The sequence below is a fragment of the Streptomyces sp. cmx-18-6 genome (assembly GCF_046548915.1).
GTDB lineage: Bacteria > Actinomycetota > Actinomycetes > Streptomycetales > Streptomycetaceae > Streptomyces.
Genome location: NZ_JAEBEP010000023.1, coordinates 1 through 56264, shown reverse-complemented (window position 1 = coordinate 56264; position 56264 = coordinate 1). Strand labels below are relative to the sequence as shown.

General features: G+C 68.5%; 56 protein-coding genes and 5 pseudogenes (1 of these 61 running past the window's edge). 30 read left to right on the top strand and 31 right to left on the bottom strand.

Annotated elements, in window-relative coordinates; genetic code table 11:
• From ACLJPL_RS33155 to ACLJPL_RS33105, 11 genes and pseudogenes are all read right to left on the bottom strand, one after another.
• A protein-coding gene (locus tag ACLJPL_RS33155; protein ID WP_411084659.1) for a tryptophanase crosses the window boundary here: on the bottom strand, positions 1-184 show its start. The gene continues 1187 nt to the left of window position 1, outside the view; the window shows 184 of its 1371 coding nt (coding positions 1-184); it begins with the start codon at positions 182-184; the stop codon falls past the left edge of the window.
• Positions 157-1404 carry a tryptophan dimethylallyltransferase family protein gene (locus ACLJPL_RS33150; protein ID WP_411084658.1) on the bottom strand — a complete coding sequence of 416 codons (1248 nt, stop codon included), beginning with the start codon at positions 1402-1404 and terminating at the stop codon, positions 157-159. The genes ACLJPL_RS33155 and ACLJPL_RS33150 overlap by 28 nt, the downstream gene beginning before the upstream one ends.
• 344 nt (positions 1405-1748) lie before the next feature.
• Positions 1749-3098 (bottom strand): cytochrome P450, encoded by a 1350-nt coding sequence (locus ACLJPL_RS33145; protein ID WP_411084657.1) that lies wholly within the window; start codon positions 3096-3098, stop codon positions 1749-1751.
• Positions 3095-3700: a GTP-binding protein gene (locus ACLJPL_RS33140; RefSeq protein ID WP_411084656.1), complete on the bottom strand. Its 606-nt coding sequence runs from the start codon at positions 3698-3700 to the stop codon at positions 3095-3097. The genes ACLJPL_RS33145 and ACLJPL_RS33140 overlap by 4 nt, the downstream gene beginning before the upstream one ends.
• Positions 3675-4064 carry a DUF742 domain-containing protein gene (locus ACLJPL_RS33135; RefSeq protein WP_411084655.1) on the bottom strand — a complete coding sequence of 130 codons (390 nt, stop codon included), beginning with the start codon at positions 4062-4064 and terminating at the stop codon, positions 3675-3677. The genes ACLJPL_RS33140 and ACLJPL_RS33135 overlap by 26 nt, the downstream gene beginning before the upstream one ends.
• Positions 4061-4459 carry a roadblock/LC7 domain-containing protein gene (locus ACLJPL_RS33130; protein WP_411084654.1) on the bottom strand — a complete coding sequence of 133 codons (399 nt, stop codon included), beginning with the start codon at positions 4457-4459 and terminating at the stop codon, positions 4061-4063. The genes ACLJPL_RS33135 and ACLJPL_RS33130 overlap by 4 nt, the downstream gene beginning before the upstream one ends.
• Positions 4456-5691, bottom strand: coding sequence for an ATP-binding protein (locus ACLJPL_RS33125; protein WP_411084653.1), 1236 nt, complete (start codon positions 5689-5691; stop codon positions 4456-4458). Before ACLJPL_RS33125 ends, ACLJPL_RS33130 begins: the two co-directional genes overlap by 4 nt.
• 896 nt (positions 5692-6587) lie before the next feature.
• Positions 6588-6914, bottom strand: a pseudogene (locus ACLJPL_RS33120) (IS5 family transposase); the annotation flags it as partial.
• Between the two features lie 1273 nt (positions 6915-8187).
• Positions 8188-8751 carry a GNAT family N-acetyltransferase gene (locus ACLJPL_RS33115; RefSeq protein ID WP_411084652.1) on the bottom strand — a complete coding sequence of 188 codons (564 nt, stop codon included), beginning with the start codon at positions 8749-8751 and terminating at the stop codon, positions 8188-8190.
• Positions 8752-8768: 17 nt separating this feature from the next.
• Entirely contained in the window at positions 8769-9758 is a 990-nt protein-coding gene (locus ACLJPL_RS33110) for an IS481 family transposase (protein WP_411084651.1), read from the bottom strand.
• Positions 9759-9855: 97 nt separating this feature from the next.
• Positions 9856-11118, bottom strand: a complete 1263-nt coding sequence (locus ACLJPL_RS33105; RefSeq protein ID WP_411084650.1) for a hypothetical protein — start codon at positions 11116-11118, stop codon at positions 9856-9858.
• Between the two features lie 107 nt (positions 11119-11225).
• Here ACLJPL_RS33105 and ACLJPL_RS33100 point away from each other — a divergent pair, with 107 nt between their 5' ends.
• Positions 11226-11864, top strand: coding sequence for an alpha/beta fold hydrolase (locus ACLJPL_RS33100; RefSeq protein WP_411084649.1), 639 nt, complete (start codon positions 11226-11228; stop codon positions 11862-11864).
• A gap of 29 nt (positions 11865-11893) precedes the next feature.
• Here the strand turns inward: ACLJPL_RS33100 and ACLJPL_RS33095 are convergent, their stop codons facing one another.
• Positions 11894-12391, bottom strand: a complete 498-nt coding sequence (locus ACLJPL_RS33095; protein ID WP_411084648.1) for a serine hydrolase — start codon at positions 12389-12391, stop codon at positions 11894-11896.
• On the opposite strand from ACLJPL_RS33095, the gene ACLJPL_RS33090 reads away from it, so the two are divergent.
• Positions 12390-13205, top strand: a complete 816-nt coding sequence (locus ACLJPL_RS33090) for a phosphotransferase enzyme family protein (RefSeq protein ID WP_411084647.1) — start codon at positions 12390-12392, stop codon at positions 13203-13205. The genes ACLJPL_RS33095 and ACLJPL_RS33090 overlap by 2 nt on opposite strands.
• A 5-nt stretch (positions 13206-13210) precedes the next feature.
• On the opposite strand, the gene ACLJPL_RS33085 is transcribed toward ACLJPL_RS33090, so the two are convergent.
• From ACLJPL_RS33085 to ACLJPL_RS33065, 5 genes are all read right to left on the bottom strand, one after another.
• Complete coding sequence (locus ACLJPL_RS33085; RefSeq protein ID WP_411084646.1) at positions 13211-13615, bottom strand: serine hydrolase domain-containing protein; 405 nt, start codon at positions 13613-13615, stop codon at positions 13211-13213.
• Positions 13616-13819, bottom strand: coding sequence for a hypothetical protein (locus ACLJPL_RS33080; protein WP_411084645.1), 204 nt, complete (start codon positions 13817-13819; stop codon positions 13616-13618).
• 142 nt (positions 13820-13961) lie between these two features.
• Positions 13962-14855 carry an alpha/beta fold hydrolase gene (locus tag ACLJPL_RS33075; protein ID WP_411084644.1) on the bottom strand — a complete coding sequence of 298 codons (894 nt, stop codon included), beginning with the start codon at positions 14853-14855 and terminating at the stop codon, positions 13962-13964.
• 13 nt (positions 14856-14868) lie between these two features.
• Positions 14869-15621 (bottom strand): SDR family NAD(P)-dependent oxidoreductase, encoded by a 753-nt coding sequence (locus tag ACLJPL_RS33070; RefSeq protein WP_411084643.1) that lies wholly within the window; start codon positions 15619-15621, stop codon positions 14869-14871.
• A 69-nt stretch (positions 15622-15690) separates the two neighbouring features.
• Complete coding sequence (locus ACLJPL_RS33065) at positions 15691-16362, bottom strand: SDR family oxidoreductase (RefSeq protein ID WP_411084642.1); 672 nt, start codon at positions 16360-16362, stop codon at positions 15691-15693.
• 90 nt (positions 16363-16452) lie between these two features.
• Here ACLJPL_RS33065 and ACLJPL_RS33060 point away from each other — a divergent pair, with 90 nt between their 5' ends.
• Positions 16453-17394, top strand: a complete 942-nt coding sequence (locus tag ACLJPL_RS33060; protein ID WP_411084641.1) for a cupin domain-containing protein — start codon at positions 16453-16455, stop codon at positions 17392-17394.
• 79 nt (positions 17395-17473) lie between these two features.
• On the opposite strand, the gene ACLJPL_RS33055 is transcribed toward ACLJPL_RS33060, so the two are convergent.
• Entirely contained in the window at positions 17474-17929 is a 456-nt protein-coding gene (locus ACLJPL_RS33055; RefSeq protein ID WP_411084640.1) for a MarR family winged helix-turn-helix transcriptional regulator, read from the bottom strand.
• Positions 17930-18021: 92 nt separating this feature from the next.
• On the opposite strand from ACLJPL_RS33055, the gene ACLJPL_RS33050 reads away from it, so the two are divergent.
• Positions 18022-18954: an alpha/beta fold hydrolase gene (locus tag ACLJPL_RS33050; RefSeq protein ID WP_411084639.1), complete on the top strand. Its 933-nt coding sequence runs from the start codon at positions 18022-18024 to the stop codon at positions 18952-18954.
• A 72-nt stretch (positions 18955-19026) separates the two neighbouring features.
• On the opposite strand, the gene ACLJPL_RS33045 is transcribed toward ACLJPL_RS33050, so the two are convergent.
• From ACLJPL_RS33045 to ACLJPL_RS33035, 3 genes are all read right to left on the bottom strand, one after another.
• Positions 19027-19908 carry an alpha/beta fold hydrolase gene (locus ACLJPL_RS33045; protein ID WP_411084638.1) on the bottom strand — a complete coding sequence of 294 codons (882 nt, stop codon included), beginning with the start codon at positions 19906-19908 and terminating at the stop codon, positions 19027-19029.
• 80 nt (positions 19909-19988) lie between these two features.
• Positions 19989-20567, bottom strand: coding sequence for a TetR/AcrR family transcriptional regulator (locus tag ACLJPL_RS33040; protein WP_411084637.1), 579 nt, complete (start codon positions 20565-20567; stop codon positions 19989-19991).
• A 424-nt stretch (positions 20568-20991) separates the two neighbouring features.
• A complete protein-coding gene (locus tag ACLJPL_RS33035; protein ID WP_411084636.1) occupies positions 20992-21465 on the bottom strand; it encodes a MarR family winged helix-turn-helix transcriptional regulator in 474 nt (157 codons plus the stop codon).
• An 83-nt stretch (positions 21466-21548) separates the two neighbouring features.
• On the opposite strand from ACLJPL_RS33035, the gene ACLJPL_RS33030 reads away from it, so the two are divergent.
• Entirely contained in the window at positions 21549-22439 is an 891-nt protein-coding gene (locus tag ACLJPL_RS33030; RefSeq protein WP_411084635.1) for an alpha/beta fold hydrolase, read from the top strand.
• Positions 22440-22606: 167 nt separating this feature from the next.
• Here the strand turns inward: ACLJPL_RS33030 and ACLJPL_RS33025 are convergent, their stop codons facing one another.
• Positions 22607-22912, bottom strand: coding sequence for a peptide deformylase (locus ACLJPL_RS33025; RefSeq protein WP_411084634.1), 306 nt, complete (start codon positions 22910-22912; stop codon positions 22607-22609).
• Here ACLJPL_RS33025 and ACLJPL_RS33020 point away from each other — a divergent pair.
• A pseudogene (locus ACLJPL_RS33020) lies at positions 22887-23168 on the top strand (sortase domain-bontaining protein); the annotation flags it as partial. The gene ACLJPL_RS33025 and the pseudogene ACLJPL_RS33020 overlap by 26 nt on opposite strands.
• A 219-nt stretch (positions 23169-23387) precedes the next feature.
• Here the strand turns inward: ACLJPL_RS33020 and ACLJPL_RS33015 are convergent.
• A pseudogene (locus ACLJPL_RS33015) lies at positions 23388-24125 on the bottom strand (SDR family NAD(P)-dependent oxidoreductase).
• Between the two features lie 92 nt (positions 24126-24217).
• Here ACLJPL_RS33015 and ACLJPL_RS33010 point away from each other — a divergent pair.
• Both ACLJPL_RS33010 and ACLJPL_RS33005 read left to right on the top strand, forming a co-directional pair.
• Positions 24218-24856 (top strand): annotated as a pseudogene (locus ACLJPL_RS33010) (LysR family transcriptional regulator); the annotation flags it as partial.
• Entirely contained in the window at positions 24849-26996 is a 2148-nt protein-coding gene (locus ACLJPL_RS33005) for a discoidin domain-containing protein (protein ID WP_411084633.1), read from the top strand. The pseudogene ACLJPL_RS33010 and the gene ACLJPL_RS33005, both read left to right, overlap by 8 nt.
• A gap of 1362 nt (positions 26997-28358) precedes the next feature.
• Here the strand turns inward: ACLJPL_RS33005 and ACLJPL_RS33000 are convergent.
• From ACLJPL_RS33000 to ACLJPL_RS32985, 4 genes are all read right to left on the bottom strand, one after another.
• Entirely contained in the window at positions 28359-29114 is a 756-nt protein-coding gene (locus ACLJPL_RS33000) for a hypothetical protein (protein WP_411084632.1), read from the bottom strand.
• A 178-nt stretch (positions 29115-29292) separates the two neighbouring features.
• On the bottom strand, positions 29293-30372 hold the full coding sequence (locus ACLJPL_RS32995; protein WP_411084631.1) for a tyrosine-type recombinase/integrase: 1080 nt from the start codon (positions 30370-30372) through the stop codon (positions 29293-29295).
• A 59-nt stretch (positions 30373-30431) separates the two neighbouring features.
• Positions 30432-30707, bottom strand: coding sequence for a helix-turn-helix transcriptional regulator (locus ACLJPL_RS32990; protein WP_411084630.1), 276 nt, complete (start codon positions 30705-30707; stop codon positions 30432-30434).
• A gap of 235 nt (positions 30708-30942) precedes the next feature.
• Positions 30943-31611: a tyrosine-type recombinase/integrase gene (locus ACLJPL_RS32985; protein ID WP_411084629.1), complete on the bottom strand. Its 669-nt coding sequence runs from the start codon at positions 31609-31611 to the stop codon at positions 30943-30945.
• A 1257-nt stretch (positions 31612-32868) separates the two neighbouring features.
• Here ACLJPL_RS32985 and cutA point away from each other — a divergent pair.
• Positions 32869-33195, top strand: coding sequence for a divalent-cation tolerance protein CutA (gene cutA, locus ACLJPL_RS32980; RefSeq protein WP_411084628.1), 327 nt, complete (start codon positions 32869-32871; stop codon positions 33193-33195).
• A 52-nt stretch (positions 33196-33247) separates the two neighbouring features.
• On the opposite strand, the gene ACLJPL_RS32975 is transcribed toward cutA, so the two are convergent.
• Positions 33248-34216: a transcriptional regulator gene (locus ACLJPL_RS32975; RefSeq protein WP_411084627.1), complete on the bottom strand. Its 969-nt coding sequence runs from the start codon at positions 34214-34216 to the stop codon at positions 33248-33250.
• A gap of 416 nt (positions 34217-34632) precedes the next feature.
• On the opposite strand from ACLJPL_RS32975, the gene ACLJPL_RS32970 reads away from it, so the two are divergent.
• The 20 genes from ACLJPL_RS32970 to ACLJPL_RS32875 all read left to right on the top strand — a co-directional run bounded on the left by ACLJPL_RS32970 (position 34633) and on the right by ACLJPL_RS32875 (position 51997).
• Complete coding sequence (locus ACLJPL_RS32970) at positions 34633-35151, top strand: ATP-binding protein (RefSeq protein WP_411084626.1); 519 nt, start codon at positions 34633-34635, stop codon at positions 35149-35151.
• Between the two features lie 134 nt (positions 35152-35285).
• Entirely contained in the window at positions 35286-35717 is a 432-nt protein-coding gene (locus tag ACLJPL_RS32965; RefSeq protein ID WP_411084625.1) for a hypothetical protein, read from the top strand.
• 130 nt (positions 35718-35847) lie between these two features.
• Positions 35848-36102, top strand: a complete 255-nt coding sequence (locus tag ACLJPL_RS32960; protein WP_411084624.1) for a hypothetical protein — start codon at positions 35848-35850, stop codon at positions 36100-36102.
• A 95-nt stretch (positions 36103-36197) separates the two neighbouring features.
• Positions 36198-36680 (top strand): DUF6082 family protein, encoded by a 483-nt coding sequence (locus ACLJPL_RS32955; RefSeq protein WP_411084623.1) that lies wholly within the window; start codon positions 36198-36200, stop codon positions 36678-36680.
• 31 nt (positions 36681-36711) lie between these two features.
• A complete protein-coding gene (locus ACLJPL_RS32950; protein WP_411084622.1) occupies positions 36712-37407 on the top strand; it encodes an HAD family hydrolase in 696 nt (231 codons plus the stop codon).
• A complete protein-coding gene (locus tag ACLJPL_RS32945; protein WP_411084621.1) occupies positions 37404-39251 on the top strand; it encodes a hypothetical protein in 1848 nt (615 codons plus the stop codon). The genes ACLJPL_RS32950 and ACLJPL_RS32945 overlap by 4 nt, the downstream gene beginning before the upstream one ends.
• Positions 39248-40198 carry a thymidylate synthase gene (locus ACLJPL_RS32940; RefSeq protein WP_411084620.1) on the top strand — a complete coding sequence of 317 codons (951 nt, stop codon included), beginning with the start codon at positions 39248-39250 and terminating at the stop codon, positions 40196-40198. Before ACLJPL_RS32945 ends, ACLJPL_RS32940 begins: the two co-directional genes overlap by 4 nt.
• 8 nt (positions 40199-40206) lie before the next feature.
• Positions 40207-41925, top strand: coding sequence for a carbamoyltransferase (locus ACLJPL_RS32935; RefSeq protein WP_411084619.1), 1719 nt, complete (start codon positions 40207-40209; stop codon positions 41923-41925).
• Positions 41922-42974, top strand: coding sequence for a hypothetical protein (locus ACLJPL_RS32930; protein ID WP_411084618.1), 1053 nt, complete (start codon positions 41922-41924; stop codon positions 42972-42974). Before ACLJPL_RS32935 ends, ACLJPL_RS32930 begins: the two co-directional genes overlap by 4 nt.
• A 96-nt stretch (positions 42975-43070) precedes the next feature.
• Positions 43071-43580 carry a topology modulation protein gene (locus tag ACLJPL_RS32925; protein WP_411084617.1) on the top strand — a complete coding sequence of 170 codons (510 nt, stop codon included), beginning with the start codon at positions 43071-43073 and terminating at the stop codon, positions 43578-43580.
• Positions 43581-43611: 31 nt separating this feature from the next.
• Positions 43612-44463 (top strand): class I SAM-dependent methyltransferase, encoded by an 852-nt coding sequence (locus ACLJPL_RS32920; RefSeq protein ID WP_411084616.1) that lies wholly within the window; start codon positions 43612-43614, stop codon positions 44461-44463.
• Positions 44460-45218 carry a phosphotransferase gene (locus ACLJPL_RS32915; protein WP_411084615.1) on the top strand — a complete coding sequence of 253 codons (759 nt, stop codon included), beginning with the start codon at positions 44460-44462 and terminating at the stop codon, positions 45216-45218. Before ACLJPL_RS32920 ends, ACLJPL_RS32915 begins: the two co-directional genes overlap by 4 nt.
• Positions 45215-45871: a histidine phosphatase family protein gene (locus tag ACLJPL_RS32910; protein WP_411084614.1), complete on the top strand. Its 657-nt coding sequence runs from the start codon at positions 45215-45217 to the stop codon at positions 45869-45871. Before ACLJPL_RS32915 ends, ACLJPL_RS32910 begins: the two co-directional genes overlap by 4 nt.
• Entirely contained in the window at positions 45868-46704 is an 837-nt protein-coding gene (locus ACLJPL_RS32905; protein WP_411084613.1) for an aminoglycoside phosphotransferase, read from the top strand. Before ACLJPL_RS32910 ends, ACLJPL_RS32905 begins: the two co-directional genes overlap by 4 nt.
• Before the next feature lie 82 nt (positions 46705-46786).
• Complete coding sequence (locus ACLJPL_RS32900; RefSeq protein ID WP_411084612.1) at positions 46787-47737, top strand: NAD-dependent epimerase/dehydratase family protein; 951 nt, start codon at positions 46787-46789, stop codon at positions 47735-47737.
• Between the two features lie 31 nt (positions 47738-47768).
• Entirely contained in the window at positions 47769-48890 is a 1122-nt protein-coding gene (locus tag ACLJPL_RS32895; RefSeq protein ID WP_411084611.1) for an adenosylhomocysteinase, read from the top strand.
• Entirely contained in the window at positions 48887-49453 is a 567-nt protein-coding gene (locus tag ACLJPL_RS32890) for an NUDIX hydrolase (RefSeq protein ID WP_411084610.1), read from the top strand. Before ACLJPL_RS32895 ends, ACLJPL_RS32890 begins: the two co-directional genes overlap by 4 nt.
• Before the next feature lie 31 nt (positions 49454-49484).
• Complete coding sequence (locus ACLJPL_RS32885; protein WP_411084609.1) at positions 49485-50246, top strand: 3-deoxy-manno-octulosonate cytidylyltransferase; 762 nt, start codon at positions 49485-49487, stop codon at positions 50244-50246.
• 204 nt (positions 50247-50450) lie between these two features.
• Positions 50451-51116: a class I SAM-dependent methyltransferase gene (locus ACLJPL_RS32880; RefSeq protein ID WP_411084664.1), complete on the top strand. Its 666-nt coding sequence runs from the start codon at positions 50451-50453 to the stop codon at positions 51114-51116.
• Positions 51113-51997, top strand: coding sequence for a protein kinase domain-containing protein (locus ACLJPL_RS32875; protein ID WP_411084608.1), 885 nt, complete (start codon positions 51113-51115; stop codon positions 51995-51997). Before ACLJPL_RS32880 ends, ACLJPL_RS32875 begins: the two co-directional genes overlap by 4 nt.
• A 273-nt stretch (positions 51998-52270) precedes the next feature.
• Here ACLJPL_RS32875 and ltrA read toward each other — a convergent pair.
• From ltrA to ACLJPL_RS32860, 3 genes and pseudogenes are all read right to left on the bottom strand, one after another.
• Positions 52271-54072 (bottom strand): annotated as a pseudogene (gene ltrA / locus ACLJPL_RS32870) (group II intron reverse transcriptase/maturase).
• Between the two features lie 541 nt (positions 54073-54613).
• Entirely contained in the window at positions 54614-55120 is a 507-nt protein-coding gene (locus tag ACLJPL_RS32865) for a transposase (RefSeq protein ID WP_411084607.1), read from the bottom strand.
• On the bottom strand, positions 55027-55521 hold the full coding sequence (locus ACLJPL_RS32860) for an IS5 family transposase (protein ID WP_411084663.1): 495 nt from the start codon (positions 55519-55521) through the stop codon (positions 55027-55029). Before ACLJPL_RS32860 ends, ACLJPL_RS32865 begins: the two co-directional genes overlap by 94 nt.
• 189 nt (positions 55522-55710) lie before the next feature.
• Between ACLJPL_RS32860 and ACLJPL_RS32855 the strand changes: the two genes are divergently transcribed.
• Positions 55711-56025, top strand: a complete 315-nt coding sequence (locus ACLJPL_RS32855; RefSeq protein WP_406144524.1) for a DUF1330 domain-containing protein — start codon at positions 55711-55713, stop codon at positions 56023-56025.
• Positions 56026-56264 lie beyond the last annotated feature (239 nt).

The window sequence follows — 56264 nt, the reverse complement described above, 5'->3', positions numbered from 1 at the left end:
GCATGCCCGCGGCGAGCTGGTCCGCGGAGATGGCGCCGGTTCCCGAGTCGCTCAGCAGGTCGATGGTGACCTCGTCGGCACGCAGGTCGAAGGGGTTGTAGGCGACCCGCTTCAGCGCGGCCTCCCGCTGCGCTCGCGTGGTGAACGCGAGCGGTTCTACGACTTTGATGCGGTACGGCTCCACGTGTCTTCCTTCTGTCCGGTGTGCGGGCTGAGGTGGTCTGCGGCCTTGTGGGTGAGGGCCGGGCCGCGTTGGGCGGGTGCGAGGTCGATTCGCGGGAACTGCTCCTGCGGCGGCCGGACGCCGTAGGCTTCGGAGGACAGATAGGCGGTGATCCGGGGCGTCCTGTCCCGCTCGTGGACGAGAGCGAGATAGGCGATCAGCCCTACACCGTCGGCGAGCTGTCGCTGTGTGAGAGCGCGCAGGCTCCGGCTCAGGACCGTGGGGTCCATGCCGAACCGGATCAGCAGGGCCCTCGCCCGGGCGAGGGCCTCCTCGTCGTCGCGGACGTAGTCGCGCACCGGTATGTGGAGCGTGAAGCCGCTCGGCTCGGCGTCGCCCTCGGTGAAGGAATGGCAGGTGAGCGCAGGTCGCCGCAGGAGCCGCGGCGTCCGGTCCGCGCCCCGCGACGGCCGGATGGGGGACCCCGCAGCCATCTGGAAGAAGTACCGGATGTCGGCCGCCGCGGCCCCAAAGGTAGGGCTCAGCGCGCAGGCGTCGGCGGCGGACATGCGTGGGTGCTTCACATACACCTTGGTACGCGGCGCCTTCCAGGCTCCCAGGTCCAGCGCGAGGAACGGGTATCCCGCCCCCGGGGGAAGCTTCGCGAAGGCGCTGGCGTAGCCGAGTCGGCGCAGCGCCTCTTTCACGGTGCGCGCGGCGTGCTCGGGGCCGGCGGCGGAGGGGTTCACGTAGACCTTGACCCCGGGGGCCCTCCCGGGGCGCAGGTCCAGCGCGTACCACAGGGCCAGTGGCCCCTGGGCCGCGGTGGGGAAGAACAGGTCTTCCAGGGCGTCGAGTTGGCCGGTGGGGAAATTCCAGCGGTCAGCTATCGCGCGGATGGCCTCCAGCCCGGCGCGAGCGCTGTCCTCCATGGTGCCGTGGACCCATCCCGGCTCCAGGAGCACCCTGAGTGAGGGGGCCTGGTCCGCCCGGCAGGCGAGGGAGAACTCGACGGGCGTGTGGTCATCGGACAGGAAGCTGGGCGATGCGGGGGGCAGGGACAGAGGTCGCTGGGCGGCGCCGGCGAGGGAGGCGAGCAGGACCTGTCCGTACAGTGCGGTGTCCGTCTCACTCAGCCCTACGATGGCGCCGAGCCGCCGTAGTTGGCCCAGTACGTGGTCGCCGAGCCTCTCGTCGCCGGCTTCGGTCTTCGCTGTGCCGGGTTCGGGCAGGGTGGTCATCACGTCCCCAGCGCTTCGCGGTGCCGGGCGCGCGCGGAGAGTGCCGAAGCGCGGGAAGCGGGCCCGTCCGCGGGAGCGGGGAGGGCTCCGTCGTGGCAAGCCGGTATCCGGCCCTGCGGCTTGTCGGGGTCCCCTCCCCCGCGCGGTCTCCTTCCCCTGGTCGCGGTGCGTCGTGCGCCCGGCCGGTTTTCTGCGGAACAGAACGCGGAGGTTGCGAGGTCCACTGCCTCTCCTTCATCTTGTGTCACTCCGGACACTCCGCGCTGTCTTACCCGAGTTGTTGATCTTTTATGCGAGTCGGCGACAACTCCCCCGTGACGCCTGCGCCCATGGGCGTTCGACGGCTACTGACCCGTCAGCCACTTCACAAAGCTGCTCCAGCGCCCCGGCTTTCCGCCGGTGAACTGCGACGCCGAGGGTGCGGGCGCGTCCGGGACGTGCGCCCCGTCGTACGGTGGCGCCTCCTGCGGTTCCGGTCGGGCCCCGGGAGGCGGGGTGATCGCACCGAACCGGACGGGCAGGGAGGCCAGGGCGCGGTTGAACGGGCCGGGCCGCCAGACGAGGCTGTCGGCGGGGACCGCGAGTTCGACATCGGGCAGCGCGTTGAACAGCGCCTCCAGCCCCGTCAGGGCGATGAGCCGGGCCGGTTCCTTCGACGGGCACGCGTGCGGGCCCGCACTCCACGCGAGGTGGCCGCGGGTGTCGGCCCCCTGGTCCGCCAGGGCTGTGTTGGCGGCGCCGAAGGACACCAGGACCAGCTCGCCGGCGTGCACCTTGTCGCCGGCCACGTCCGTGTCGACGACCGGGTAGTGCGGCGCGTAGTTGAACATCGGGGTGTTGCGCCACAGGGTGTCGTCGAGGGCCTTGTCGAACTGGCCGTTGCGCGCGTACTCCTCGTTGGTCAGCATCGTGTAGAAGCCGTTGCAGATCAGGTTGCCCTCCGGCTCACCGCCCGCGCCGAGGAGCAGCACCAGGGTGTGTGCCAGTTCCTCGTCGGTCAGCTGCGCCGGATGCTGCATCAGGTAGGACGTGATGTCCTCTCCCGGCTGGGCGCGCTTGAGCGCGACCAGTTCGCCGACCGCCCGGAGCAGGACCTGGCTCGCTTGTTCGGCGTTGACTCCGTCGAACATGCCGGCGATGCCGAAGAGCACCCGGTCGCCGATCTCCGCCGGGCAGCCGAAGAGCTCGTTGAAGACGTACAGGGGAAGCTGCTGGGCGTAGTCCCTGCGCAGGTCGGCCGAGCCGCGGGCGCTGAACTGGTTGATGAGGAACTGGGCGGCCTGGTTGACGATCCGGCTCAGCCGGCTGTTGCTGACGCGGGCGAAGGATTCCGTGATGGCCTGACGCAGCCGCAGGTGCTCGGCGCCGTCGGTGAACATGCAGTTGGGCCGGTAGGCCAGCAACGGCAGGACCGGGCTGTCGGGGCTGATCTTGCCTTCGCCCAACGCACGCCACCGGCGTGAGTCCTTGCGGAAGGTCGACGGGTTCTGAAGGAGGTCCAGGGCGGCGCTGTAGTCCGTCACCAGGGTCGCGTCGACACCGGGTGCGAGGGTGACGGGCGTCGTCGGGCCGAACTGACGCATGTACCGGTAGTACGCGTGCGGGTCCGCGGCGAATTCCGGTGTGTCCAGGGGTATTCGTTGGCCGCTGCCGTGTGCGGGGCAGCCGGGCGGGGGTACGGGGGGCGTTGTCATGCGTGCTCCAGAGCGGCGCGCTTTTGCAGGTAGCGGACCATGGTGATCAGGGCGTTCACGGACGACCTCTTGTCGCGTGCGTCGATGGTGACGACCGGGGTGTCGGGCAGCAGGTCGAGCGCCGTCCGGACCGCCTGGGGGGTGTGCTCCGAGCCGCCGTCGAACTTGTTGATGGCGACGGCGAAGTCGAGACCGTAGCTCTCGACCAGGTCGATGACCTCGAAGCTGTCCGCCAGTCGCTCGGGGTCCACCAGGACCAGGGCCCCCAGCGCTCCGCGGGCCATGTCGTCCCACAGATCGACGAACCGCTGCTGTCCGGGCGAGCCGAACAGGTACAGCACGATGCGCTTGCTGAGGGTCAGGCGGCCGAAGTCCAGGGCGACGGTGGTCGTGGTCTTGCCCTGTACGCCCTTGAGGTCGTCCACCTGCTCCGACAGGCTCGTCATCTGCTCCTCGGTGGACAGCGGCGCGATCTCGGAGAGCGAGCCGATCAGCGTGGTCTTGCCGACGGCGAAGTGCCCCACGACCAGGATTTTCACCGCGGTCTGCTGTGCACCACTGCGCACGTAGGCGTCCTCAGACAGGGAGGGCCTTGAGACCATCGAGCACCTCCTGAAGAAGAGTTCTGTTGGCGAGACGAGCTGCGGGCACCGGTGAACGGGTGAGGAGGTAGCCCCCCTCGGCGAGCGAGCTGAGCAGGACCTTGACGATGCCCAGAGGCAGTCGGCAGTGCGCGGCGATCTCCGCGACCGACAGGTAGCCGTTGGAGCACATCTCCAGGACCTGCCGCTCCTCGGGAGAGAGCCGCTGGGGGCGCTGCCGCTCGTCGGTGGCCGTGGTGACGAGGGTGATGAGGGTGAACGTGTCCTCGCCGGGCAGGTCACGCCCACGGGTGATGACATAGGGCCGGACTAATGCGCCGGCCTCGGGCTCGAACTCCGGATCGGTAGGGCCGGTAGCGGTCATGAGGTGACCGGGTCGTTGCGGCGGCCGGAGGACATCGCCTTGCCCAGTCGGCTGACGAGCTGCTGCATCCGGTAGGTGATGTCCCCCATGTCGACCTCGGCGGACGCCGCCACGGCGAGGTAGGAGCCGCCGCCCGCCGCGTTGAGGAAGACCCAGCCGCCGTGGAACTCGATGAGCGTCTGGCGCCAGGCTGCACGGTCATCGCCGCAGAAGAATCCGATGGACCGGCTGAGCGACTGCAGTCCGCTCACCGCGGCAGCCACCTTGTCGGCGTCGTCCCGGCCGATCTCCGCCGTACGGGACATCTGCAGGCCGTCTGCGGAAATCAGGACGGCGTGGAGGGCGTGGGGTATCGCCAGCGCGTCCTCAAGCATCCAGGACAGGTCGTCGCTCACGGGATATCGGTTCCTTTGTGTGAATCGGCAGGACTGGACACATGGTCGACGGCCGGTGTCCCCGTACTTCGGCCGTTGACAGTGCCGCGCTGAAAGGCCCCCATGACCGCGACCCGGGCCTCCGGCGACCGGGCGGCCGGCGGAGAGGAGTCCTCGGCCCGGCTGTCCGTCACGGGAGAGGAGTCCTCGGCCCGGCTGTCCGTCACGAGTGCCATGCCGCGCTTGTTCCGCCGCTGGGGCAGCCCGCCGTGCGTCGCCGCCGCATCCGGACCGCGTGACTCCGACCGCGAACCGGCCTCTCCCGTCGCGGCCGGGTTCCTCGGCTCCGGCATATCGGTCAGCAGCTCCTTCGGCACCATCACCACTGCGCGTACTCCTCCGTACGGAGAGGTGCTGTCGATGTTGACCGTGAAGCCGAAGCGCGCGCAGAGCGCGCCGATCACCGCGAACCCGAACGCCGGAGGGTTGCCGAGTTCGGAGACGCTCACCGCGGCCCCGCTGCTCAGCAGGACCGAGGCGTCCGTCTTCTCCTCCTCGCTCATACCGACACCGGCGTCGTCGATCACGATGCAGATGCCCTTGGGCACCGTGCGCACGTTGACCTCGACCGTGGACGCCGGCGCCGAATAGCTGGTGGCGTTGTCGAGCAGCTCGGCCACCGTCAGCGCGACCGGCTCGACGGCCCTGCTGGTCACCGCGAAATCGACCTGCGACAGGACGTCGACGCGCTGGTAGTGCCGGATACGGCCCTGGGCCCCGCGGATCACGTCATAGACCGACGCGGCCTCCCGCTGCCGGCCGAGCCAGCCTCCGCACAGAACGGCGATGGACTGCGCACGCCGGTTGAACTGCGCGTTCATGTGGTCGACGTCCAGCATGTCCCGCAGCACCGGCGAGTCGCCGTACTTCTTCTGCAGCCCGGAGATCGCCCGCTGCTGCTCCGCCGCGAGGCCCTGGAGCGTCTGCATCGCCGACTTCAGCACGGTGTTGGTGGCGTTCTCCGCCTCCTCCCTGGCCTGCCTGACCACCTCGGCGTAGCCGTTCCGCAGCTCCTCGACGGTGGATTCGAGACGCGTCCGGCCGACCTGGAGTTCACTCAGGCCGGCCTCCACGCTGCGCTTTTGATGGCGCAGCGTCCTGATCGCTTTTCGCTGGCGGACGACAACCGTGGTAGCGACAGGGACGCCGGCAGCAAGCGCCCAGACTGTCGGATCCTGCCAAAAATTCGTCATGTAACTCTCTTTGAGCGGCTGGAGTCCAGCTCCCGGACGCAGTCTTGGCGAACCCCCGGTCGGGGAAGCCCCTACCACTTCGGGGAGCCCCCTGGCAGTAGCCATGCCGAGGAGAAAGCTCACGTGGCATGTGCCAAAATCCTATCACCGGACGATCATGACGCTTCGTCAAGTGAGCCACGCCGTACCTCTCTTGGCGAAAAACCTGGACCGGGACCGAACCGGGACCGAACCGAGGCCGAACCGGGGCCGAACCGGGGCCGAACCGGGGCCGGTGAAGGGGATGCGACAGAGACGTACAGACCCCCCCCCGGGGGGGTCAGACGTCCGGCCCTATCCTGCCCGGCCCATCGCACCCCCGGCGAGGCGGGGCCGCCCCACACCCCGAGCCCCCCTCCCCCCCACCACACCCCGGGAACCGCACCCGACATGATGCCGCCCCAGCAACGGGCCACGCACGCAGCCCACACGACAGCCCCGCCGCCGCCCGACAGAAGCCACTCCGCCCACCCCCCGCAGCGCCCGTGGCCGCCACCGACAGCACAGGCGGACCCCCAGGCCGAAAACCAACCCTGCCCCGCAATCGACCAGCCCTGCCCCGCAGCCGAGAACCAGCCCTGCCCCGCAGCCGAGAACCAGCCTTGCCCCGCAGCCGAGAGCAAGCATTGGCCCGCAACTGAGCCTTTCAAGCACATCAGGTTGATCACTGGACTGCGCAGGCGACCGGGCCGCCTTTCCGCCCCGTGCGGTACTCATCCCCGCCCCCGTCGACTTGACCAAGTAACCAAAGGCCCGCGTCCGGCCCAGCCGGCACGGCCCGCATCCCGACCGGGCCGCATGCGCGTGGCCCTCGCACCCCTGACGAACAGGGCAGGACAACGGGATCGCCGCCACCCCGCCCCGGCGGCGTGCTGGTGTGCCCGGACGATCGTGGAGTCGACCGAGACGATCCAGTCGAGGTCGTCCTCGGCGTCTGCCTGAGCCAGCAGGGCAGTGAAGACCTTCTTCCAAGTGCCGTCGGCCGGCCATTTCCGCAGCCGGTTGTAGGCGCCCTTCCACGAGCCGAAGTGCTCAGGCAGATCTGTCCACGGTGTTCCGGTGCGGTACTTGAACGCGATCGCGTCGATCACTTGCCGGTGTTCACGCCACCGCCCACCTGGCTTCGGCGTCCGGTCCGGCAGCAGCGGCTCGATGCGGGTCCACTGGGCATCAGTCAACGACACCCATCAACCAACGATCCGATGGCTACTGCTCAACTGCCCTGACGCCGCTGATGCTCTCGAAGACATCGAACACGCCTGGCGTACTGCCCGGCCTGCGACCTTTGGGCGCGATCAATCGAAAGCACCTGGGGATCTGCCGCACGCTCGTACAACTCAACCTCGAAGGAGTCCGCGTCCGTTTCGACGAGCCGGGCCAGGGCGTCCCGATCCTGCTCAGCCGTCGGACGCGCTCTGACCTCGTCCCTCCATGCCTGGCCACTCGCCTTGGCTTCGTCCATCCCGCCAATATATGCGCGGGCAGCAGCGTGCGAAATCCGCACGAACCAAGATCCGGAAGAAGCGCCCTAGGTGCCCCCTTTCACCACTCACGCCATTTCAGATCGTGCGGCCGTGAAGCTATCCTCGGTACCAAGAAGTGTGGGCAGCACCGCCGTACGGCGGCCTCGGATCACTCCCCAAAAGTCATCGCAGGCCGCCCAAGAAGTAGCTGCGGCGGGGTGCCCAGTTGCTCACGCGGTGGCGGGGGGCCGCTCCATTTTCGATGGAGCGCGGAGGGCGGCACGTGTGCCCCGGTCTTCCAGCTCAGGAACTTTACTGGGGCGTGGGAGGTCAAGGCCCGCCCACCAGCGACGCCCATCCGGTGTGGTCTCGACACCAACGTCGCGAGGGCCGAGAGCTGATAGGGCACGCATGTATTGGGTGTCCCGAAGCACCTGGTCGTCGTCACCCGGGGGCATGTCCTGCCGATGGCTGAGCGCCAGGACCATCACCTGGTTCCGTTGCTCGTCGTCGGCCAGATGAAGAGAGATCCGCCGGCCGCCGTCCTCCGCCGCTGAACGGACCAGTAGCTCTACTGCTTGTCGGGGGCGGTCGTCCTTGGGCCGGTATCCCCACCGGTGCAACACATCAGCGACCTCCCGGCCCACGCGAGCAGCGGCGGCCGGGCTCGGCGTGAGAGCCCAATTCCGCACGCTCCGGCCGCGGATCGTGACGGGAGCAGGGAGTGGAGCGTCCTGCTGCTCCGGCCGGGGAGGCTCAATGGGCCTCTTGGGCGGCGGCGGAGTCTTCGGCGGGTAATCGGGACGGTGTGGCGACACAGCAGCCTCCCGGCAGGAACGGAGACGTCCATCGTAGGCTTCCGACTCCCGGGCGCGGGAGGCTTCGAACCAAACCCGACGGTCACTCCGAATCACCACGTTGTACAGCTCGGACACCCCGAGGAGTGTGACCTCGGTGACTGAAGGAACGCGGCCCAGTGGGAGGTGCAGCCCGGTCACGATTGCAGTGCGGAGCGGCGCGCCTGCCACTCCCGCTCCAGCATCCCGTGAACTACGGAGTCCCGCCATCGACCCTTCTTGTTGACGTGCTCGCGGATGATGCCCTCCTCCACCATTCCCGCTGCGGCCATGGTGCGCGCTGAGGCGGTGTTTTCGGGTGCTCTGGCACCCCAGACTCGGTGCAGCCCAAGCTCCTCAAACGCCAGCCCCAAGAGAAGGTTGACAGTTTCGAGGCCGTAGCCGCGCCCCCAAACGCTCGGACGGAGCGCGAAGCCCACAGTGGCAGCGCGGGGTTGATGCGGGTCGTGAGCCAGTCGACCGAAGCCGATCAGCTCTTGTCGCAGGTCGACGACGGCCAGGCCGTATTCGGTGCGAGGTGTTTCCTGCGAGTTTTTCGTCGCGCGCTGCACGATGCCGCGCACCTGGTCGTGGGTGCGCGGCTCGAAGGAAAGGTGCGTTGTCGCCCTGTCGCTGCCGTAGATCGCAAAGACTGCGTCCGTGTCCTCCTGCTGAAGTTCACGGAGTCGGAGCCGGGGACCAATGTGCGATACAGGGTTCACGAGCGCACCCTATCGGGCTAACTGTATTGATCCGCAGGGTTGTTGACGCGGCTGATAGGCGGGTGTCCGTCGAGTGCGGTGTGGCTGCGGTGGTGGTTGTAGGTGTGGAGGAAGTCTGCCAGGGCTGCGGTGCGTTCGTCGTTGGAGGTGTAGGGCCGCTGGTAGGCCCATTCGTCGGCCAGGGTGCGGTTGAAGCGTTCAACTTTGCCGTTGGTCTGGGGCCGGTAGGGGCGGATCTTCTTGTGGGCGATGCCGACCGAGGTGACGCTCTGGGTGAACAGCTTCGACTTGTAGCAGGCGCCGTTGTCGGTCAGGACGCGTTCGACCCTCACACCGTGAGCCCGGAAGAAGGCGTTCGCCCGTTGCCAGAAGGCGATGGCGGTGTGCTGGCGTTCGTCGGACAGGATCTCGCTGCAGGCCAGGCGGGAGTGGTCGTCGACCGCGGAGTGGATGTAGTGGATGTAGCTGTAGCCGATCACCGGCTTGCAGCTCCTGCGCTGGGTGGTGGTGGCCTGACGATTACGGTCGCCGGCCGTCCTTCCGACGGTTCGCCAGCCGCCGCCGGGAATGTTACCGAGCTTCTTGATGTCGACGTGGATCAGTTCTCCCGGCCGGTTGCGTTCGTAGCGGCGGATCGGCTCGCCGGTGGGCCGATCGAGCCAGGCCAGGCGGTTCAGGCCGTGGCGGACCAGAATGCGGTGCACGGTCGAGGCGGGAAGTCCCAGGATCGGGCCGATCCGGGCCGGGCCGAGTTTGCGGGCCTGCCTTAGATCGCAGACAGCGGCCTCTGTGCCGGGGGTCGTGCGGTGGGGCGTCGTGCGAGACCGACTGGAGCGGTTGTGGAGGCCGGCCTCACCCTCGGCCCGCCAGCGGCGAACCCACTTATGGGCGGTGGGCCGCGATATGCCCATCTCTGCGGCGACGTGGGCGACCGGACGGCCCGCGAGGACTCGCTCGACCAGAATCCGCCTGCCGTGAATGGTCAGCCGGGCATTACGGTGGGACAACCTCCGTTGGGTGCAGTCCTACACAGCTCCACCACATCGGAGGTCTTCGTCATGTTCAAGACCTACCGGGTGTCAACAACGCTCGTGATCAATACAGCTAACTGCGGCGGCTCGGCATCAGAGCGGGACGCTGAGGAGGGAAGGCCGTGATCTCCTCGCTCAGCTCGCAGGCGGTGACGGCCGTGCGTGCAGTGCTGTACCGCAGGGCCTCCCCAACACGCGTCACGGAGACGATGATTCCGTTGTTGCGTAGGGTGGGGGAAAGGTCGAGCACAGGACGGATTGCCGCTGCTGCACCCTCGACATCGCCACTGTGCAAGCGCACCAGGGAAAGGTTGCACTGGGTGCCGGCGAGGTCTCCGAACGCCCAGTCCTCAGTCTGCACGTCGCTGAAGCCGGTGACTGCTTCCTCCGCCTGCCCGATCAACGCGGCATTGCCGTGCCTGAGGAGGGCTTCGGCCTCCACTGCGTAGTAGAGCTGCTTCGTCCGGGAGTAGTGCAGCAGGCCACCGATTTCGTCAAGGTCGTCTGGGACCATGCGCTCACGCAGTTCGTCCGCTTGTGCGGTGACGGTGCGCACCGTCTCCTCGTCTCCCAGCCGAGCGGAGGCACGTGCTTGAAGACCGAGGAGCCACGGGGTGACGGTGCCGCGTAGACCCTCCGCGATTTCTGTTCCCTTCCTGGCGTAGAAGAAAACGTCGGTGGGCCGGTCGGCCCAGTATTCGATCAGAGATTGGAGCCCTTTGACGAGAGCCAGGAGTCCAGGGTGTTCGGCATCCTTTGCGGATGCAGCCGCGACAAGCGTCATGATACGAGCCTGGTCACGATCCTCCAGGTCGTTGAATCCCTTGGCGACGAGGAAGCTGACCACTGCGGCCAAGAAGTTCACGTCACGTAGCTGGGACGGGTTGAACCGCCGCGTTTCAATCAGATGTAGCACCTGATCCTGTGTGTCGAGGAGATCTTCCCAGATGTCCCCGAGAGGGACGCGGGGGTACTCGCGGACGAGCCGTGTTACTTCGGTTTGAAGCACCGGCAGGGAGTTCCCTCCCGCCCGCTGCTGGTCGTTGTCGAGCAGGAATTTCCGAGCACGTCGGACCGCCATGGCGCCTGTCCTTCTCATCTCGCCGACTGCCATGCCGGAGTTGACATGGCTGAATAACGGTGACGCGGGCGTCACGAGTACATGGAAAAGGTCGCCTTCAGGTGCCTGTTGCCACAGCTCGTTGAAGGTCATTCCCAGCATCGCGACGATCACCGGACGAAAGGCGTTCTGAGGCCGTCGCTCCTGATACAGCCAGCCTTCGACCGTCTTGTCCGCCCGCAAGTCATACGGCCCACCTTCCAGCGAAGCCGCCACACTCTTGTACCGGTGCAAGAACGCCGCTGCGCTCCGGATGCCCTGGCCATCCAGCAGTCTGCGGAAGTAACGTAGCCATCGTGTCTCCCTGATCTGGGAACAGCCTGATGACCGCGCTCGGGCACGAGCGCTTCACCGTGGTCGGCCATGACATCGGCATGTGGACCGGCTATGCGCTGGCCGCCGATCACCCCGAACGGATCGCCCGGCTCGCGGTCGCAGAGGCGGCCATTCCCGGCCTGACCGCGTCACCTCCCCTGTTCGGCGACGCAGCGGTCAACGACCGTCTGTGGCACTTCGCCTTCAACCGCCTCGTCGGCATCAACGAGCAACTGGTCCAGGGGCGTGAACAGCTCTTCTTCGGCCACCAGTTCGCCGTGAAGGCCGCCCGCCCCCTGCCCGACCACGCGATCCGGCACTACGTCGACACCCTCGCTGCCGATCCCGCCGCGCTGCGCGCCAGCTTCGCGTTCTACCGTGCGCTGGAGGCCACCATCGCGCAGAACGAGCAGCGCAGAACCCGCCGTCTGAAGTTGCCCGTTCTAGCGATCGGCGGTTCACAGAACCTCGGCGCGGCGGTGGCGGCGACCATGGAGGTGGCCTCGGACGACGTGGCCGGCGTGGTTATCCCCGACTGCGGCCACTTCCCGGCCGAGGAAGCGCCGGAAGAACTGCTCGGCGCGCTGCGGCCCTTCCTCGCGCCCTACCGGGACCAGGGTTCCGCCTCACAGAGCATCGGCTCCTGAGGGCGTCGAAAGGCCGGTGCCTCAGTTGCTCAGTTGCAGAAGGCGGTGTCCGTCGCGGACATGACTGCCTTGGCGCTCTCTTCCGCGTCGCTGAAGGTTCCGGGGGGTGCGGTCACCGCCAGGCCCACCGAGCGGCCGTCGTCGGTGGCGCCGCCCCGGGTTTCGTAGCCGTCGATGTCGCCGCCGTGCCCCCAGTACTCGCCGCCGCAGCTCAGCGGGATGCTGAAGACGCCGCGGCCGTAACGCCATCCGGGCATGAGCGGCGCGTCGACCATCTTGCGCATCTGGGCCAGTTGCTCGGGGGCGAGGAGCTTCCCGTCGAGCAGGAGGCCGGCGAACTTCGCGAGGTCGCTCGGCGTGGAGATCACTCTCACGGCCTTCGTCTTGATCGGTGCACCCTGGTCGGAGCACATGATCAGACGAAGGCCGCCCCACTGCCCGGCGAACGCCCAGGTAAGCGACCTAGTTCGAGGCGTATTTCGGGGCGTCTCCACACGCAGCCGGTTTGGCGATAGCGTGATCGGCATGACGGCCGAGGGAGAGACAGCAGAGAGCGAAGCCCTGGTCGGCGGCATGGTGAACGCGGGCGCGGTCTTCCGTCGCGGTCCTCTGGTGGAACGTCCAGCGCCGCCCACCGCGCGCGCCCTCCATGCTCATCTCCTCGCGCTCCGAGAGCAGGGGTTCGACGCGGCTCCGAAACCGGTCCGTCTCACCGCGAACGGCCGCGAGCAGCTGACGTTCATTCCCGGCGACGTCGCCCTGCCTCCGTTTCCGCGCTGGGTGATGACCGAGACCGCCCTGAGGTCGCTGGGAAACCTGCTGCGTCGCCTGCACGACGCCAGCTCGGCCATCCCGGTCGACACCTGCGTCGCGTGGCCCCGATCCCTGGCCGACCCGGCCGGAGGAACGATGCTGTGCCACAACGATGTGTGTCCGGACAACGTCGTCTTCCGCGACGGCCGCGCCGCAGGACTGATCGATTTCGACCTGGCAGCCCCAGGCCGAGCCGTGTGGGACGTCGCCATGGCCGCCCGCTACTGGGTACCCATGCTCGATCCCACCTCCGCGGCAGCCCTATACCCCACAGCACTGGACACCCCGAGGCGCCTGCGGATCCTCGCCGACAGTTACGGCCTCTCCCCACGCGAGCGTGCTGAACTGCCCAGCGTCATCGAACAGGCCACCGCAACTTGCCGGGCTTTCGTCGCCGACCGAGTGGCCAACGATGATCCCGTCTACGCCCAGGCACTGTTCGAGGGCAATGGTTGGCAACGCTGGGACCGCATCCAGGGATGGCTGACGGCCCAGCACGAGGTGTTCACGACTGCCCTGTCGAACTGACGGGCTCAGAGGTTAAAGAACAAGCTGAGCCCGGACGCGAATTCTGCCGGGTGGGCCGGAGCCGCGGCGAGCAGATCATGTGGATGGAAGAACTTGTGCTGGATCTTCGCGAAGTCCTCCAGACCTATGCACTCGGTGTAGTTGGGCAGGCCGCTGACGTGCTGCAGCAGCTGCCGGACGGTGATCTTCCTGCCGTCGATGCCCTCGCCCCGTACCACTCCGGGAAAGTACGTCTCGATGGGCTCGTCGAGCGCGACCTTGCCCTCGGCCACCAGTTGCAGGACCACGACGGCGGTGAACGTCTTGGTGCTGCTGCCGGCCCGCACGTAACCGTCGTGCGGGACCGGAACCTTTTCGCCGAGCCGCGCGGTCCCGGAGAGCAGCGAAGAGGTACGGCCGTCCTTGCGCACTCACGCGAAGGCGGCGGGGGACTCGCCCTCGCTCACCAACGAGTCGAGGCTCTTCTGCAGGGCCCTGTCCGCGCCGCCTCGCACAGGCGCGTCCCGGGAAGGATGCGCCACTGCCGCAACGGTCGTGGCGGATCCCACCAGGCTGACCGCCGCGATGACCAACAGGCCCTCACGCAGCTGTGAGGTGGTCTTCTTCGATGTCATCAACACTCCCTGATGCTCGTACCGACACAAGGAATCTTGCCGAGGACGGCAGTGCAGATCAGTAGCGCTGACCCCCGAATACCGCCTGGACCCCCCACCGCGAGGTGCACCTGAGTACACCCCCGGATGCCCGCGGACAGGGTCATGCGTCGACGACGGCCCGGATGGCGGCGGCCACCTCCCTCGGCGCTTCCGACTGCGGGAAGTGGCCTACGCCGTGGAGGGCGGTCACCCGCGCTTCCGGGAGCATCTCCCTCGCCTTCTCCAGCACATGCCGGCCCGATACCGGGTCGGCGAGCCCCCAGACCAGGCCGAGCGGCCCGTCCCAGGCGCGAAGGGCGGCCTCCCACCGCGCGTGATGGATGTTCCGTTCGGTGTTGTACCGGATCAGCAGATGCCCCAGCTTGTGCCCCTCATCGTGGGCCACCCCACGCCACAGCTCGGCCATCTCACCTTCGCCGATCTTGGCCGCGCCGCGCACACCGTTGAGGCCGGCGCGCATGCGGTCCCGGGTGATGAGACCGGCGACGAACCGTCCCAGTACGGGTTTCATGAGCAGCTTCTGCAGCGACGTCGGCCGGTAGGCGGAGTAGACGATGGCGCAGTTCAGAATCGTGACACTACGGACCTCGAAGCCGAGCGCCCCTCGGCGGCGGCGGTCCAGCAGCTCCTGGCCGACGATGGCGCCGTAGTCGTGGACGACGAGGTCGACCTCTTCCGGCCCGAGGTGGCGTACGACCTCCTCGACGGTGTCGGCGGCTTCGGCGACCGAGTAGGCGTAGGGGTTGGGCTTGGCGGACATCCCGTAGCCGGGGAGGTCGAGCGTGAGGGCCTCGTGGTCCGCGGCAAGATCGGCGGCGACCGCGGCGAAGTCGTAGGACCAGGTCGGGAAGCCGTGCAGCATCAGCACGGTGGCACCACGCCCACGCCGCCGGTAGGCGATCCTGTGTCCAGTGCTCGTCTTGAGCGTCTCGCACTCCGCGATCCACCGTTCCGCGCCGCCTGGAGTGCCGTTCCCGGTCTGTCGCGTGTTCATCGTGATCGCTCCTCTACGAGATGGACATGCCGCCGTCGACGGGCAGGTTGACGCCGAAGACGAAGGACGACGCGGGTGAGGCCAGGAAGACGATCACATCGGCGACCTCTTCCGGCTGCGCGGGACGGCGAGCCGGGGTCGCCTGTGTGAACGCCTCCATCTGCTCGCGGAGTTGCTCATTCGCGGGCGTCAGGATCACTCCCGGGCTGACCGTGTTCACCCGGACACCCGCCGGGCCGTAGTCGACGGTCCACCCCCGGGTGAGGGACTCCAGGGCCGCCTTCGTCGCGGAGGTCAACGCGATACCCGGCACCGCCTTGTTCGCCGCGACCATCGACACATTGATGATCGCCCCCCGGCCCCGCTCCGCCATCTTCGGCCCGATCATCCCGACGAGCACGAACGGGGCCTTCACATTGACCGCGACGGACCGGTCCAGATCGGCTCCCGAACTCTGCGCGCTCGACATGAACTGCTGGGCCAGGAAGGCGTTGTTGACCAGTACGTCGAGCCCACCGGTGCGCTCTTCCGCCTCACGCGCGAGACGGGCGACTTCCTTCTCCTTGGACAGGTCGGCCAGGATCAGGTCCGCGCGTCCTCCGGCGGACCGGATCTCGTCGGCCACCGCGACACCGCGCCCGGTATCCCGCCCGTGGACGACGACGTGCAGGCCAGCTCGGGCCAGTGCGATCGCGGTCGCCCGGCCGATGCCGCTGGTGGATCCGGTGACGAGCGCCGTGCGCAGTGCGGGACGAGTCGGAGACATATCAACCCTTCTTGTGAGGACAGCAGTTGGTGAGGGAAGTCGCCATGTCCGACGGCAGGCGACCTCGGTTCACGCGGCGAGAGACGCCTTGGTCTCCTTGGTCTCCTGGTCGGCGAGGACCTCCGGTGCCCCGGCCTCCAGGCCGTCGAGTGCGACGGTCACGACGTCGGCCGGGTCGTTCTTGGCGATGTCCCAGCCCGCCATCATGTCGGTGTCGGTCGAGCTGAGGTAGAGGCCGGTGACCTGGGTGCCCTGCCCGGCCAGTTCCAGGCGTACCCCGTTGGTCATGCTCCACGCGGCGGCCTTGGACACGGCGTAGGCGTTGACGCCCGGGTAGGAGATCCAGGACATGCGCGAGTTCAGGTTCAGGATGCCGCCCCCGCCGTTGCGGGCCAGGATCGGCGCGAACGTGCGGATCATCCCGAGCGGGCCGTAGAAGTTCGTGTCCAGTTCCTGCCTGATCTTGGCGAGATCGCCGGTGACGAGGTCACTTCCCGTGGCGGTTCCGGCGTTGTTGACCAGAAGGGTCAGGTCGGTGGCGACGGCCGCGGCGGCGGCCACCGCGTCCGGGTCGGTGATGTCCAGGGCCAGCGGAATCGCGCCGGGTACGTCGACAGTCCGGGGGTTCCGAGCGGCGGCGTACACCTTCGCCGCACCGCGCTCCAGGAGCTGCTGGACGAAGTGCCGGCCGATGCCGCGGTTGCCGCCGGTGACGAGTGCGATGCTTCCTTCAATGTTCATGAGGAAAACCGTAGGGCGCGCATATGCGTTCCTCAATGACGCAATGACTCACTTACCTATCCGAACCACTCATCCTGTTAGCATCCAGAGATGACGGATGCCTTGACCGGACTTATCGACGCGCAGGTCGTCCGCGGCGTGCTGGGCACGCGGATCGCCGCCGGGGACGACTGGGGGTGGTGGTCGCACCGGGGGCCGGGGGCCGCCTTCCACGCGGTGACCTCGGGCACGGTGTGGATCGCTCCCGAGGGCTCCGACCCGCTGCAACTCCGGTCCGGAGACGTGCTCCTGCTCCCGGGAGGCCGAGCACACGCCCTCGCGAGCGATCCCGGCGCGATCGCCCGCACCTCACCGGAGTGGTCCGACGGGTACACGCTCGCTGCCGACGGCACTGTCCGGATGGGCCACGGGCAGGCGCACACGCACATCCTCTGCGCGCACTACACGCACGACCCCACGACCTCCGCGTCCTTCCTGGCGGCGCTGCCCGATACGGTCCTGCTCCGCGGCCAGGGCGACGGCGGCGGCCTCGCCGAGACGGTCCGCCTCGTGGGCCGCGAACTGACGTCGCCGCGGCCGGGCAGCCAGGTCGTCCTCGCCCGCCTCGTGGACGTCCTGCTGGTGCAGGCGCTGCGCGACTGGCTCGAACGCGACGAGGGCGGCTCGGCATCCCCGCTGCACGCCCTCCGCGACCCCGTCGTCAGTACGGCGATGGCCTTGATCGACGCGGAGCCCGGCCGCGCCTGGACGATGGCGGAACTCGCCCGCGCGAGCGCCGTATCGCGCGCGACGCTGGCCCGCCGCTTCCCCGCGGCCCTGGGTGAGACCCCGGCCGCCTACCTCACCCGACGGCGCCTCGACCTCGCCGCGCGCCGCCTCCGCGACACCGGCGACTCTCTCGAACGGATCGCCCAGGATGTCGGTTACACCTCGGTGTACGCGTTCAGCCGCGCCTTCCGCCGCGCGCGCGGCGTACCGCCCGGCCGATTCCGTACGGCATCCCGCACGGCCACGGCCCACCTGAACGGCTAGCGCCCCGCCTCCTGTTGCTCACTCCGCACGTCGGTGGCGCGGAGCCCGCCCCGCACGCCGAGAGGCGGAGCCCGGCCCGTCAGCAGTCCGCCTCGTCCACTTCCCCGGGTGTGACGGCTTCACGCTGGGCGGTCCGCGCGACGCGGGAGAGCAGGGTGCGCAGTTGTGCTGCCTCCGGCGCGTCGAGGTCGGTGAGCAGGCGGTCCTCGGCGGCGGCGAGGCTGCGCCGCACGCCGTCGAGGCGGGTGCGGCCAGTATCGGCGAGGAGAACCTGGCGTGCGCGGCGGTCGCGTGGGGCGGGCCGGCGGGTGACCAGACCGTGCGCTTCGAGGTCGTCAAGCAGGTAGGTCATGACTGTGCGGTCCAGGCTGACCTGTTTGGCCAGGGCCAGTTGGGTGGGGGGCTCACCCCCGGCGAGGGCGACCAGAACGAGATAGCCGCGGGCCCCGCCGGGGAGGTCGGCGACGGACTGGGTGGCGACGCGACGGAACGCGGCCGAGACCAAGCGGATCGCCCAGCCCAGGCCCGCGCCCAAGGCACGCTCACAGGGGAAGTCTACACAATGCGCTTACCGTCAGATGTTCTTACGCACAGAACATCTGGCGTGCATAGTGAAGTGGGTCAGCCATGAGTGCCACCAACCGCACCGCCTCGCGCGGCCGGCCGGTGACCGGCGCTCCCCTCCCGCGGAAGGCCATCCTCATGCGCACTGCCGATTGGCTCCCCGACGGCTTCCAGGTCCAGCGCGTGGCCACCAACGGAACCCACCTCTCCGTGGCCGCGGGAGGGGACGGGCCGGCCCTGGTCCTGCTCCACGGCTGGCCGCAGACCTCGCGCGCCTGGGCCCGCGTCATGCCCGCCCTCGCCCGTACGCATACGGTCATCGCCCCCGACCTGCGCGGCACCGGGGCCAGCGACCGGCCCGCCGACGGCTACGCCAAAACCGACCAGGCCCGCGACATCCGAGGCGTCCTCGACGCACTGGGCCTCAGCGGCCCGGTGGCCGTGGCCGGCCACGACATCGGCTCCATGATCGCCCTCGCCTGGGCCGCCGCCCACCCCGACGACATCTCCCACCTCGTCCTCGTCGACGCCCTCCTCCCCGGCCTCGACCTGGAAAAGGCGATGAACGTCGCGGAGGGCGGCATGTGGCACTTCGGCTTCTTCATGACCGAGCACCTGCCCGAGATGCTCTTCGACGGCCACGAACTGGAGTTCTTCACCGCCACGTTCACCGCCATGGCCAACCCCGGCACCTTCACCACCGAGGACCTCGCCGCGTACGCGCACGCGTACACAGGCCGGGAGCGGCTGCGCGGAGGTTTCGCGCACTACCGCACGCTCCTGGAGGACGGCCGCGAGAACCGCGCCCTGCTCGCCCGGCGCGAGCTGTCCATGCCCGTCCTGGCCATCGGCTCCGCACAGTCCGGCACCGCCACCGCCCAGGTCCTGAAGCCTTACGCGAAGGACGTGCGGGGAGCGGTCGCACCGACCGGACACTTCGTCGCCGAGGAGGACCCCGACTGGTTCACCAGGACGGTGACCGGGTTCCTCACCTGAACTCTCCGTTCGACCGCGCTCCCGGGCCACGCTGTCGGGGCGCGGACCCGCCCTTCGCGGAGGAGGTGCGGATCACCAATGCCCGGCCAGGAACGGCACCATCACCGCGGCCATCTCCTTCGGCACCTCCTCCGCCAGGTCGTGTCCGGCGTCGAAGACGTACCCCGTGACGTCGTGGGCCATGGAGCGCATCTGGGACTCGTTGCGCTCACCGATGAACGCCGAGCCGCCGAGCGCCAGGACCGGGATGTCGAGCTTGTGCTGCGCGGCGCGACGGTTCTGCTCGGCGTCGACGAGCATCGCCCGGTAGATCGACAGCATCGCGCGGATGCCGCCGGGCATGGTGTAGCAGCGCACGTACTCCTCGACCGCGTCGGGGGTGGCGGTGTCGGGATGGGTGCGCTCGTTCTTGATCATGTACGTGATCAGCTCACGTTCATGTCCGGCGATCAGCATCTCGGGCACGTCGGGCTGGAAGTAGAAGCCGAGGTGCCACAGGTGCATCCCGCTGCCGACGTTCTCCGCGGTGAGCGCGGTGTGGTCCTCGAAACCGAAGCCAGGAAAAAGCGCCTCGGCGAAGACGAGAGCACGCACCCGGTCGCGGTGGCGGGCCGCGACCTGATACCCGATCACCGCTCCCCAGTCCTCGCCCGCCACGGCGTACGTCTCATGCCCGAGCCGGGTCATCAGCTCCGCGATGTCGTCGCTCATCGTCTCGGAGTCGTAGCCGTCCGCGGGACGGGCGGAGTCGCCCAGCCCGCGCAGGTCCGGTACGACGACTGTGTGATGGGGAGTCAACTTGGGTACGAGGTGACGCCAGTGGTAGCCGGTCTTGGGCACACCGTGCAGCAGCACTACGGCCGGGCCGGACCCGGCCGAGCGGTAGTGCAGGCTCGTTCCGTTGACGGCCGCACGCCCGGTGCGGAGGGGTGCTCCCGCGTGGTCGAACATCATCTCTGTTCCAGCCTTCCTGTTTACTTGATCGATCGATCCAGTTTTCGGGAGGGAAAGTCGGGCTCTCGGGTGGTCAGGGGTCAGTCGAGAGTGGACAGTGCGATGTCCACGACGGGTTCGAGCGCCCAGGCGTCGGGGGTGATCTTCGAGGAGACGAGCAGCCCATTGAGGAGAGTCACGAGGAAGGCGGCAAGCGCGTGCGGATCGTGCCGCGCACCGATCTCGCCCCGCTCCGCCGCGGCCCGCAGCACCTCGGTGAGAGCATCCCGGGTGGCATCCTGCACATCACGCACGATGCGGCGGACGGGTGGAGCACCCGGCAGCCGCTCGCAGGCGGCGTTCACGACCAGACACCCCCTGCCGTCCTGCTCGACGGCGATGCGGACCCTCTCCATCAGGAGCCCGCGGACCGCCGAGCGCGCGTCCACTCCCTGCTCCAGGTCGCGCACGGCCGCCGCCGCGAGGGTCGTCCGATAGTGCGTCAGCGCGGCCCGGTACAGACCCTCCTTGTCACCGAACGCCGCATACAGCGACCCTTGCCCGATACCCAGGTGCCGCGTCAGATCCCGCAGGGATGTCCCTTCGTAGCCGTGACTCCAGAACAGCTCCATGGCGCGGCTCACCGCCGCCTCGGTGTCGAACTCCCGGGTTCTTCCCATGTCAGCACTCTATACCGATCTGGATCGACCGATCAAGAAAATGATTCCACCCGTCACAGCGGTACTCACCGTTGACGACGGCCGCGCTCCGGACGGGATCGCCCGGGACAGCGGCAATGCCGCCTACCACCCCGGCGAGCCCGCCACCGTCCCGCTGCCCGCAGAGCAGAGCAGCCTCGGGCAGCGCCGCCGAGAAGGACACGGAACCTGCGGGGCCATGCGAGTAGCGCACACAGAGGACCTGCACGTACACCTGCCCACGCCCGCCTCAACCGTGCCGTCGGGGCAAGCACACAGCCGCCCGACCGCGGTCCGCACCGACACCAGGGCCCGGATACCGCAAGCCGAGCTCAACATCGAACACGCACCCGACTGCCCGACGGCGCCCGTCGATAAGTTGTGCGTCGCGCAGGTCCGAGAGGGCCTACACGTCCAGGTCGCGCGCGGTCCAACCCGGCGAGTCAGGCCGAATCACACCGTTGCCGACGAAGGCTCGAAGCGTCTCCTCAAGTGCGGACAGCGACGCCGCACCCACCTGCTCCTCCCACTGCCCACGCAGCCTGTTGAAGATGACTTGGCCTTCCTGCAACATCGCGAGTCCGTGCTCGGTGACGTGAAGTCGTGTTCGTCGACGGTCGACCGGGTCGGGTTCACGCTTCAGGAAATCGCGCTCCTCCAGTACGGCGATCGTCTTCGCGGCCGCTTGCCTCGTCACCGACATCCTGCGGGCGAGTTCGGAAACGCTGTCCGCACCGGACAGGATCGAATGGAGGGCGAAGTCATGCACCGGCCGGACGTCCTCGTACCCGAGCTCGGCGAGCTCGGCGGTGGCCCGTTCCGCGAAAGCGCGGAAGCCGGCGAGCAGGAGCAGGGCAAGGTCGGCACCTGATCTGGACATGCCGTCAGCATACGACCCCCTTGACATGCGCAACCTGGTTGCCCACTATGTAAGCAACCAGGTTGCCTATTCGGGAGCTTCTCATGACCACCATCACGCCCCCCGGGGCGACCCTCCCCGGCGTCACGCACCACCTCGCGGACGTCAACGGAACACAGCTCCACTATGTCTCCGCCGGCACCACCGGCTCTCCGATCCTGCTGGTGCACGGCTGGCCGGAAACGTGGTGGGCGTTCCGCAAGCTGATTCCCCTGCTCGCCGAGACACACCGGGTCTTCGCCCCCGACCTCCGCGGATTCGGCGACTCGAGCAACGCCGATACCGAGTACGGCGAGGCGGTCACGGCGGAGGACCTGCACCATCTCGTCCAGCACATCGGCGCAGGCCCGGTCCACCTCCTGTGCCAGGACATCAGCGGCGGCGCGGCCTTCCGCTTCGCCGCACTGCACCCCGAGGACGTCACCAGCTTCACCGGAGTCGAGACGACCCTGGCCGGCTTCGGACTCGAAGCCCTTGCCGACGTGAACAACTTCGGCTCCTGGCACGTCGGCTTCCTCGGCGCTCCTGGCATCCCGGGGATGCTCCTCCAAGGCCACGAACGCGAGTTCCTGGCCGACTGGGCGCTCCCTCTGATGCACGGGACGGATGGTTCCATCACGGAGAGCGACATCGACGAATTCGTCCGCACCTACGCGCGCCCGAACGGCTGGCGCGGCACCGAGGGTCTCTACCAAGAACTCTTCGCCGACAAGGGCGCAACCAGGGCTCTGGCCCAGTCCCACCCGATCGCAGTGCCGGTGCTCACGGTCGACGGTGCCAATCACCCCTTCACCGAGAACACCTTCCGCCAGGCAATCGCTGGCGAGATCACCCCGGTGCACCTTGACGGAGTGGGTCACTCCGTCGCACAGGAAGCCCCCGAGGCCCTCGCAGCCACGATCATGGACTTCACCAGGCACATCGACAACAAGTAGGGCCCTCCTTCGCCTTGTCGTGACGGCACGCAACTGCCGCACAGTCCGGGCGGGTGCGTTGTGCTCTTCGAGATACGGCACCGGCGCCACCCGGCGTTCGCAGCGCCGCGTCGCGGACTCCGTGCACTCCGGGGCTCAATGGCCTCAGACCACTCTCTCTGCCTTCACTACGCCGCCGCCCCGGTCCTTCCGAAAGCTCTTCTTCGGAAGGACCGGGGCGGTCGTGGATGGGCTCGGCAGACGTCGGCCACTACTGCTTGTAGGCCCAGGAGTGTCCGGTCTGCCGATACTCCTCGACCGGGATGGGATCGATACCTGTCGCGCATCCGTGCGGTGTAGAGCAGGCCATCCAGGTGGTCGATCTCGTGGTGGATCAGGCGAGCCAGCCCGCGGTGGTAGGTGGTTTTAGCCACCTGGCCGTCCAGCGTGGTGGTCTCCACGGTGATCCGGAGCGGGCGGGGAGGCCCTGCCATCTTCCTCAACCTCAACGCACTGCGCCGGGGCGACAAGGTCAATGTGGTGCGCGCGGACCACAAGACCGCGGTGTTCACGGTGGATACGGTGAAGACATACACGAAGGACAAGTTCCCCGACGACAAGGTGTACGGGGAAACCGGACGGCCCGAACTCCGACTGCTGACCTGCGGCGGCCGCTTCGACGAGAAGGCAGGCTACTCGGCGAACGTGGTGGTCTTCGCCCACCTCACCTCACTGAAAAAGACGGCCTGAACGCCGCACTCAACGCCCGGCTCCGCGAGGTCGTGGCGGGCGTTCCTCGCGATCCATTCCGGTCCGATCTTCTCCGCCGTGCCGCACGGGAGGGCACCCACGCCCGGCCCACCGGGGAGCCGGGGCGCTTCCGCCCGCTGTGGGAACTGCAGGGGCCGGATGGGTGTCGGCTCCCCCTGACACCGCCCAGCACGCGCTCGCGCGCCGCGGTCTGCCCGGTCACCAGGGCACGGAGCCCTCGTCGTCGAAGAGGCCCCCGGTCGGCCCGTCGTCGGGGAGGATCGCGAGCCTGATCGCGACTGTGCTCCTTCCTCGGCGGTACGGGTCCCGCTGAAGCCGTTCAGGTCAGAGGCCACATAGCCGGGGCAGGCGTTGTTCACGAGGATCGGGGTGGAGCGCAGCTCCGCGGCGTACTGGAACGGTGACCGCGTTCAGGAAGGTCTTCGTCGGCGCGTAACCCCCGCTGATCCCTCCGAGGTCGATGCCGGGGTCGGTCTGCAGGGTCAGGGAGGCGACGTGGCTGGACTGGTTCACGATCCGCGGATGCGCGGAGCGGCGCAGCAGGGGCAGCATCGCGTTGGTGACCCGGATGACCCCGACGACGTTGGTGTCGACCAGCCGCAGGAGGGCAGCGGGGTCGAGCGACGTCGGCTCGTCGGGCCAACCGCCCGCCGCACCGGCGTTGTTGACGAGGACATCGAGCCGGCCCGCGCGTTCCTCCATGAGCCGGGCGGCGGCGCTCACGTCGGCGTCGTCGGTGACGTCGAGCGGGACGGCGAAGGCGTCCACCCCCCGGGCGCACAGCGCCGCGGCGGCCTGAGCGCCGCGCTCCCGGTCTCTGGCGCCGATGCCGACGCTCCAGCCGAGCGCGCCGAGGCCCGCCGCGATCTCGTATCCGATTCCCTTGTTCGCACCGGTGACCAGCGCGATCGTCTGTTCGCTCATGTCCGCCAGCATCGGCGGCCGGGCGCCGGGGACCAACACCGTAGGGGCCTGGCAGCGATGCCTTCACGGCATCGGTCGTGGTCCGGGCGGGTTACGGTGCCGACATGGAGATGCGTGAGCTGCGGTACTTCGTCGCGGTCGCGGAGGAGCTGCACTTCGGTAGAGCGGCCGAGCGGCTGGGAATCGCCCAGCCTGCGCTGTCGCGTGCGCTCGCCGGCCTGGAGCGACGGCTCGGCGTGGTGCTGCTGGAGCGGTCCAGCCGCCGGGTCCGGCTCATCGATGCGGGAGCGGTACTGCTGACGGAGGCGCGGGCGATCCTCGCGGCGGCGAAGGCCGCCGAGCGACGTACCCGGGAAGCGGCCGAGCGGCGGCCGCGTATCACCCTGGCGGTCAAGACCGGTACGGCGGGCGAACTGCTGGCCAAGGTGCTCGACGCGTACGCCGCACACCCCGGCGCGTGCGCGGTCGATCTGCTGCTGTGCGAGGCACACGAGCAGCGGGAGCTGGTGTGCTCGGGGCGGGCGGACGTGGCGCTACTGCATCTGCCGTTCGACGCCGTCACCGGACTGGACACGGAGGCCCTGCTGACCGAGGGGCAGGTCGCGGTCCTGCCCGGCGACCACCCGATGGCCGGCCGGACAGCGGTGTCGCAGGCCGAGGTGACCGCCGCGCCCGGCCCTCCCCCGGCCCGCTGGCCCGCACTACCAGGCGGAGCTGTGGCGGACCCTGCTGGGGGTGATGTCGGACGCGGGTGAGCCGCTGATGCCGATGGTCAACGACCGCGAGCACCTCTACGGCCGGGACGTGATCCCGCTGGCGTTCCTGTCCCGGGTGATGGGCGACCGGGCGGCGGCCCGCGCGGAAGTGGAGCTGGCGGCGCGGCTGGAGGCGTACCAGGCGTATCCGCCGGAGAACCGGCTGGCGAAATTCTCCGGTGAGCCGAAGTACGAACCGGAGGCGCGTGCCGAACTGGCCATCAGCTACCTGCTGCACGTGTGGCCCGGTGCTGGTCGGTCCGTCGTGCCGCTGTCGCAGCGGGAGCTGTTCGCGTACGCCTCCGGGGTGACGGACTTCGGGGAGGGGCCCGGCCTGGTGTCGCACCAGTCCCCCGCCGCCTGGGCCGGTGCGGTGTCCAAGCCGAAGTTCGTGAAGTTCGCCTGGCAGCCGGGCCACGACGACTGGCTGTTCCGGATCAGCGGAGCCACGCCGATGTTCCTGCCCTCGACGGGCGTGGAGGTCACCGGCCGCTCGGTGCGCACGCACACCCGGCTGCGCGACGGATTCGACGGGAGCGCGACGCTGCTGCGGCTGAGAGACGGCTTCGCGGGCTTCACCACGCTGCCCAGCGGCGCGGTGGTCCACGCCGCCGGAGGACCGGACACCTCGGGCGGCCGGCTGGAGGTGCACAACCTCACGATGCCGGGCGTGGCGGGCCTGGACGGCAGGCGGACGTACCGGTTCGCCGAGGGGCCGGCCACGGTCGTGTCCCGGGACTCCTCCGGTGGCTCGACGGGCCGCGTCGACGAGTTGTCGTTCGACCGTACGACGGTCCGTCACCTGCGGGTCCAGGGCGTGACGCCCGATCCGGCGTACGGCTACTCGCTGTTCGCCGTGGAGGCGCGGGACGGGGCCGACGGGCGCGAGCTCGCGCGCGGCGGGCGGGCCACCGCGTCCTCGTCCGCACCGGGCAGGGGCCCGGAGCTGGCCGTGGACGGGGACGGCACGACCCGCTGGGCGGTCTCCACCGCCGATCGGCCGCGCCCCGACAGCTGGCTCGCCGTGGACCTCGGGGAGCCCCGCGCCCTGGACCGGGTCACCCTGCGCTGGGAGAGCGCGGCGGGCCGGAGCTACCTGGTGCAGGGCTCGGACGACGGCGAGCGGTGGACGGACCTGGCGAGCGGCCCCGTACCGGCGCTGCGCAGCGAGGGCGGCTGGCTGGACGTGGACGGTCGTGCGGGCCTGCTGGTACGCGGCGGGCAGGGCCCGCTGGCGGTGTACGGCGACACGATCGTGCTGGCGGAGGACGGCGGTACGGGCCCCCTGCTCGTGGAGGGCCACTGCGGGGTCTCCGCCGACGGCCTGCGCGAACTCGCCCGTCGGCCGGTGCCCACTGCCGGGGACGAGAAGGTGCGGGCGGCGGTGACGGACGGTCACCTGAGCCTGTTCAACCTGTCGGACCGGGCGATGCGCACCCCGGTCGCCCTGGTACAGGAGGGCCGCCGCCGGGAGGTCTACGAGGGCGAGCAGGTGGTAACCCGGGACGGGCTGCGGTACGAGGCGCGGCTGGAGGCGGCTTCGGCGCTGCTGCTGCCGCCCCGCCTCTCGCTGGTCCCGCTGTCGGGCCGGTCGCTGCCGAACGGGCTGCGGGCGGAGGTCGTGGACGCCGCCACGGTGCGCCTGACCGGGCCGGTCTGCCGGGTGCGGGTCGAGGCACAGGGGCGCAGCGCGGTGGCGGTGGTGCGGCCGGGCCGGGGCACCGAGGTCACGGTGCGCGGGGCGCAGGCGTATCCGACGACGGACCTCGCCCTGGGCCGGGCCGTCTTCCCGAACGCGCCGCTGCCGACGGGGATGTCGGAGCCGTCGGCGGCCGTCGACGGTGACCCGGACACGGTGTGGCGGCCGGGACGCGACGGCCGCTTGGTCGTGGATCTCGGGGCGCGGCGCGCGGTGGGCCGGGTGGAGGCCGAGTGGTTGGCCGGGCGGGTCCCGGGCCTGTCCGTGGAGTTCAGCGACGACGGGATCGGCTACCGCCGGGCGGGCGCGCTCACCGGTCATGGCCGGGTGCGGAGTCTGCGGGCCACGGGGGCCCCGCGCTATGTGGCGCTGCAGGTATCAGGCACCCCGGAGGGGCGCGGTGGTCTCGTGCGGCTGTCGGTCCGCTGACGGACCGGCCCCGCCGGAACGCCGATCACGTGGACGAACCAGTGCCTCAGGGCACGCCGGTTGCCACCCGGCGTGCCCTGGGGCATCAGCAGGGTCCCGGTCCGCTCGTAGTGGCAGGTCCTGTCGGCTGCTGCCGACGCCTTCACCGCAGCGCAGAGGTCCAGCCACTCCGCAGCCCTCGTCGGCGGTGAACAGCAAGAAGCGCTCGGAGCTGCCCGCCACAGCCTTATCGGCCTCGGGCCGAAGGACCAGCCGCCATGACTCCTCCTCCGTGCGAACGAGGTCCGCAGGACCGGCTCCTTGGCCTGGCGGCGGACAGTATCCGGGCACCGGTCCAGGCCCCATCGCGGGTAGCCGCGGTGCGAACTCGTCGCGGCAAGGCAGCGCCGAGGCGAGTACGTCGCATCTGGCGGTGGACGGTGGTGTGCAGGAGGTGCTCGGTGAGCGATGCTACCCGGCCGGTGAAGGCCAAGTTAGCGGCTAATACGTATTACTGGAAGCGCCTTCCTACCTGGTCGGCACTGCACGGCGCCGACAGGATCGCGCCGAGCTCCGTCGGCCGAGCCGCTTCCGGCGAGACACATACCGGGAGTCTGCCCACGCTCCACCGGAGGGGACTTCGGGAAACGGTGCAACCTACCCGGACGAACCTGGGCAGCCTGAGAGGGGCGCGGGCCAGAGCCCCTTGGCCACCGGCTCCGCAATCGCCACGTACTCCACATGATGCGTCATCGGAAACACATCAGATCATGAGGGACGGGGCATACCTGCAGGTCAGGCATCAATTTTCGACCTGCCAAGTGAACCTTCGGGTGCTGTGAGCGTCAAATGAGCGTCACGACAGTCCGGAGCAGCTTCCTCACGAAGCCGCTTGGACCAGGTCTGCCGACCAGTCGTCGGCAGTTCCACACCCTGCGGAACTCGTTCCTGTTTCGGTGGCTGTCGCGCCATACGTAGGCGCAGTCGAACAGGCTCACATCACCCTCGGCCACGCCGTTCTGGTCCGTGGGGGCTCCATCCCTTGAGGTGTGGTTCGAGCTCCTCCGATGTGGGTTCACGTGTGCGGGGCATGCCGGGAAGTTCACTCAGAGGGTCTACCGACTTTACATATGCCCTTGCCCACTCCAGCCAGCGTCGGGCTGAGTCCAGTGCCGGCTCGTCCGCGGTGCCCTCCAATTCTTGGATACGACGTTCAAACGCCATGCAGTACGCGCTGAGGGCGGCCGCCTCCTGCCACCCCCTGGCCTCTTCACTCAGCACATGGGCAAGCTGTTCACGAACAGCTTGTTGCTTCGCCACAGCCAAGGCCGCCTCCCAGCGAACCTCACGATCCGCCTTGGCCTGCTGTTCATCCTGTCGACGCTAAGTGTCCTCGGCGGCTCGCGCTTCAATCTCCCCGAGGATCACACCGAGGGCTTCTTCAAGTGTCCGGCTCTTCCGATTCCGCCAGCGACCGGGCCTGTCTCCGAGACCTTGGGCGAGCTCCAAGACGAGACGGGCAGAGCGCTCCGGATTCGTGGACTCTGGGAACTCCTGCCTAGCGGAGATGGTGTACGCGAAGCCGTCGACAGTGACGTCCACTCCGCCCTCGCGCGGGTGAAAAGCGGACCTCGCCTTCCGCACCTCGTACCCTCGGCGTACTGCCTCAGCCACGAGCCCCTGCAGCAGCAGAAGCGCCCTGCGGCGCAACGCAGGCGGCATTGCCAGCCGACTCTCATCGTCTTTGAGCTTCGCCACCACCGGATGCAGATTTCCCAGACGTGCGGGGACTGGTATTGGTTCCCCGGCTGCCTTCGACCGCTGGCTCCGCGCGTTGGGATGCGGGCCGTCAGCAAGGAACAGCTCCAGTCCCGGCCCACCGTAAGGGACCTTCTCAATACGTCGGCCCGCCGGCTCCATGCCGTGGCGCTTCGCGTAATTGACGACGCGCCGCCACTCCGCGACCTCGTCGTGATCCGGCTCAGCGATCCGCACGCGCCCCTCGGCGACGAGCCGCTCGATCAGTTCCTGCGCCTTCGCCCGCCGGGCACGCGCGACGGGACGCTCGCTATAGGGCGACCGAGGCTGCGCAAGCTTCGTCGGCTCACCGCCGTCAGCAACCACAGAGTCGTCGATCATCAGGAAGCAACGATCCCGCATCACAGCGGTCGAATGCCAGCCGCTTGACACAAGCGTCGATCGGTCTCGTCGACAACGGAACTCTCGGGGAGCCTCATGCGGCGGTGCCATCCCGGCCGATCACCCGTGCACCCGCACACACCTTCGCCCCGTCCACAGTGGACGGGGCGAAGGGCACTCATGCAGCGATGGTGAGCGGGGACTCCATGCGTTCCCAGGCACCGAGCACGGCCTTGTGGGCATCTGGCTGGAGAGGGGCGTAGCGCTGGGTGGTCTGAAAGCTCTCGTGGCCGAGGAGGTGTTGGACCTCGTAGAGGGAGACGCCCTTCTGTACGAGCCATGAGGCGCAGGTGTGGCGCATGGAGTGCGGCGGGTAGTGCGGGACGAGCGGCTGCTCGCCGTCATCGTCGAAGTAGTAGGCGCTGTCGACGGTCGGCCACCATGTCTGCCGTCGCCAGTTGCCGTCGTTGAGGAGGCGGCCGGCCCGGCCCTTGGTGAGGGTGGTGAACACCACTGCGTCACGGTCGAGTCGGTGGATGTGGCGCTCCGGCGCCTCCGGGACGTGGGGCGGGAGCGGTACCTCGCGGCGGCTCTTGGGGTACTCCTTGATGCCGCTCTTGGTGTTGACCTCGACGACGAACAGGCGGGAGCGACTCTGGTCGATGCGGTGGCGGTGCAGCCCGGAGAGCTCGCCCCATCGCAGCCCGGTGTAGAAGCCGAGCAGGCACATTGTCCGCCACACGGTCGGGAGCTCGTCCAGCACGCTCTGCGCCTGGTCGAGCGTGAACCACTGGGGCGACTTGACTGCGATCTGGGGCAGGTCGATGCTGCGGCAGGGGCTCACCGCGATGACGTCGTCGTCGACGGCCGTGCGCATGATGGAGGACGTCAGGTTGTAGGCCCGCTTGATGGCCGCGGCCCCAGCGCCCTTGTCAATCAGGGAGCGGATCCAACTCTGCACATCCATGCGGGTGATGGCCCGCATCTCCCAGTCGGCCCAGTAGGGCATGACGTGGTTCTTGATGCTCGACCCGTCTCCCTGCAGCGTGTGGGGCTCGACGACGCGGGCGTCCCACCACCGGTCGTGCCAGTCGCGGAAGGACGTTTCGCCAACCCGTGAGGCACGCAGTCCCCCACGGGCGAACTGGGTCTCCATCTCCAGTCCCCAGGCACGCGCCTGCGTCTTGAGGGGAAACGATTCGCTGAACCGGTCACCGAGCCGGTTGCGAACCGTCGCCTGCCAGTTGCCGGTCTTCAACTTGCGTAGGTACAGCCCAACTCCTCATGTCAGTACGGAAGGCCCCTCGCGGGCCGGGGTCAGCGGCGCGGTGTCGGTGCGACGACGGCGCGGCTGGAGATGAACTCGTCGAGGCCGGCGGCGGGGACGCGGATTCGCGAGCGGCCCGTGCCGGTGCGCAGGCAGGTGGCGGTGGTGGTGCTCGGCCCGGTGCCGAGCCCGCGCGGGATAGCGGCCGGGGCCGCGGGATAATCGACGACTGGAAGGTTGCCTGCGGCGATGAAGCGGTAGACGGTGCGGCGGTCGACGTCCAGAACGGCGGCGACGGCAGGGATGGACAGCAAGCGTGGAGGCATGGGTGAGTTCTTGGCGTGGAGCGTAAGGGGGTGCGGCGGCGAGGCGGCCGCCAAGCCAGTCCAGTCCGTGGTGAAGGCCGCAAGCCCTGTCAGGGCGGGGTGTAGCACGTCACGGGACGGCTGGGTTCCTGCGCACATGAGCCAGGCAGGAACGCTCTCGGCGGCGAACCGGAGGGCGTGGGAAAATGGGTCTCGGATAGCGGCGCTCCGCTGATCTGGCGAAGCGCCGCCCGGTTCATCGGTCAGTCAGCTCTGGCAGGCGAGTCGCCTGAGCGAGGCGCTCCCAGTCGATCTCTGTCGCTTCGAGACGGAAGCAGTACGGGTAGCGAAGCGCCAGCCAGGCTGGGGCCACTCCAGCGAGCTCGGCCACCGTGGCGACATCGACGCCCAGCCTCAGCCATCGCACCAAGGAAGACTCCCGCAGGATGTCGACGGACTCCCCCAACCTCCAGGCCAGCATGTGGTCATGGGGCAGCACGGCCTCTTGCGCCTGCTCCCACAGCCCCACGTATGCATCTACCGAGAGTCGCCCACCACGCGCGTCGGGGAACAACAGATCATCCTTCTGGAGACCGGCATCGTTGATCCACCCGCGCAGGAACAAGGCGAACCCCGGTCGCAGCGGAACCACTCGAGCCTGCCCTCGACAGCCAGCCGTCAGCTCACCAGAACCACCCGGACGAAGGACAACATCGCGAACACGCAGGGATCGCGCTTCACTCGGACGGAGTGCCCCCTCAGCCAGGGTGACCAGGAAGGGGTACACCGAGCGACTGCCACCCGCCTGCTGGCGTATCCAATCCAATAGCGAGAGAACTTGCCTCTCGGAAAGTATCCATTCCTCATCCAAAGCATCGACCAGCACAGCAGCGAACTCCTTGCGGAAATAGGGGATCTGTCGCACGCGGATCGCTCGACAACAACAATCGTCCACACGATCCCCGGTTTCGGTAACCGGGGATCCCGTGCTACAAAGGCAGGGACCCGCCCACTGGCCCGTGCGGAGTTTCTGGTCGCGCCAAGCCGATTACATGAACCTACGACTAAGCCGCCGACATCTAGGTTCACTTGCAGCAGCCGAACTAATCCAGTCCCCTGGCGCCCCAATACGTCTGCCGTCGGCGAACTGCTTCTGGCGCAGAGTTCAAATGCGCAAAAGTTACTAAATTCGGGCAAACCGCACTACAGGGCTCACAAACAAAGCAGGCGCCTTCTAAGTGCGTGGCCGCAGGTTCGAGTCCTGCCGGGGGTGCCACTGACGTCGCGTCAGATAGGTGGCGTTTTCGCAGGTCAGACTGTGTCTAACTGCCGTCCGAAGGTAATCGAGATCGCCCCCTCCGCAGGGGCCAGAGTCCGGCTGACACCGGCCGAAACCGGCTTTCTACGGGTGTCCGTCCCACATACGTCCCACTCCCTCAATGGTCTGCACGATCCCCGGTTTCGGTAACCGGGGATCGTGGGCTATATTCCGCCGCGCAACCGAGGACTACGAGGTGAGCCGGCAGGACCTGAGCGTGGGGTGCTCGTCGTCTTCGACCAGGACCACGAGCCCGTTCTCGGTGAGTCGGCTGAGGTTGCGAGCCACGACCCGTTCGGGAGTGCCGACGGCTCGGGCGATACCTCGGGCCTCAGCACCAGGGTGGGCCGCGACGTGCGCAAGCACAGTCAGGTCTTGGCGATGCCCGCGCTGCACCAGATCCTCACCGAAAAGGCCGGCGGCGCAGACGCAAAGGCACAGGGCTGTGGAGAGAGCGGCGTAGTCGGCTTTCGTCTGGGCGGTCCATGCGTTCATGGCGCCGAGCGCCAGAAGGATCGGAGCAGTGACTCGGGCCGATCGCAGTGCGACTTTCGACAGGTGGGCCTCCTTGCTAGGGACCAAGGCGTGAGACGTAAGACGGCACGGCGCGACGCGCTGGGAGCGTCTCTGAACTGGTGTTTTCCGGGGAGGTTGTACGTTGACATGGTCGTCGGGAGTAATTCCAGTCCCATGGCACTCTTTCTCGTCTGCCAAGGGCGAATCCGACCTTGGGGGCCGTCGGCGGTCACAGCCGGCGGCCTCGGCGACGGAAGCGAGTGAGCGTGCTTACGGGCACCCACGAGCCCCAGGCCGACGCCGAACGTCTGGATAGGGTCGCGGTACCCGAGCTGGAGAGGTATCCGCATGGACCACGAGATTGTGATCGCGCAGACGACCAGCGACGACGAGGAGCAGGCGAAGTCCCTTGCCAGAGGTGCTGTCGAAAGCAAGCTGGCAGCAGGCGTCCACATCGATGCGCCCATCACGGCCTTCTACTGGTGGCAGGGGAAGGTCGAATCGGCTCAGGAGTGGCGGATCTCCTACATGACGTCGTCAGATCGCCTCCCCGCTCTGAAAGCCTGGCTGCACGAGAGGCACCCGTACGACGTTCCGCAGTGGGTCACGCTGCCCGTGACGGGAGGTTCGGAGGAATACCTGTCCTGGGTCGTCGACGAGACGCGCACGCAGTAAAGGGCCCACAATTTAGCACCTCGCTCCTTCCGAGCTGGCGCTCTGAGACGGTTTACAACGTCGCGAAAGTCAACAGGTGGCTGGCCAGGTCGTGCTCCGTATCAGGAAGCCCGGCGGCAATGGCCTCCGCCCGCTGACGCCCCATGGTGTTCGGCTTCGACTCTGCTGCCGCTGCGAATCGGTGCGCGACGTAGGCCCCGCGGTCTACGTCGCCGCCGCGCAGGAGTGCCGACGCTAGATCCCCAAGGATCACCACCCCAGAGTCGGGCAGTTCCTCACCGAGGCGCTCGACCGCGGAGTCTGCGGTCGCCGTCAGCTCTTGACGTCGGAGTTCGCCGTACACCGAGAGAGCTAGAGAGTCCATGCGATACGGCGTTACGAAACGGACCCACGCCTGCTCGCTCGTGTGGTCGGCGAAATCGTAAGCAAATCGCGCCTGGTCCAGGGCTCGGAGCGCACCGGCATCGTCCCTTGATTGAGCTGCCTCCTCCGCATACCGCCCCAGAACCCACGCCGCAGCGGTTGCGTTGCCTCGCCCACGCACGTCCTGAGCTGCCTGCGACAGCATCTCCAGCGCCTTGGCCGGAGTGGCGGCACCGTAACTGGCGTAACCCAGCGCCAAGGCGCGCAGAGGGGGGTGTCCGGCCTTTTTCGCGCACTCCGAGGTCACCTCGTAGTAGGCAGCGGCTCTTTCGTGCTGCCCCAGGTCCCAGGCGACCCACCCGGCAAGAGCTGCTGTCTCGCCTGCCGCGATAGCCAGTGCTCGCTCATGCGCACCGGCGCGAGGGAGAGCTGCAGTGATCGCGTCGAGGTGCGACTCGACCCGAGTCTGCAGGCTCCGAGCGCTTTCGCTCAGCTCGTCCACGTGAAGCGAAGCCGCATGTTCAATGAGGACTTCCGCGGACTGAGGGTCGATCTTGCTGCCTCTGCTTAGTGCATGGGCAAGCCGGCCCCACGGCTCAGCAGCCGCAGCCGCAGCCGCGCCGACCACGGCGCCTCCCAACAGCGTTCGACGCTTCACGTCGTCGAGGTCCTCCTCTTGGGCCCTGTTTCGCTCTCGTCGCCTGGCACGCGCGGCTTTCGCCTCGCGCAGCAACGGCTCCAGCGGGACGCCGCAGGCCAAAGCGATGTTCCCCAGCGTGTGGTCCGTGGGGACGTTGGCACCATTCTCGTACCGGTTGACCTCTCAGCGAGTCATCGTTGCCCGGCCGGAGGCGGCATTGATCGCATCGGCCTGCTCGTCCTGCGTCCGGTTCGCGTTACGCCGCAGGTGACGGAGCAGTTCGGCAAACGGATCCACTGCCATGAGTCTGACCTCTATCGGTGGGAGAAAGCCAATCCTCCCCCCAACTCCCCCCTTATTTTCCCCCCTTGACAAAGATTTCCCCCCTTCGGTTTCCCCTGTTCCGGATCACGAAGCCACGGTGCGATGTGCTCATGACCACGCACCGGACAACAACGCCGCCCCGACCTCGGGGCGACGACGGTGGCGCCCACGTCGTCGGCGCCTCGACCGCTCGGTGTCCGCTGGCCTCTCACGTCTTCGAGATGGCCATGGAGCCGGTAGATGTGCACGTCGCTCAAGCGCGACGAACGACGGCCACCGTGTTGAAGCACTGGTCGTTGCCGGAGACGTCGGCAGAGGACGCCCGGCTCGTCGTCTCGGAGTTGGTGTCCAACGCGATCATTCACGGTTCCGGGGACGTCCGACTTCGACTGCGACACGACGAGCACGAGCTTCGAATCCGAGTCACCGACGACAGCACGGCACCGGCGAGGCGACGACGTGCAAGTGCCGCCGGCCTCGGCGGTCGAGGGCTGCACCTCGTCGCCTGCCTGTCGCTTCGGTGGGGCGTCGCGGACGGCGGCCGGACGACGTACGCGGTCATCCCCACTCTCACGGAGGCACCCCCATGTCGCCGCACAACGCAGTCAAGCACGGAGCCGACGTGTTGAGCCTCGTCGCCTTTGATCGGGGGCGAGAGAAGCACACGGGCGGTGGGGCGCCGACCGCTGGCCGTGATCACCCGAGCTGGCCCTGCACCTCTGCCCCGGTGAAGCGCCAGTCCCGAGCTGGCCAACTCCGAGGCTTGCGCCAGCACTTCTACCGTCAGGCCGTCGACGCGCAGGCCGATCAGCCGCTGCGCGTGCTGGCGTACAGCCTGGTACCGAGTCCGAGGGCCCGACCCGACGAGGACTGGGGGACGCTACAGGCCGAGGCCGACCAGCTCGGTTACGTGATCGCCGCCCGGCTCCACGATGTGGCGGTCCCGGTGACCACGACGTACTTCCCGGCATCCAGTGCGAGCCAGGGCGTCTGCACGCCGCCTTGGGATCGACCTGGCTGGCGGGAAGCCGAGCGGCAGCTCCGAGAGGGCTTGGCCGACGGCGTGATCGTCCTCGACCGGCACCACATCAGCTCCGATGACGGCGAGTACCACGCCGTGATCAAGCATCTGGGCGAGCACTGCCGGGCGTTTCTCCACCTCGTGATCTCCGAGGAGCCCATCGCGCCGACTTGAAGGCGTCCACTGCGCTGGATGGACAGGAAGGGCTGGGGCTGGCGGCAGATCAGCGCCCAGATCGCCCTGATCGCCACCGTGAGCGTCGCGCTCGCCTTCACCTTCAAATACACCTGACCGAGGGCTGACCATGACTTTCGAGGGACACACCGATCGTGCGCAGCGCCTCCTGCCTCACCGCGAGCAGGGCGAAGCGCTCCTCGCCATCCGGGAGGCCGCCCCGTCGGCGCCCAGCGAAGAGGGCATCGACCTCTTCGCCGTGCCCGCCGGTGAGGTTCAGGGGCGTGGCTTCAACCTCTCGCGCTTTCACCGGCTCTCGCGCCTGCCGGCCGAGCCGAACGGATCGGTCTCGCCTTCGGCTGACGGCCCGCCGGACGCGGCCTGACTCTCCGCAAGCGAGCACGACGGCGATTACCGCTGCCCCGGATGCCGTCGCCGGTTGCCCTAACCGTCCCATCCATCCCTGAGTAAAGGTCGCAGATGAACCGTCCCGTTCTCGCTCTGGCCACCACCATCGCGCTCGCGTCCGCGGTGCACATCGCCCAGCGTCACCTGCAGCACCGCCAGTCCCTGGAGTTGGCGGTGCACCAGGCACACGGCCGCATGCTCGAAGTCGCTACCACGCACCCTGACTTGGATCCGATCTGGGTGCGCAACCATCCCGATCACGTCAAGGACGACGAATCGGGTCCGCTCCTGATGTGCCAGTGGTGGCTTGAGTTCTGGCGCACCGGCCTCAATCTCGGGGTGTTCACCCCCGCCGTTCTGCGGCAGAACGCGCGGAACTTCATGCAGGACCCGACGGCCCTCAAGGCGTGGGCGCTGACCCGCCACGGGCGCGCTCTGCAGTCCAGGGGGCGGTGGGACCGCATTCACGTGGCGTTGCTCAACGCGGCGTTCGAGGAGGCCGACGGTCCGGCCCAGTACCCCGAGTTGGAACTTGCCCCGGCCTCGGCCCTCTGAGACACGACGACACCCTGACGAGAGGATGATCATGACCGTTCGCACTTACGGATCGCCACCGGCTCCGGTCGCGCCGAGCGACCACAGGTCGCGCGCTCTTCTCCTCGACCTCGACGGCGTCCTGCTCGACACGCGTCCGGTGATGCGGAAGGCGTGGCAGCAGGTCCAAGAGATCCATGGCGTCGCGCTCCCCTTCCGCGACTACGAGCGCCACCTGGGCCGCGAGTTCGGGGACATCATGCAGCGGCTGGGCGTGACCGACGCCGAAGCGGTCCGCCAGACGTACGAGGCGGAGTCCGTGGCCACCGCGCACCTCGCGGAGGAGTTCGCTGGCATCGTCGAGACGCTCCACGCCTTCGTGGCTGCCGACTGGCGGCTGGGCGTCGTAACGTCCAAGCACGTCGACCGGGCGGCCCCGCTCCTCGCGCGCCTCGGATGTCCCTTCGCGACCATCCGCACGCCCGCCGGAGCGGGCCGGACGAAGCCGGCACCGGACCCGCTCCTCCTGGCGCTGGTCGACCTGGGAGTCGACCCCGCCGCCGCCGTCTACGTGGGCGACATGGCGGTCGACCAGGAGTCGGCCGCACGCGCCTGCGTCCCCTATGTACACGCTGCATGGGGCTACGGGCAGCCGACGGCTCCCGACCCCGAGACGGCCGCGTCGCCCAAGGAACTGCTGAGGCTCCTTCTCCCCGCCAAGCAGCTCGTCGAGGGGAGCACGGTGTGAGTCCCCGCACGGCTGGCGGCCTCGGCCTGGTCCGCTCCTCCAACGCCGGGAAACCGACGTGGGCTCTCGTTGGAACCGGCACCCTGGCGCACGCGCGAACCGACCACGTCCACACCACGGACCTGGAAGCGACGACCGTCGACAAGCAGGTACTGCGTGTCGGTGTCGAAGACGTCATGGCCGCCCTCGACCACTACAGCGCCACACTGGCCTCCACCCCGGGCGGAGCCGGCTGGCTTCACGTCCAGCACGTCCCCGTTCGACGCTTCGTCGCCGAGATCGTGCACAAGCTCCTGGCCCTGAACGCCTGGGCACCCTTCGCCTCGGCCCCAGGGCCCCTGACCCTGGCCCCGTACGAAGGACTCGTGGGACTGCGTTCGAGCAGCTCGCGTGAGTACCTGGCCTACACCGTGACGTGGTCCGGCGTCGCGTACCTGCTCGGGGCTGCGGCACCGCACACCCCGACCCGCTCCGCCCAGCTCCGCAACCGCGCCCGTACGAGTACGGCGAACACGGAGCCGAGTCCACTCCCCTCGAATCTCGGACGGCAGGACGTTCTGGCGCTGTCGTGGACCTCCCGCCACGCGGCCACGCTGACCCCGGTTCTCGCCGAACTGGCACGCGGCGGGCAGAGGAGCCTCCTGCTCGATCTCGCCACTGATGCCGCCGAGCGGTGCAGCGCGGGATCGACCACGGGTACCGAGCTGCGCTCGGCTCCGAGCGACCTCTTCACCCTCTCCGGTACGGCCGAGGGCCTCCACCGTCGCGACGACGAGCACGTCGTCCAGGTGGGAGGCCACGATGTCCTACTTGCCCGGCTCATAAGGCTCTTGTCCGTGCTCTTGGAGACCAGCGGGGGCTGCACCCAGCCGTCATGGCGGACGGTGGTGCGGGCGGAGAGCTGGCTCGACGACATGTTGTCGAGCACCCGGCCACACACCGTCCTACTGAGCAACGACACCAGCCCCCTGGGCGTACTGGCTGCGCACGCCGCCGAGCGGCACGGGGCGAACTCGGTGCACGTCCAGCACGGGGCGTGGACGGCGGAATCGGTCGCCTGGCCAGCCCTGCACAGCCGCGACATCATCGTCATGGGCGAGCGGGACCTCGTCCTGGGCCGTGGGTGGGCACGCCACCCCGAGGCCGAGGTGCACGTCCTCGGGCAGCCCCGCTTCGACGTCCTCACCAGCCTGAGCCGCCAGACACAACGGCGGTACCTGGAGAACCTGCTCGCTTCGGGGGGCCGACGCGCGCCGACCCGGATCGCGGTGTGGGCCTGCCAGCCCTTCAACCCCGATCACCTCAAGTCCCAGGCGGACCTCCTCCTGGACGGGCTCGCCGAGGCGGGCGGCGACTGGGGGCTCGTCATCGCTCCACACCCGGCGCAGGGAGCCGACGCCTTCACCGCTCTGGTGAAGCGGGACTCCGGGCCGCCCATCGCGGTGGCCGATCCCCGAGTCGGAGCCCGAGGCTGCCTCGCCGGCGCGGACGTCCTGGCGAGCGCGTACTCGACGTGCGGGATCGAAGCCGCGCTGCTCGGCATCCCGGTCCTCGAAATCGGCCCGCCGGGCGAACGCACCCTGAGCCTGACCAGTCACGGACTGGCGACCCGGTGCGAAGCCGCCGGTGAGGTCGCCGAAGCGCTCTCCGGCTTGCGCGCGGGCCCTGCGCCGATCCCTCGGGCGGCCCTGGACGCGGTCTGCCGGTGGCGCGGCGACAGCGCCACTCGGATCGCCCGGCTCATCACCGACCGTGCCACCTCCGGCCCGACGGCCGACGACTCCACCCACCACCACCCGGGCGCCGCTGCGTCGCCCAAGGACGAAGGAGCATCCGTCCGATGACATCCCTCACGGCCGACAGCATCGCCGAGCTGTTCTCCGGCGCCGTCACGCTGGCCAAGTCCGGCGAGAAGATCAGCCCCCGGGGCATGGCCACCCACGAAGTCCGCGATGTGCACCTGCTGCTCACCCAGCCGCGTGCCCGCCTGCTCTACGCCCCGCCCGCCCGCATCGTGAATCCGGCCTTCGCCGTCGCCGAGACGGTCTGGCACCTGTCCGGCTCCGACGCCCCGTGGATCTTCGACTACAACAACCGGCTGCGGCAGTTCGCCGACGAAGGCGTCCTCCGGGGGGCGTACGGCCCCAGGATGCGGAACTGGGCCGGCAAGGTCGACCAGCTCGCCCGCGTCGTCGAGATCCTCCAAGCCGACCCCGACTCCCGGCGAGCCCTGATCCAGCTCTACGACCCGGCCCAGGACGCCGCAGGGCACAAGGACGTGCCGTGCACCCTTGGGTTCCGGTTCCACCTGCGCGCCGGCCGCCTGCACATGGCGACCATGATGCGCGGTCAGGACGTATGGATCGGCATGCCGTACGACGTGTTCTTCTACACCGTGCTGCACGAGCTGGTCGCCGGATGGCTCGACGCCGAACTCGGGGAGTTTCACCTGCACATCGGCTCACTGCACATCTACGACGAGCACATCGAGCAGGCCGACATGCTCACCTCGCTCCCGGCGAGCGAGATCATGCCCGACCTGCGAACACCCTGGAACGGCTTCGGCGGCCTGCTCGACCAGGTCGAGGCCCGTGACGTGACCGGCCACCCCGGCTGGGACGCGATGGCCGAGACGCTGCGCAGCTACCGGCTGTGGAAGGACGGCAAGCGCGAGCAGGCGTGGCGGGCGGCCGACACGATCGACGGGCCCCTCGGCCAAGCCCTCACCGCCTGGTACGGAGAGCTGGAGCGGCGCTCGACCAATCGCGCCGCGACGGCAGGGGCAAGGTGACCGCCGCCATGAAGCGCACCCTCTCCGTCGTCCTCGGCCTGTGCTCGTACACCCACGACTCCTCGGCCGCCCTTCTCGTGGACGGTGAACTCGTCGGCTTCGTCGAGGAGGAACGCCTCTCCGAGCAGAAGCACACCAAGCTCTACCCGGCTCGCGCCGTGGGCTGGCTCCTCGACCAGGCCAAGCTGAGCGCCAGCGACGTGGACGCCGTCGCTTACAACTTCCAGCCCGTCCGCTACCTCGCCGAGTCGCCCGTCGCCCTGCGCATGGCGCTCTCGTCGGCCACGCGCGACCGCAGCCTGGCTCGCGCCCACGGGTTCGCCAAGGTCGCCCTGCGCACCCGGCGGCGGCTGCGCGTCCTCGGCAGCCAGTTCCCCTCGGCCCGCGTCACACCGGTCCTGCACCACCGAGCCCACCAGCTCACGGCCTACGCCGCCTCCGGCTGGGACGAAGCGGCCGTACTCGTCGTCGACAGCCTCGGCGAGCGGCAGACCACCACGATCGCTCACGGCCACGGCGTTCAGCACCCCCGCGTCCACACCCTGGAAGCGATTAACGACCCGGCCTCCCTCGGCTACGTGTACGGCGCCGTCACCGAGCACCTGGGCTGGCGGCGGGGCGACGAGGAAGGCACCGTCATGGCTCTGGCCGCCCTCGGCGACCCAGCCCGCTTCCGGCACCTGTTCAGCACGGCCGTCCGCACGACGGCCACGGGGTTTCGCATCCACCCCGGCTACTTCCCGACGCGCACCCTCACCTCGGGATACCCGAGAACATCCCGGAGGTTCGTCGCCGAGACCTGCCCCGAGCGGCACCCGAGCGAGCCGCTCACCGACGTCCACCGAGACCTGGCGGCTGCCCTTCAGGAGCGGACCGAGCAGGTGATGGTTCACCTTGCCCGCCGCGCCCGTGTGCTCACCGGCTCCCGGCTCCTGTGCGTGGGCGGCGGCGTCGCCACGAACTGCGTGAGCATCGGGAAGATCATCGAAGCCGGCATCTTCGACGAGGTATTCGTCCCGCCGGCACCGGGCGACGCCGGAACCGCGATCGGGGCCGCGCTCGCCGTCCACGTCGACGCGCGCACGCCTCGCCCGGTCGCCGGCATCGCCCGCCACTGTTACCTGGGCCCCTCCTACGAGGACCAGCCCCTCGACCTGACCCCCTGGCCCGGCCTCCACCAGAAGACCCTCGGCATCGAGACCGCCGAGTTCCTCGCCGACCAGCTCGCCCACGGCGTGATCGCCGGACTCTTCCAGGGAGGGGTCGAAGCCGGGCCGCGTGCCCTGGGCAACCGCTCGATCCTCGCCTCCCCGCTGGAGCCCGGCGTCGTCGAGCGGCTCAACGCCACCGTGAAGTTTCGCGAGCCGTTCCGGCCCTTCGCCCCCATGGTCCCCGCCGAGCGCGCCGCCGAGTTCTTCACCCTCGGCCAGCCGGCCCCATACATGTCCATGGCCTCCGGGGTTACGGACCTGACGCGCGAGCGGGTGCCGGCCATCGTGCACGCCAACGGCACCTCCCGCCTGCAGACCGTCACCCGGTCGCAGAACCCGTTCATGCACGCGGTGCTGACCGCCTTCGGTCGCCGCACCGGCATCCCCGTGCTGATCAACACTTCCCTCAACGTCAAGGGCAAGCCGATCTGCGGGACACCCGAGATGGCCCTGGACTGCCTTGCCAACTCCGGCCTCGACGCCCTGCTCCTTGAAGGGCGGTGGATCACGAAATGAAGATCGGGTACAGCTTCTGGGGCTTTCTCGGCAACGGCGTCACCGACACCCCCGACGGAGGCCGCAGCCACCGCCGCCCCTTTATCGACGCCCTCCTTGCCCGCGGTCACGAGATCGTCTTCCTCCAGCCCGACCGTGACCGCCTCGAAGCCGGTGACGACCGCGGCGGCGCGTACACCTTCGACGACGGCTTGCCCGGCATCGACGCTCTGTTCCTGGAGTGGCGCTGGGCGATCCCCGACCGCAACACCACCGTGTGCGGCAGCGAGGGGCACACCTGCGACCTCCACCGGCAGGCACAGCTCATCAACCACTACACGGTCCGGTCCCAGACGCCCACCGTCATCTGGGACAAGGACCGCACCCTGCGCGCCGAGAGCGTGTGGCGCCGTACGGCCCACACCCGCGTCTGCGAGGCCGCGCTCACCCCGACGCTCGGCGCGCACTCGCTGCTCTTCCCCGTCGCCGAAGACCTCCTCGCCCAGGCTGATCCCCTCACCCTGGCGGCGCGGCCCCGGGATCTCGCGCTCGGCTACGTGGGCAACCAGTACGACCGCGATGAGCCCTTCGACCGCTTCTTCGCCCCGGCAGCCGCCTGCGTCGAGCACCTGGTCGCCGGGAAGTGGGCGAAGACTGGCCGCTGGCCGCACGTCCGCTTCGCGGGCCGGATCCCGTTCGAGGACGCCGCCGGTGTCTACGGCCGGTCCCTGGCCACGGTGCTCATGCTGCCCGAGCGGTACGCCGCCGTCGGGCAGATGACCCAGCGCATCTTCGAGGCCGTGCTCGCTGGCTGCCTGCCGCTGGCCCCGGCGGACATCCGCTTCGCCGACCGGTTCGTCCCGAAGGAACTGGTCGTGCGCTCCGGCAACGACGTCCTCGAACGCCTCTCCTACCTGCGCGAGATCGCCGGCACCGAGCAGCACGCCGCCCTGATCGCCGCGTGCGTGGACCGACTGCGTCTATTCGGCCTGTGCCGGCAGGTCAACACCCTGGAGTCCGTCCTGCACGGCCTCCTCCAGACCACGGCCACCGAGCGGGGAGCTGCCTGATGCAGACCGCTCGATCGACCACGGCGCGCGGACCCTCCGGGCCTCTCCCGGAGGATGGGTCCGCCGGACACCCGAACCTCTCTACGCTGGAGCACCATGAAGAAGGTCGCCATCGCTGGCTGCGGAGGCAGCGGCAAATCCCACGTGGCCCGCGAACTGGGCAGGATCCTCGACGCTCCGGTGACGCACCTGGACGCCGCGTTCTACGACGACGAGTGGAACGCGTTGCCCATGGACGAGTTCACCGACGTCCAGCGCGAGCTGGTCGCGCAGCCGCGGTGGGTGATCGACGGCAACTACAACTCGACGCTGCAGGTACGGCTCGAAGCCTGCGACACGGTGGTCCTGATGGACGTGTCGACCGTGGCGGCGCTGTACGGGATCTTCTCCCGGCAGATCCGGCACGGGGCCGGGCACAAGGGCAACGGGGTGCACAACCGCATCCACTGGGGCGTGATCAAGTACGTCGCCACGTACCGGCGCAAGATGCGACCCCGCGTGATGGCGAAGATCGAGGAGTTCGGCTCCGGTGCCGATGTGGTGCTGCTGGCCAGTCGGCGTCAGACGCGCCGCTGGCTGCGGAAGGTAGCCGCCGAGCAGTCCTGACCGGCCCGCGCCCCCGGCCAGGAGGTGCGGCATGAACGAGCCCAACCCGTTCCTGGACCCCGCCCGACAGTCGGAGCTGTACGGACACGCCTCTCGGCTGGCCGGGCGCACCAGCGCCCTGATGCGCGCCAAGACCGCCGGCCACCCGGTGCCCGAGACGATCGTCAGCCTGGTGCAGACCCATCACGCCCGGCCCGACCGGCTCGGCGTGGTGCTCGACATCGGCTGCGGTCGTGGCACGAGCAGCCGCGTCATCGCCGAGCAGCTCCGTCCCGAGCGCCTCGTCGGGCTGGACGCCGCCCCCTCCCTGCTCGCCCAGGCCCGCGAGCGCGCCAAGGGCCTGCCCGACAGCACGGTGGACTTCGTCGAAGGCGACTTCCACGACCTCCCTCTGCCCGACGGGTCGAGCGACATCGTCGTCGCGGCGTTCTGCCTCTACCACTCGCCGCGCCCCCAGGACGTCGTCGGACAGATCGCCAGGGTCCTCGCCCCCGGTGGTGTGGCCGTGCTCGTCACCAAGGGCCTCGACAGCTACCGAGAGATGGACCAGCTGGTCGCCTCCGCCGACCTCGATCCGCGTGCCGCCCAGCACGAGAGCCTCTACACCGCAGCCCACAGCGGCAACCTCGCCGACGTGGCCGCCTCCTCTCTCGACGTGATCGCCGCCCTGGACGAGGAACACGTCTTCACCTTCGACGGCCACGACCACACGGCGCAGTACCTGGCCACCAACCCCAAGTACGACCTGGCGCCCGGCCTATACGGCAACCCCGGTGCCCTGGCGGCGACCCTGCACGAGTTCCTTCCCGACCAGCCGCTGACCACCCGGTCCCGGATCACCTTCGTCGTCGCCCAGCCGAAGGAGGGAGGAGAGCCGGCATGAGCCCCGCCTCGTTCACCAAGCACTACGCGGAACCGGAACGCGCGGCGGGGGCGGTGCGCCACTACCGGTGGCTCACCGCGCACGCCAAGCCTCTGCGGCAGCCGGCCCTTCACACTGCCGGACCGCGGTTCCTGACGTTCGAACGGATCGAGGGCCGCCCCGTACGTCCCGAGGACCTCCCTCGCGTGGCGGAACTGCTCGGCCACGCCCACGGTGCCGCCTGGGCCAGCGACCTGCACTCCGCGTCGCTGGACACCACGCACAACTTCGAGGACGGCACGCAGTTCGACGACTACCTCGGGCCCCGGAAGATCGCTCTACGGCGACGCCACGAGCAGGGCTACCTGCCCAACAAGACGGCCCTACACGCGATGCTCGGCCTGCTACAGGCGACCGCCGAGGGCCCGTGCGCCTTCTACAAGGACAGCAACCCGCGGAACTTCATTATCACCGCGCAAGACATCGTCGCCGTCGACACCGACGACTTGTCCCTCGCCCCGCTGGGCTACGACCTCGCCAAGCTCGTCGCGACGCTCCACCTGACCTACGGGCCGCTCACGGACCAAGCCGTTACCACCGCCCTGCTCGCGTACAACGCGGCAGCCCGACGCTACGACGCCCGGCTGGGCACGACGGACCGGGGCCAGCTCGACAGCTTCCTGGGCCTGCACGCCGTGCTCACCGCCCCGTACGTCGGCCGCAACGGCTACCACTACAGCCTGCCCCTCCGCTTCACGCACCGAGGAGCCTCATGATCACCACCGAACTCGTCTTCGTCCGGCACGGCCAGGCCCAGTGCAACGCCGACGGCCTCGTCGGGGGCCCGCGCACCTGCACCGGCCTGACCAACCTCGGTTACGCCCAAGCCGAACAGGCCGCACGCCGCCTGGCCACCGAGCACCTGAAGAAGCCCTTCGACGTCATCTACACCGGCCTGCGGATCCGCCTCGTCCAGACCGGCGAGATCATCGCCCAGACTCTCCAGATCCCCGTACACCACGACGACCGACTCGACGGACCGGTCCACGGCGACGCCGACGGCAGGCCCTGGGACGCGGTGAAGACGGCCGCCGACGGCGGGCCGCACGCCCACCCCGACACGCCCTGGGCCAACGGCTCCGACACCTGGAACGGGTACCTGGAGCGCGCCGGCAGGAACCTGAGCCAGCTCATCAAGGAGAACCACGGCAAGCGCGTCGTCTTCGCCGCCCACGGGGAGACGGTGATCACCGCCCACACCCTGCTGCTCGGCATCCCGATCGGCTCGCCGTCCGGGTTCACCCACAACCACGCCTCCATCACCCGCTGGCAGCACCACCGCAACCGCCTGGGCCAGACCCGCTGGATGCTCGACCGGCACAACGACACCGAGCACCTCAGTCTCCTCACTCCGGAGCCGACTCCGTGATCGCGACCGCGGACGACCCCCGGATACGACTGGCGCACCATCTCCTCGGCGCAGTCGACATCGCAGCGGACCCCGCGCTCCCGCCCCGCGTGGTGCGCCTGGTGGCCGGGGACGGGCGTCAGTTCATCGCGAAGCAGCACGCGGAGCGAGACCGGTACGCCGGAGAACTCCACGCCTATAGGGCGTGGGTCCGCCATCTGACCGGTCACGCGCCGGAGTTGGTCGGCCGGGATGACGCCACCCGCACCCTGCTGCTCACCGCACTCGCAGGCGACCGCGCGGACACCGTCGCTCCCGGCTCGCCCGAGGAGGAACTGGCCCACCACGAAGCCGGGCATGTGCTGGGCAAGCTGCACCGGGCCACCGCCATGCCCCAGGGCGGAGCAGTCGGTGCCTCGCTCGCCGAGCGGTTCCAGCGGTGGATCGACCGGGCCGCCCACGCCGACCTGCTCGACGCGGCCGAGGAGAACCTGCTGAAGCACCACGCGGCGATCTTGGGCGCCAGCTACATGGACAGCGCGATCTGCCACCTCGACTACCAGCCGCGCAACTGGCTGCTCGGCAACACCTTCGGCATCTACGACTTCGAGCACATGCGACGCGACGCCCGCGTCCGCGACTTCGCCCGGCTCGAATTCCGACGCTGGCAGGCCGCACCCCACCTCCGCACCGCCTTCTTCCACGGCTACGGGCGCCCGCCGAACGACACCGAACGACGCCTCCTGGAGTCCTTCGGCGCCATCGAGGCGGCCACAGCCCTGGTCAAGGGCCACAAAGAGAACGACGCCGCCCTCAGCGCGCACGGCAGAACCGTCCTGTCCCGGCTCACCTGACCTACCCCTTCGACGACACCTCTCTGGAGATCCCCGTGCCACAGCACGAACAGCCCCCGACCAGCGCTGCCCCCGACGGGCCGTGGTGACCGGCTCCGCCGGATTCATCGGCTCCCACCTCGCCCACGCCCTCGTCCAGGCCGGCACCACCGTGATCGGCGTGGACCGCCGAGATCCGTCCACCGACCCGACGGCCGCCGCCAACCTCACCGCGCTGCGAGGACGCCAGGGATACCACCACGTCACGGCCGACCTCCTCCACTGCGCCATCGACCCGCTCCTGATCGACGCCGACGCGGTCTTCCACCTCGCCGGCATCCCCGGCGTACGGCCCTCCTGGGGACCGCAGTTCGGCGACTACCTCGCGTCCAACGTGCTGGCCACCCACCGCGTCCTCGAAGCCTCCACCCGGATCGGCGTCCCCCGACTGGTCGTCGCCTCCTCCTCCAGCGTCTACGGTCCGACCGACGGCGACGCGAGCCTTGAGACCGACCGCCCTAATCCCGCCTCCCCGTACGCCGTGACCAAGCTGGCCGAGGAGCAGCTCTGCCTCGCCTACGCCGAGCGCCCCGCCGGCCCCAGCGTCGTCGCCCTGCGGTACTTCAGCGTCTACGGCCCCCGGCAGCGCGCCGACATGTTAACCCATCGCGCCCTGTATGCCGCCCTGACCGGACAGCCCCTGCGCCTGTACGGAGACGGCCACCAGCGCCGCGACTTCACCTACATCGACGACGTGGTCGCCGCCACGATCGCCGCCGGCGTCGTCCCGAACGCTCACGGCCCCATCAACGTCGGCGGCGGCTCGAACGCATCGCTGCTGGACGTGATCGACGTCGCGAACAGCCTCACCGGTCGCGAGATCCAGCTCCACCAGGATCACGTGCGCAACGGGGATGTCCTGCTCACGCGCGCAGACCCCGGCCGCGCGGGAGAGGTCCTCGGCTGGCAGCCGCGCGTCGACCTCCACAGCGGACTGCGCGCGCACATGCAGGCTCTGGCCGCCCCGGTGCCGGACTTCAGCCGGGCCGCGTAGCCCTACGCCTCGAAACTCGAGAGGAATGCTCATGGAAACCCCCGAGCGAGCACGGCTGGACGCCTTCTTCCGGAGGATCACCGCGCAGTTCCCCGCTGGGCAGGCGATCACGACGCTGGTCATCACCCACCTGCTCCCGGAACGCCCCGCGTTCCTGCACGCCATGACCGCGGTGTCCACGATCGGCGCCGTCCTCCCCAAGCCCCGGTCAATCCACCAGCCGACCCTCGACACCGTCCGCCACACCCTGCCGGTCCACGACCTGAGCCGGGAGCGGTTCACCGACGAGACCCAGGCCCTGCACTACCTGGAGGACACGGCTGGCGGCCAGGACGTCGTCCTGGCCGACATCGGCGGGTACTTCGCGCCCAGCCTCGACACCCTCGTGAACAAGTTCTCCGGCCGCATCCTCGGCGTCGTCGAGGACACCGAGAACGGACACCAGCGGTACGCAGCACTCGGCTCGCTGCCGTGCCCGGTCGTGTCCGTGGCCCGCTCACCGCTCAAGGACTGCGAGGACCACCTCGTCGGCCGGTCCATCGTGTTCTCCACCGACGCCCTCGTCCGCGCCCGCGGGGACATCCTCACGAGCCGCAGCGCCTGCGTCATCGGCTTCGGCAAGATCGGCCGCTCGATTGCGCAGACCCTGCGCGCCCAGGACCTGCGCGTCACCGTGTACGACAACGACGCGGTCAAGCGGGTACAGGCACACGCCCTCGGCTTCCGCACCAGCTCGTCCACCACCGAGGCCGTCCACAACGCGGAACTCGTCCTGTGCGCTACCGGCAATCTCGCCCTCCGGCACGAGGATTTCGCCGCCCTACGCAACGGCGCATACCTCGGATCGGTGACCTCCTCCGAGGACGAACTCGAACTCAGCAGCCTTGATGACCTCTACGAACGCCAGCCCGTCGGACCCCAGTTGACCCGATACGAGGTCACTGGCCACTACTTCTACGTCCTCGCCGACGGGGGTGCCGTCAACTTCGTGCACGGCGCCGCCGTCGGCACCTACATCTACCTCGTCCAGGCCGAAATACTCGCCGCCACCGCCGCACTCAGCCACGCGCGATTCCAGCCCGGACTGCACGAGATGCCGGCGGCCGACCGCGACACCATCGCCAGAACCTGGCTCCGCCACTTCGAAAGGTGACCTCGTTGCCTCCCTCCACCGAACACATCCGCACCGTCACGGAGGCGTACCTCGCCCGCCACCCGGACGAGCGCGCCTCCCTGACGATGCTGTTCGCCGCGCTCGCCGGCGCGGACGATCCCACCAGCCGCAAGACCTTCCCCGCCCACGTCACCTGCAGCGCCATCCTCATCAACGATGAACGGCACGTGCTCCACATCCTGCACAAGGCATCCCGGAAACTGCTGGCGCCCGGCGGGCACAACGAACCGTCCGACCAGCTCCTGCGCGACGCCGCCCTGCGCGAACTGCACGAGGAGGCCGGCATCCCGCCCACCGCCGTCGTCCCCCTCGCCGGCCACGAGGACATCCCCCTCGACATCGACGTGCACACGATCGACGCGAACCCGTCGAAGAACGAGCCGGCCCACCACCACGTGGACTTCCGCTGGGCCTTCCACCTCGGGGCCGATCACGCGGTGACGCTGCAGGAGGAGGAGGAGGAGGTCGACGGCTACCAGTGGCGGCCGTTCGCGACCACCGCCTCACCCACCGTCCGCGCCAAGCTCGCCCAGCTCACCTGAAGCCCCCGAATCCGAATACCAGGAGGACGCCGTGGCCGCCACCACAGCCCGACCGACCGACGCCGATCGGCGTCGGCACATCGCCGTCATACCCTGCCGATGGGGTGCCTCCCGCTTCCCCGGCAAACCACTGGCCCTCCTCGGCGGCAAGCCGCTGCTCTGGCACGTCCACCAGCGCTGCCTGGAGGCCAAACGCCTCGACGGAGCCATCGTCGCGACAGACGACGAACGCATCGAAGCAGCGTGCCGCGAACTCGGCATCGACAGCATCCGTACCGGGGAGCACCTCACCGGAACCGACCGCGTCGCGGAGGTCACCGAACGCCTGCCAGCCGACGGGTACATCAACGTCCAGGGCGACGAGCCGTTCATCTCGCCGACCGCCATCAACGACGTCTCCGAGGCCCTGGAATTCGCTCCGCCCGGCACCTTCGCCGTGAACGCCTACACCGAGCTGGTCGATGTCGGCGCCGTCCTGGACCACAACGTCGTCAAGGTCGTGGTCACGGCCCGCAGCGAGGCCCTCATGTTCTCGCGCCAGCCCATCCCGTACCCCAGGGGCGACCGGCCGAAGTACCTGCGCCAACTGGGCCTCTACGGCTTCACCGGCGAGGCTCTCCAGCACTTCCGGCGGCTCCAGCAGGGGCCCTTGGAACGTGCCGAGGGAGTGGAGATGCTGCGCTTCATCGAACACGGCCACACCGTACGGATGATCCCCGTCGAGGACGACGGAGTAGCCGTAGACACACCAGAGGATCTCGCGCGGGCCAGCGGCCTGCTGGCCAATACGTAGCCCCCGCACCGCGAACCCTCCGCCTAAATCCAACTCATTCCGCAATAGATCTGACCATGAACCGCAGGGCAGATCATGGAAGACCTGCACCAGTAAGCTGCCCGCTGGGATCAGTGGGCGCCGTACTACGACGAGGACACCCGCAACCAGGACCCGAGCCGCGCCGCTGCCGGCCTCTCCGACCTCGCCGGAGACGGCGCAGCCCTGGAACTGGGCATTGGGGCCGGCCGCATCGCCTTCCCGCTGGCCGAGTGGGGGACGGCCGTCTTCGGTCTTGACGCCTCCCCGGAGATGATCCGTCTCCTCGAAGAGCGCCAAAAGAAGATTCCCGAGGAGCGTTCGCCGGTCCAGGCGCGGATCGGCAACATGGCTCGATTCGATCTCGGTACGCACTACCCGCTTGTCTACGTCATCGCGAGCACGTTCTTCCTGCTCACGGAGCAAGAGGACCAGGTCAGCTGCTTCCGCAGCGCGGCCCGGCACCTCACTCCGCAGGGTCGGTTCGTTGTTGAAGCCGCCGTCCCGCACGCCTCGGGTATGGCCTCCGAACGCCAGCAGATGATCGTCCGCGAGATGAGCGAGGACCACCTGAAGTGGTCCGCGTTCGTCCATGATCCGGTTCGCCAGATCGTCCGTGCACAGGAAGTACGAGTCGGCCCCGATGGGTACCGCCTGCTGCCGAACGTCATGCGCTTCGCCTATCCCGCCGAGCTGGACCCGATGGCGCAGCTCGCCGGGATGCGTCTGGAACGGCGGACCGCCGACTGGGAGGGCTCTGCGTTCACCGCGACCAGTACGCACCATGTGTCCGTCTATAGTCTCGACTCAGCCGACAACGGCACCTCACCGCCCACCGGAGCGTCAGCATGACCGTCCCTCCGCAGCTCCTCGCCGATGCCTTCGGTGACCACGATGCGCAGACCACCCTCGTGGTCGACCGGCGCGGCACCGCGCTGTGGCGCGTGGATCTCCACGACGGCACCCAGTACGCCCTGAAGATCACCACGGCGTGCACCGACCCCCAGGGGCACGTCGACTCCGAGCACCTGGCGCTCGTCGAGGCCCAGCTACTTCAGCACTTGGACCGCGACGGTGTGATCACCGGCCTCTACCACCGCCACGGGCAGCACCCGGAGAGGGTCGGCAGCTGGCTGACGCTGAGCTGGCTGCCCGGCGAGGAAGCAGACACCGCGTTCGCGAAGCTGCGCGCGGACCCCGACGACCGGGGCGCCGCGGTTCATGCGGCAGCGATGGCGGGCGCTGTCGCTGATCTTCATGACCGGGGGTGGCGGCACGGCGATATGCAGGAGGCCCACTTCCTGCTTGGCGATGGTCGCGCGTACCTGCTCGACTTCGCCATGGCGCAGCCCCCGGACCCGGCCGACGCGCCGCCGGTCGTCATCTACCGGGGGCAGTACGACTTCTTCAACTCTCCGGAGCTGGCAGCCCGCCGACTGGCCACCAAGCCGTCCGAGAGCCTGGAGCTGACCACCGCCTCGGAGGTGTGGTCCCTGTGCGCGACGATCTTCGCCTGCTGGACCGGCGTCTACCCGATCAGTGAGAAGGACACCCAGCTCAGCACCCCGGCCCTCCGTGCCGAGCTTGCGCGTGGCCGCTGCCGAGACCTCGCCAGCATCCGGCCATGGCCCTTCCCGGCGTTCGAGGACATCGTCATGACGGGTCTGAGCATCGACCCGGCCAAGCGGCCGACCGCCCGGCAGCTCCAGCACATGTTCGAGGAGCTGATGTAGCCCCTCACCGGCGGGCCCGCCGGAAGCCGGTTGCTCGGCGGGCCGACGGACAGCTAGGGCCATTCGTTTGGATCAGTGGGCAGACCACAGAAAGATGCCTGCGATGTGGAGTGCGGCGAGATAGATGGTCGCGGTCTTCTCGTAGCGGGTGGCGATGCCTCGCCACTGGTCGGGTAGCCGGGTCATGTTGCCATGACCCGGCTCCCTCAGAACCGGGCATGCCTGTTTCCAAGCACCACGGCTCAAGCAAGCCCAAACGCAACACAGAATCTACTATTTGTTGCTGCCATCTCGCGCATGAAGCTGCTGATGACATTCGGAATGAACGAGTCGAAGATTCCTGACTTCATCAGATCCGCCGTCTCGCCGGTAGGCGAAGTGGTGTTTATGCAACCGCTTCTTCATCGCGTCGAACCAGTCGATCCACTCACGTGGGCTTTCCGGCTCGTATTCCGCACCAACGATGAGCGCCTGACCGCAGAGCCGACAGAGTCCTTTCTGACGGGCTGCCAGAGTAAGGCTGATCCTGTCCATCGGCGGAGGTGTGCGCGTCCTGCGACGCTGACTCCAGTAGTCACCGAGCGCGGGATCGTCAGGAGACGACTTTCCCTTGACTAGCTGATGCCTTCTGATGTTGGTCCAGGCGAACTTGGGAAGATGTGCACCTGTAGTGCGGTCACCGAAGACCCAGTTATTGTTCTTGGACCGGTTGAGTCTGCCGAAGTACTTATTAACGATCCAGTGCTTCGACTTCTTCGGGTGGGTGCGCTTGGCCCACTTGTAGGTGAGCGTCCACACGTAACTGTCCAGCGCTGAGAACGTTTTGCTGGACACCACCGTCCGGTAGTACGCAGACCAGCCCTTGACGATCGGGGAGAGCCTGCGGAGTACGACTGTGATGCTCTGTCCGAGAAGAGCCTGCATCTCGGACCGCAGTCGATTCCGGATTCTCTTCACCGCATCCTTGCTGGGCGTAATGATCAGGATGTCGCCATGACGTCGGACGTTGAAGCCGAGGAAATCGAACCCTTCAGAAAGGTGAAGGATTCGCGTCTTCTCGTCATTGAATCGAAGACCTCGGGGTTCAAGCCAGGCGCCAAGTCGCGATTTGACCGTCTCAGCCTCCTCCTTGCTCGTGCAGAACACGGCAAAGTCGTCGGCGTAACGCACCAGGATCGGCGTCCCTTTCGCGGCCCACATCACTGTTCCTTTGCGGGTTGCGAACCGAACGCCTGCGGCTTCCTCCATTCCGTGAAGTGCAATGTTGAGCAACAAGGGGCTGATCACTCCGCCTTGAGGTGTTCCCTCGTCGGTGCGAGTGAAGCGTCCGTTGTCAACCACGCCCGCCTTCAGCCACTACCGGACGAGTTCCCTGGCGGGGAAGCCGCCGACGCCGCTGAGCAGGTGGTCGTGGTCGATGCGGTCGAACGCTGCGGCCAGGTCGGCGTCGAGTACCCACTGACGCTCGGCCGTCTTGCCCTTCGCGGTGCTGAAGATCGCCTGGATGGCGTCGTGGCATCCGCGCCCCGGTCGAAATCCGTAGGACCGTGATTCGAACCGGGCTTCCCACTCGGGCTCCAGTGCGTTCTTTACGCGTGCCTGGTTTACTCGGTCGCGCATGACTGGGATGCCGAGCGGGCGTTGCTTTCCATTGCTCTTCGGGATGTAGACCCGCTTGACGGGCCTGGCTCTCCAGGGCTGGCTTTGCTGGTCGATGTCGACCGCCATGCGAGCTCGCGCCTGGGGGGTGAGTGCTCGTTCCTTGTCGATGCCTGCCGTCTTTCGGCCCTTGCTCTGCTGTGTCACCCGCTTCACGCTCACGAGCGTGTTACTGCGGCTCCGCAGCATGAGCTTTTGCAGATTGCGGACCTTCTTGAGGCCCCCTTCCTGTGTCGCTTTGAAGATCCGTTGTCTCAGACGCCGTACGTTTCCCTCAGCGCTGGCCCAGTCGATGCAGTGCCAGTCCAGTGGTTCGCCCTGCGGTCCGTTCACTCGGGAGGTGCGGCCGGCAGAAAGCACCGTCTGTCGCATGTCCCTCCTCTGCGTCTAACTTGTCCGGCAGGTTCTGGTGTCATTACTCGGGATGATTCAAAAGCTCACCCGGCCCACGTGGGCACCCTTTCGGGTCAGGTCATCAAGACCTGTATCCGGCAAGTTATGGCCTGGATTGAAGGATTCCAGGATTTTCCTCTGACCTTTCGATCCACCGGCGTTCGCTTCTTGGGCCATCCTGTTCCCGCTGGAGAGTTGGGCCTTCCTTGCGGTCGGCTTACCGGGCAAGCCCGGACTCCAACGGGGTTTCCACGTTCCACACACGTAAGTTGCGGCTGGGGTGGGTGCCCCCTCTATCCCGGAACCGGCGGTGTCCTCCTCCCGACTTGAAATCCCCGGGAGTCGCCTGGCGTATTCCAGCGCCGGGTTCTGTAGCCGCTGATTGCGAACCATCGGGCGGCTTCAACCTTACGAGACATCAACGGGGGTTCACGCGGTTCACCCGTCCAGCCTTTCCCTCGCCTGTCGTTCCCCGATGGCCAGGGAACCCTTGGGCTTGAACGCTCAGCTTCACACCCCGCTGTTACCGGCGACGCATGTGAGCGCGGGAACGGATTGCGGACACTAATCCGGGGTCAGCACATGTCTCCTTCCTTCGTGGCTTTCCCACTTAACGTGTGCGACTTCGTGTCGCACTTTCAGTCGGTTGATCGCACGTTCGACGGTGTTGCGCTTCTTGTAGCAGCCTGGTCGAATTCGGGTGGCCGCCCGCCGCGTGATCCCTTGCGCAGGCTGGGCGGCCTGGCTGTCGGTCTTCTCCGGGATCGTGTGCCGGATGCCGCGGCGCCGCAGGTAATCGCGGCACGGACCATTGCTGTAAGCCTTGTCCGCAGCAACGCTGTCGGGCTTCTTGCGTGGCCTGCCCGGCCCCGGTCTCGGGACGCGGATCTTCTCCAGGACCGGCTCGAACTGCGTGCAGTCCGCCCGCTGACCTGGTGTGACGATCAAGGAGAGTGGGCGGCAACGGCCGTCCGCGCTCAGGTGGAGCTTGGTGGCGAACCCGCCGCGCGAGCGCCCCAAGCCCTCGCCTCCAGCACCACCTCCACCAGCCGGGCGACGAGGCTTTGCCACGGTCTCTCGTGCTGGTGTTCTTCTGACGCGTCCCCCTTTGAGGCGGGGACCGGCGGTGGGCCGGTGCGGGCGCCCGCCGCGTGCTGATGCGCCCGAACGATGGTGGAGTCGACTGAGATGTCCCAGTCGATCTCACCCGCGGCGTCGGCCGCTGCCTGGACCTGCTGGAGAAGGTGCTCCCAGGTTCCGTCGGCCGACCACAGACGGTGGGGTTCATAGACGGTCTTCCACGGCCCGAACCGTTCGGGCAGGTCACGCCAGTGAACACCGGTCCGAACCCGGTACAGAATCCCGTCGATCACCTGCCGATGATCCCTCCACCTGCCACAACGCCTGTTGCTGACCGGCAGGAACGGCCGCAGCCGTTCCCACTCGGCATCACTCAGATCACCCCGCCCCATGACCACGTCAACGACCCGGTCAGGGAGTAGTCACATGATCGGCCGGGCAAGTCCTAAACGCTTCACGGCAGTGGGCGGACACTCCTCTTCTGCCCGGCGGCGGTGCCCTCGCTGCCGAGCAGGGCAGCGAGGGTCAATAGTCTCTACCGTGACGTCAGTACACGCCGTGCCCAACGAACGGGGAATCCCATGCCCGCTTACGTCATTGTCAACGTCGATGTGCTCGACGAGGAGGTTGGACTGGCCTACGCACCTGTGGCTCAGATGTCCATCCTCACCTACGGCGGCCGTTACCTGGTCGCGGGCTCCACGCCCAAGCCCGTCGAAGGCACCTGGGACTCCTCCCGGTTCATGGTCATCGAGTTTCCCGACATGGACCGGATCCGGGAGTGGTACGACTCCCCCGAGTACCGGCAGGCCCGTGAGATACGAGAGGGCAAGGCTCAGGTGGGGATGCTGTTCGTGGATGGTGTGCCGCCTGAGGGCTTCTCCCTCCCGGCCTAGCTAGCTGTGCTGTTGGTGCGGTAACCAAAGAAGGTTGCCGGGAAAAGCTCGCGGCGTCCGACGCGTCGCACCGGACGCCCAGGGTTGATTCGCCAAGATCGACCGGACAGGGCCTAGGTGTGTTGTCCCGGGACGTTGGTGACACGCGTGCTGGGTTCTTGAAATGGGTGAGGGCCTCCGGGTTCGGTGTGGATTGCGACATCTCCACCGAGATCAGGAGGCCCTCGTGGTCCACCGTA

Coding starts and splice junctions, on each gene's coding strand:
- ACLJPL_RS33150 (WP_411084658.1), bottom strand. CDS start 1,404: ATGACCACCCTGCCCGAACCCGGCACAGCGAAGACCGAAGCCGGCGAC.
- ACLJPL_RS33145 (WP_411084657.1), bottom strand. CDS start 3,098: ATGACAACGCCCCCCGTACCCCCGCCCGGCTGCCCCGCACACGGCAGC.
- ACLJPL_RS33140 (WP_411084656.1), bottom strand. CDS start 3,700: ATGGTCTCAAGGCCCTCCCTGTCTGAGGACGCCTACGTGCGCAGTGGT.
- ACLJPL_RS33135 (WP_411084655.1), bottom strand. CDS start 4,064: ATGACCGCTACCGGCCCTACCGATCCGGAGTTCGAGCCCGAGGCCGGC.
- ACLJPL_RS33125 (WP_411084653.1), bottom strand. CDS start 5,691: ATGACGAATTTTTGGCAGGATCCGACAGTCTGGGCGCTTGCTGCCGGC.
- ACLJPL_RS33100 (WP_411084649.1), top strand. CDS start 11,226: ATGACCGCGCTCGGGCACGAGCGCTTCACCGTGGTCGGCCATGACATC.
- ACLJPL_RS33090 (WP_411084647.1), top strand. CDS start 12,390: ATGACGGCCGAGGGAGAGACAGCAGAGAGCGAAGCCCTGGTCGGCGGC.
- ACLJPL_RS33095 (WP_411084648.1), bottom strand. CDS start 12,391: ATGCCGATCACGCTATCGCCAAACCGGCTGCGTGTGGAGACGCCCCGA.
- ACLJPL_RS33080 (WP_411084645.1), bottom strand. CDS start 13,819: ATGACATCGAAGAAGACCACCTCACAGCTGCGTGAGGGCCTGTTGGTC.
- ACLJPL_RS33075 (WP_411084644.1), bottom strand. CDS start 14,855: ATGAACACGCGACAGACCGGGAACGGCACTCCAGGCGGCGCGGAACGG.
- ACLJPL_RS33070 (WP_411084643.1), bottom strand. CDS start 15,621: ATGTCTCCGACTCGTCCCGCACTGCGCACGGCGCTCGTCACCGGATCC.
- ACLJPL_RS33065 (WP_411084642.1), bottom strand. CDS start 16,362: ATGAACATTGAAGGAAGCATCGCACTCGTCACCGGCGGCAACCGCGGC.
- ACLJPL_RS33060 (WP_411084641.1), top strand. CDS start 16,453: ATGACGGATGCCTTGACCGGACTTATCGACGCGCAGGTCGTCCGCGGC.
- ACLJPL_RS33050 (WP_411084639.1), top strand. CDS start 18,022: ATGAGTGCCACCAACCGCACCGCCTCGCGCGGCCGGCCGGTGACCGGC.
- ACLJPL_RS33045 (WP_411084638.1), bottom strand. CDS start 19,908: ATGATGTTCGACCACGCGGGAGCACCCCTCCGCACCGGGCGTGCGGCC.
- ACLJPL_RS33040 (WP_411084637.1), bottom strand. CDS start 20,567: ATGGGAAGAACCCGGGAGTTCGACACCGAGGCGGCGGTGAGCCGCGCC.
- ACLJPL_RS33035 (WP_411084636.1), bottom strand. CDS start 21,465: ATGTCCAGATCAGGTGCCGACCTTGCCCTGCTCCTGCTCGCCGGCTTC.
- ACLJPL_RS33030 (WP_411084635.1), top strand. CDS start 21,549: ATGACCACCATCACGCCCCCCGGGGCGACCCTCCCCGGCGTCACGCAC.
- ACLJPL_RS33025 (WP_411084634.1), bottom strand. CDS start 22,912: ATGGCAGGGCCTCCCCGCCCGCTCCGGATCACCGTGGAGACCACCACG.
- ACLJPL_RS33000 (WP_411084632.1), bottom strand. CDS start 29,114: ATGATCGACGACTCTGTGGTTGCTGACGGCGGTGAGCCGACGAAGCTT.
- ACLJPL_RS32990 (WP_411084630.1), bottom strand. CDS start 30,707: ATGCCTCCACGCTTGCTGTCCATCCCTGCCGTCGCCGCCGTTCTGGAC.
- cutA (WP_411084628.1), top strand. CDS start 32,869: ATGGACCACGAGATTGTGATCGCGCAGACGACCAGCGACGACGAGGAG.
- ACLJPL_RS32970 (WP_411084626.1), top strand. CDS start 34,633: ATGACCACGCACCGGACAACAACGCCGCCCCGACCTCGGGGCGACGAC.
- ACLJPL_RS32960 (WP_411084624.1), top strand. CDS start 35,848: ATGACTTTCGAGGGACACACCGATCGTGCGCAGCGCCTCCTGCCTCAC.
- ACLJPL_RS32955 (WP_411084623.1), top strand. CDS start 36,198: ATGAACCGTCCCGTTCTCGCTCTGGCCACCACCATCGCGCTCGCGTCC.
- ACLJPL_RS32950 (WP_411084622.1), top strand. CDS start 36,712: ATGACCGTTCGCACTTACGGATCGCCACCGGCTCCGGTCGCGCCGAGC.
- ACLJPL_RS32940 (WP_411084620.1), top strand. CDS start 39,248: ATGACATCCCTCACGGCCGACAGCATCGCCGAGCTGTTCTCCGGCGCC.
- ACLJPL_RS32935 (WP_411084619.1), top strand. CDS start 40,207: ATGAAGCGCACCCTCTCCGTCGTCCTCGGCCTGTGCTCGTACACCCAC.
- ACLJPL_RS32930 (WP_411084618.1), top strand. CDS start 41,922: ATGAAGATCGGGTACAGCTTCTGGGGCTTTCTCGGCAACGGCGTCACC.
- ACLJPL_RS32925 (WP_411084617.1), top strand. CDS start 43,071: ATGAAGAAGGTCGCCATCGCTGGCTGCGGAGGCAGCGGCAAATCCCAC.
- ACLJPL_RS32920 (WP_411084616.1), top strand. CDS start 43,612: ATGAACGAGCCCAACCCGTTCCTGGACCCCGCCCGACAGTCGGAGCTG.
- ACLJPL_RS32915 (WP_411084615.1), top strand. CDS start 44,460: ATGAGCCCCGCCTCGTTCACCAAGCACTACGCGGAACCGGAACGCGCG.
- ACLJPL_RS32910 (WP_411084614.1), top strand. CDS start 45,215: ATGATCACCACCGAACTCGTCTTCGTCCGGCACGGCCAGGCCCAGTGC.
- ACLJPL_RS32895 (WP_411084611.1), top strand. CDS start 47,769: ATGGAAACCCCCGAGCGAGCACGGCTGGACGCCTTCTTCCGGAGGATC.
- ACLJPL_RS32875 (WP_411084608.1), top strand. CDS start 51,113: ATGACCGTCCCTCCGCAGCTCCTCGCCGATGCCTTCGGTGACCACGAT.
- ACLJPL_RS32860 (WP_411084663.1), bottom strand. CDS start 55,521: ATGGGGCGGGGTGATCTGAGTGATGCCGAGTGGGAACGGCTGCGGCCG.
- ACLJPL_RS32855 (WP_406144524.1), top strand. CDS start 55,711: ATGCCCGCTTACGTCATTGTCAACGTCGATGTGCTCGACGAGGAGGTT.